General features: G+C 69.2%; 48 protein-coding genes and 4 pseudogenes (1 of these 52 running past the window's edge). 37 read left to right on the top strand and 15 right to left on the bottom strand.

Annotated elements, in window-relative coordinates; genetic code table 11:
* The 3 genes from AB0389_RS21690 to AB0389_RS21680 all read right to left on the bottom strand — a co-directional run.
* On the bottom strand, positions 1-341 hold the start of the coding sequence (locus AB0389_RS21690) for an ABC transporter substrate-binding protein (protein ID WP_366397079.1). 550 nt of this gene lie to the left of the window's left edge; the window shows 341 of its 891 coding nt (coding positions 1-341); its start codon is at positions 339-341; its stop codon lies beyond the left edge, outside the window.
* Between the two features lie 171 nt (positions 342-512).
* Positions 513-1,175, bottom strand: a complete 663-nt coding sequence (locus tag AB0389_RS21685; RefSeq protein WP_366397078.1) for a response regulator transcription factor — start codon at positions 1,173-1,175, stop codon at positions 513-515.
* Positions 1,172-2,248, bottom strand: coding sequence for a HAMP domain-containing sensor histidine kinase (locus AB0389_RS21680; protein ID WP_366397077.1), 1,077 nt, complete (start codon positions 2,246-2,248; stop codon positions 1,172-1,174). The genes AB0389_RS21685 and AB0389_RS21680 overlap by 4 nt, the downstream gene beginning before the upstream one ends.
* Positions 2,249-2,539: 291 nt before the next feature.
* On the opposite strand from AB0389_RS21680, the gene AB0389_RS21675 reads away from it, so the two are divergent.
* From AB0389_RS21675 to AB0389_RS21655, 5 genes are all read left to right on the top strand, one after another.
* Positions 2,540-2,830: a DUF3040 domain-containing protein gene (locus tag AB0389_RS21675; RefSeq protein WP_366397076.1), complete on the top strand. Its 291-nt coding sequence runs from the start codon at positions 2,540-2,542 to the stop codon at positions 2,828-2,830.
* Positions 2,831-3,509: 679 nt separating this feature from the next.
* Positions 3,510-3,995: a TrkA C-terminal domain-containing protein gene (locus AB0389_RS21670; RefSeq protein WP_366397075.1), complete on the top strand. Its 486-nt coding sequence runs from the start codon at positions 3,510-3,512 to the stop codon at positions 3,993-3,995.
* 7 nt (positions 3,996-4,002) lie between these two features.
* On the top strand, positions 4,003-5,304 hold the full coding sequence (locus tag AB0389_RS21665; RefSeq protein WP_366397074.1) for a cation:proton antiporter: 1,302 nt from the start codon (positions 4,003-4,005) through the stop codon (positions 5,302-5,304).
* A 394-nt stretch (positions 5,305-5,698) separates the two neighbouring features.
* The gene (locus tag AB0389_RS21660; RefSeq protein WP_366397144.1) at positions 5,699-6,115 is read left to right on the top strand and encodes a BlaI/MecI/CopY family transcriptional regulator; all 417 of its coding nucleotides are present in this window, start codon (positions 5,699-5,701) and stop codon (positions 6,113-6,115) included.
* 7 nt (positions 6,116-6,122) lie between these two features.
* Positions 6,123-7,157 carry a M56 family metallopeptidase gene (locus AB0389_RS21655; protein WP_366397073.1) on the top strand — a complete coding sequence of 345 codons (1,035 nt, stop codon included), beginning with the start codon at positions 6,123-6,125 and terminating at the stop codon, positions 7,155-7,157.
* Between the two features lie 30 nt (positions 7,158-7,187).
* Here the strand turns inward: AB0389_RS21655 and AB0389_RS21650 are convergent, their stop codons facing one another.
* The 5 genes from AB0389_RS21650 to AB0389_RS21630 form a co-directional block, all read right to left on the bottom strand.
* Positions 7,188-7,598, bottom strand: a complete 411-nt coding sequence (locus tag AB0389_RS21650; protein ID WP_366397072.1) for a PTS fructose transporter subunit IIA — start codon at positions 7,596-7,598, stop codon at positions 7,188-7,190.
* The gene (gene dhaL / locus AB0389_RS21645; RefSeq protein ID WP_366397071.1) at positions 7,595-8,227 is read right to left on the bottom strand and encodes a dihydroxyacetone kinase subunit DhaL; all 633 of its coding nucleotides are present in this window, start codon (positions 8,225-8,227) and stop codon (positions 7,595-7,597) included. Before dhaL ends, AB0389_RS21650 begins: the two co-directional genes overlap by 4 nt.
* 67 nt (positions 8,228-8,294) lie before the next feature.
* Complete coding sequence (dhaK, locus tag AB0389_RS21640; RefSeq protein ID WP_366397070.1) at positions 8,295-9,287, bottom strand: dihydroxyacetone kinase subunit DhaK; 993 nt, start codon at positions 9,285-9,287, stop codon at positions 8,295-8,297.
* Positions 9,288-9,662: 375 nt separating this feature from the next.
* Positions 9,663-10,541: an aminoglycoside phosphotransferase family protein gene (locus tag AB0389_RS21635; protein ID WP_366397069.1), complete on the bottom strand. Its 879-nt coding sequence runs from the start codon at positions 10,539-10,541 to the stop codon at positions 9,663-9,665.
* Positions 10,538-11,638: an XRE family transcriptional regulator gene (locus tag AB0389_RS21630; RefSeq protein ID WP_366397068.1), complete on the bottom strand. Its 1,101-nt coding sequence runs from the start codon at positions 11,636-11,638 to the stop codon at positions 10,538-10,540. The genes AB0389_RS21635 and AB0389_RS21630 overlap by 4 nt, the downstream gene beginning before the upstream one ends.
* 163 nt (positions 11,639-11,801) lie before the next feature.
* On the opposite strand from AB0389_RS21630, the gene AB0389_RS21625 reads away from it, so the two are divergent.
* Positions 11,802-12,701 (top strand): IS5 family transposase, encoded by a 900-nt coding sequence (locus tag AB0389_RS21625; RefSeq protein WP_366397067.1) that lies wholly within the window; start codon positions 11,802-11,804, stop codon positions 12,699-12,701.
* A 24-nt stretch (positions 12,702-12,725) separates the two neighbouring features.
* Here AB0389_RS21625 and AB0389_RS21620 read toward each other — a convergent pair.
* Positions 12,726-12,918, bottom strand: a pseudogene (locus AB0389_RS21620) (ImmA/IrrE family metallo-endopeptidase); the annotation flags it as partial.
* Positions 12,919-13,171: 253 nt separating this feature from the next.
* Positions 13,172-13,870 carry an FCD domain-containing protein gene (locus tag AB0389_RS21615; RefSeq protein WP_366397066.1) on the bottom strand — a complete coding sequence of 233 codons (699 nt, stop codon included), beginning with the start codon at positions 13,868-13,870 and terminating at the stop codon, positions 13,172-13,174.
* Positions 13,871-14,056: 186 nt separating this feature from the next.
* Here AB0389_RS21615 and AB0389_RS21610 point away from each other — a divergent pair, with 186 nt between their 5' ends.
* The 4 genes and pseudogenes from AB0389_RS21610 to AB0389_RS21595 all read left to right on the top strand — a co-directional run.
* Positions 14,057-14,914, top strand: coding sequence for a fumarylacetoacetate hydrolase family protein (locus AB0389_RS21610; RefSeq protein WP_366397064.1), 858 nt, complete (start codon positions 14,057-14,059; stop codon positions 14,912-14,914).
* 22 nt (positions 14,915-14,936) lie between these two features.
* Positions 14,937-15,920 (top strand): VOC family protein, encoded by a 984-nt coding sequence (locus AB0389_RS21605; protein WP_366397063.1) that lies wholly within the window; start codon positions 14,937-14,939, stop codon positions 15,918-15,920.
* Positions 15,921-16,152: 232 nt separating this feature from the next.
* Positions 16,153-17,589 carry an amidohydrolase family protein gene (locus AB0389_RS21600; RefSeq protein ID WP_366397062.1) on the top strand — a complete coding sequence of 479 codons (1,437 nt, stop codon included), beginning with the start codon at positions 16,153-16,155 and terminating at the stop codon, positions 17,587-17,589.
* 5 nt (positions 17,590-17,594) lie between these two features.
* Positions 17,595-17,993: pseudogene (locus AB0389_RS21595) on the top strand (AMP-binding protein); the annotation flags it as partial.
* Positions 17,994-18,506: 513 nt separating this feature from the next.
* Here the strand turns inward: AB0389_RS21595 and AB0389_RS21590 are convergent.
* From AB0389_RS21590 to AB0389_RS21580, 3 genes and pseudogenes are all read right to left on the bottom strand, one after another.
* Positions 18,507-21,628: pseudogene (locus tag AB0389_RS21590) on the bottom strand (discoidin domain-containing protein).
* 1,137 nt (positions 21,629-22,765) lie between these two features.
* The gene (locus AB0389_RS21585; protein ID WP_366397061.1) at positions 22,766-23,944 is read right to left on the bottom strand and encodes a helix-turn-helix transcriptional regulator; all 1,179 of its coding nucleotides are present in this window, start codon (positions 23,942-23,944) and stop codon (positions 22,766-22,768) included.
* Positions 23,945-23,965: 21 nt separating this feature from the next.
* Complete coding sequence (locus AB0389_RS21580) at positions 23,966-24,403, bottom strand: NUDIX domain-containing protein (RefSeq protein ID WP_366397060.1); 438 nt, start codon at positions 24,401-24,403, stop codon at positions 23,966-23,968.
* A gap of 168 nt (positions 24,404-24,571) precedes the next feature.
* Between AB0389_RS21580 and AB0389_RS21575 the strand changes: the two genes are divergently transcribed.
* The 16 genes from AB0389_RS21575 to AB0389_RS21500 all read left to right on the top strand — a co-directional run bounded on the left by AB0389_RS21575 (position 24,572) and on the right by AB0389_RS21500 (position 39,650).
* The gene (locus tag AB0389_RS21575; RefSeq protein ID WP_366397059.1) at positions 24,572-25,384 is read left to right on the top strand and encodes a TauD/TfdA family dioxygenase; all 813 of its coding nucleotides are present in this window, start codon (positions 24,572-24,574) and stop codon (positions 25,382-25,384) included.
* Positions 25,385-25,492: 108 nt separating this feature from the next.
* Positions 25,493-25,996, top strand: coding sequence for an ATP-binding protein (locus tag AB0389_RS21570; RefSeq protein ID WP_366397058.1), 504 nt, complete (start codon positions 25,493-25,495; stop codon positions 25,994-25,996).
* A 38-nt stretch (positions 25,997-26,034) separates the two neighbouring features.
* Positions 26,035-26,541, top strand: a complete 507-nt coding sequence (locus AB0389_RS21565; RefSeq protein ID WP_366397057.1) for a LuxR C-terminal-related transcriptional regulator — start codon at positions 26,035-26,037, stop codon at positions 26,539-26,541.
* 5 nt (positions 26,542-26,546) lie between these two features.
* Positions 26,547-27,218 carry an HAD family hydrolase gene (locus AB0389_RS21560; protein ID WP_366397056.1) on the top strand — a complete coding sequence of 224 codons (672 nt, stop codon included), beginning with the start codon at positions 26,547-26,549 and terminating at the stop codon, positions 27,216-27,218.
* Positions 27,215-29,089 carry a hypothetical protein gene (locus AB0389_RS21555; RefSeq protein WP_366397055.1) on the top strand — a complete coding sequence of 625 codons (1,875 nt, stop codon included), beginning with the start codon at positions 27,215-27,217 and terminating at the stop codon, positions 29,087-29,089. The genes AB0389_RS21560 and AB0389_RS21555 overlap by 4 nt, the downstream gene beginning before the upstream one ends.
* Positions 29,086-30,057, top strand: a complete 972-nt coding sequence (locus AB0389_RS21550; RefSeq protein ID WP_366397054.1) for a thymidylate synthase — start codon at positions 29,086-29,088, stop codon at positions 30,055-30,057. Before AB0389_RS21555 ends, AB0389_RS21550 begins: the two co-directional genes overlap by 4 nt.
* Positions 30,054-31,793 carry a carbamoyltransferase C-terminal domain-containing protein gene (locus tag AB0389_RS21545; protein ID WP_366397053.1) on the top strand — a complete coding sequence of 580 codons (1,740 nt, stop codon included), beginning with the start codon at positions 30,054-30,056 and terminating at the stop codon, positions 31,791-31,793. The genes AB0389_RS21550 and AB0389_RS21545 overlap by 4 nt, the downstream gene beginning before the upstream one ends.
* Positions 31,790-32,860 carry a hypothetical protein gene (locus AB0389_RS21540; protein WP_366397052.1) on the top strand — a complete coding sequence of 357 codons (1,071 nt, stop codon included), beginning with the start codon at positions 31,790-31,792 and terminating at the stop codon, positions 32,858-32,860. Before AB0389_RS21545 ends, AB0389_RS21540 begins: the two co-directional genes overlap by 4 nt.
* A gap of 96 nt (positions 32,861-32,956) precedes the next feature.
* A complete protein-coding gene (locus AB0389_RS21535) occupies positions 32,957-33,469 on the top strand; it encodes a topology modulation protein (RefSeq protein WP_366397051.1) in 513 nt (170 codons plus the stop codon).
* Positions 33,470-33,503: 34 nt separating this feature from the next.
* Complete coding sequence (locus AB0389_RS21530) at positions 33,504-34,349, top strand: class I SAM-dependent methyltransferase (protein ID WP_366397050.1); 846 nt, start codon at positions 33,504-33,506, stop codon at positions 34,347-34,349.
* On the top strand, positions 34,346-35,110 hold the full coding sequence (locus tag AB0389_RS21525; protein WP_366397049.1) for a phosphotransferase: 765 nt from the start codon (positions 34,346-34,348) through the stop codon (positions 35,108-35,110). The genes AB0389_RS21530 and AB0389_RS21525 overlap by 4 nt, the downstream gene beginning before the upstream one ends.
* Positions 35,107-35,763 (top strand): histidine phosphatase family protein, encoded by a 657-nt coding sequence (locus AB0389_RS21520; RefSeq protein WP_366397048.1) that lies wholly within the window; start codon positions 35,107-35,109, stop codon positions 35,761-35,763. Before AB0389_RS21525 ends, AB0389_RS21520 begins: the two co-directional genes overlap by 4 nt.
* On the top strand, positions 35,760-36,596 hold the full coding sequence (locus AB0389_RS21515) for an aminoglycoside phosphotransferase (protein ID WP_366397047.1): 837 nt from the start codon (positions 35,760-35,762) through the stop codon (positions 36,594-36,596). Before AB0389_RS21520 ends, AB0389_RS21515 begins: the two co-directional genes overlap by 4 nt.
* A 31-nt stretch (positions 36,597-36,627) precedes the next feature.
* A complete protein-coding gene (locus AB0389_RS21510; RefSeq protein ID WP_366397046.1) occupies positions 36,628-37,620 on the top strand; it encodes an NAD-dependent epimerase/dehydratase family protein in 993 nt (330 codons plus the stop codon).
* Between the two features lie 27 nt (positions 37,621-37,647).
* Entirely contained in the window at positions 37,648-38,772 is a 1,125-nt protein-coding gene (locus tag AB0389_RS21505) for an adenosylhomocysteinase (protein WP_366397045.1), read from the top strand.
* Between the two features lie 50 nt (positions 38,773-38,822).
* Positions 38,823-39,650, top strand: a complete 828-nt coding sequence (locus AB0389_RS21500) for a 3-deoxy-manno-octulosonate cytidylyltransferase (protein ID WP_366397044.1) — start codon at positions 38,823-38,825, stop codon at positions 39,648-39,650.
* A 6-nt stretch (positions 39,651-39,656) separates the two neighbouring features.
* Here the strand turns inward: AB0389_RS21500 and AB0389_RS21495 are convergent, their stop codons facing one another.
* On the bottom strand, positions 39,657-41,051 hold the full coding sequence (locus tag AB0389_RS21495) for a helix-turn-helix transcriptional regulator (protein WP_366397043.1): 1,395 nt from the start codon (positions 41,049-41,051) through the stop codon (positions 39,657-39,659).
* A gap of 920 nt (positions 41,052-41,971) precedes the next feature.
* On the opposite strand from AB0389_RS21495, the gene AB0389_RS21490 reads away from it, so the two are divergent.
* The 11 genes and pseudogenes from AB0389_RS21490 (at position 41,972) to AB0389_RS21440 (ending at position 57,520) form a co-directional block, all read left to right on the top strand.
* The gene (locus AB0389_RS21490; RefSeq protein WP_366397042.1) at positions 41,972-42,331 is read left to right on the top strand and encodes a hypothetical protein; all 360 of its coding nucleotides are present in this window, start codon (positions 41,972-41,974) and stop codon (positions 42,329-42,331) included.
* A 1-nt stretch (position 42,332) separates the two neighbouring features.
* The gene (locus tag AB0389_RS21485) at positions 42,333-43,352 is read left to right on the top strand and encodes a hypothetical protein (protein ID WP_366397041.1); all 1,020 of its coding nucleotides are present in this window, start codon (positions 42,333-42,335) and stop codon (positions 43,350-43,352) included.
* A complete protein-coding gene (locus tag AB0389_RS21480; protein WP_366397040.1) occupies positions 43,352-44,056 on the top strand; it encodes an ATP-binding protein in 705 nt (234 codons plus the stop codon). The genes AB0389_RS21485 and AB0389_RS21480 overlap by 1 nt, the downstream gene beginning before the upstream one ends.
* Positions 44,057-44,175: 119 nt before the next feature.
* Positions 44,176-44,742, top strand: a complete 567-nt coding sequence (locus AB0389_RS21475) for a WhiB family transcriptional regulator (RefSeq protein ID WP_366397039.1) — start codon at positions 44,176-44,178, stop codon at positions 44,740-44,742.
* A complete protein-coding gene (locus tag AB0389_RS21470; protein WP_366397038.1) occupies positions 44,739-45,806 on the top strand; it encodes a DUF2637 domain-containing protein in 1,068 nt (355 codons plus the stop codon). Before AB0389_RS21475 ends, AB0389_RS21470 begins: the two co-directional genes overlap by 4 nt.
* Before the next feature lie 102 nt (positions 45,807-45,908).
* Positions 45,909-46,133, top strand: coding sequence for a hypothetical protein (locus AB0389_RS21465; protein WP_366397037.1), 225 nt, complete (start codon positions 45,909-45,911; stop codon positions 46,131-46,133).
* The gene (locus AB0389_RS21460; protein WP_366397036.1) at positions 46,130-46,795 is read left to right on the top strand and encodes a MobC family plasmid mobilization relaxosome protein; all 666 of its coding nucleotides are present in this window, start codon (positions 46,130-46,132) and stop codon (positions 46,793-46,795) included. Before AB0389_RS21465 ends, AB0389_RS21460 begins: the two co-directional genes overlap by 4 nt.
* Positions 46,795-48,561 (top strand): relaxase/mobilization nuclease domain-containing protein, encoded by a 1,767-nt coding sequence (locus tag AB0389_RS21455; RefSeq protein ID WP_366397035.1) that lies wholly within the window; start codon positions 46,795-46,797, stop codon positions 48,559-48,561. The genes AB0389_RS21460 and AB0389_RS21455 overlap by 1 nt, the downstream gene beginning before the upstream one ends.
* A 107-nt stretch (positions 48,562-48,668) precedes the next feature.
* Entirely contained in the window at positions 48,669-49,073 is a 405-nt protein-coding gene (locus AB0389_RS21450) for a hypothetical protein (RefSeq protein WP_366397034.1), read from the top strand.
* 461 nt (positions 49,074-49,534) lie between these two features.
* Positions 49,535-50,416: pseudogene (locus AB0389_RS21445) on the top strand (IPT/TIG domain-containing protein); the annotation flags it as partial.
* A gap of 120 nt (positions 50,417-50,536) precedes the next feature.
* On the top strand, positions 50,537-57,520 hold the full coding sequence (locus tag AB0389_RS21440) for an RHS repeat-associated core domain-containing protein (protein WP_366397143.1): 6,984 nt from the start codon (positions 50,537-50,539) through the stop codon (positions 57,518-57,520).
* On the opposite strand, the gene AB0389_RS21435 is transcribed toward AB0389_RS21440, so the two are convergent.
* Positions 57,510-57,671 (bottom strand): transposase (locus tag AB0389_RS21435; protein ID WP_366397142.1); only part of this gene is annotated, 162 nt, incomplete at its 5' end. The two genes, AB0389_RS21440 and AB0389_RS21435, sit on opposite strands and share 11 nt — an antisense overlap.

Genomic DNA, 57,671 nt, shown 5'->3' with positions numbered 1-57,671 from the left:
TCCTCCAGATGCTTGGCGGCCTCCGGGTCGATCCCGTACACCTGTCCGCCGCCATAGCTGACGGCGACGATCAGATCCGGCTCCGCCGCGTGGAGCGCGTCCAGATCGAGGGCGCTGCCGGCGCCGAAGTGGCGCAGCTCGGCGAGGGGAAGCTCGCCGGCCTTCGCCGGATCCGGAGTGTCCCCGTCATGGTGGGAACCGAAGATGCCCAGCGGACGCAGACCGTGGTCCCACAGCGTCGCGCCCGCCTGTATATAGGCCACCACGCGTACCGGGTGGTGGTCCGCCACGGTCAGATGGCCACGGTCGTCCGTGAACTCCCAGCTGATGCCCGGGTTCATGCCTCGCCTCGTTCCGCTTGTGTTGGTGCGGTGTCCTGAACGCGTATCCGTACGTGGGTTCGTACGGGGCGCCACCCACTCTCTGCCCACCGGGGGGCGCGCGGACTCTTCCCGCGCGCCAGGGAAATCAGCGGGAAAGACCGGGAACCGCCGCGAAACGCCGGTCACACCTCATGGCTCGATCAGACCGGCCCGGATCGCGTAGCGCGTCAGCTCCAACCGGTCGCGCAGACCCAGCTTCTGGAGCAGGTTCGCGCGGTGCCGCTCGACGGTCTTGACGCTGATGAGTAGCATCCCGGCGATCTCCTTGGAGGTGTGCCCCTCGGCCACCAGCTTGAGGATCTCCTCCTCGCGCGGGGTGAGGGCGCTGTCGGGGATGCTGTCGCCCTGCCGTACCCGGTCGAGATAGTTCCTGATCAGGGCCGTCACCGCGCCGGGGTAGAGGAACGGCTCGTCGCGCATCGCGGCCCGGCACGCCTCCACCAGGTCCCGGTCGGCGACGGACTTGAGGACGTAGCCGCTGGCGCCGGACTTCAACGCCTCGAAGAAGTACTGCTCGTTGTCGTACATCGTCAGCATCAGGATGCGGAGCTCCGGCTGTAGCCGGGAGAGTTCGCGCGCGGCCTGAAGACCGGTCAGCCGGGGCATCGCGATGTCAAGGATCGCCAGGTCGGGACGGTCGGCGCGGGCCATCTCGATGGCCTCGGCGCCGTCGCCCGCCTCCGCGACGACCGTCAGATCCGGCTCGTTGTCGAGGATGAGCCTGACTCCCCGCCGGACCAGCGCGTGATCGTCCGCCAGAAGGATGCGGGTCTTGCGCGGCGTTTCGGTCATGGTCGGTTGTCCCCGTCTCCGTTGAACCGGTCGGCCCGGTCCAGCCTGTCGGCCGTGTCAGCCGCGTCGGCCGTGTCGGTCGTGCCGGTCGTGTCGGTCTCGTCCTCGTCGGTCGTGTCGAGCACCGCGCTGATCGGGACGCGCAGCCGTACGTCCGTACCGCCGCCCGGTTCCGGCCCCCGCTCCACGGACACCTCGGCGCCGATGAGCAGGGCGCGCTCCCGCATCCCGAGGATCCCGGCGCCCTCCGTCGCCGTACCGATGCCCTTGCCGTCGTCCCGGAGCAGCAGCTCCACCCCCGAGGGCGTACGCCGGAGCGCCAGCTCGACCCGGTGGGCGTCGGCGTGGCGGACGATATTGGTGAGCCCCTCCTGTGCGACCCGGTAGAGGACCAGCTCGACATCCTCGCCCAGCGGCGGCAGTTCGCTGTCGAAGCCGCACCGGACCGACAGCCGGCTGTGGGTCGTGATCTCGTTGGTGAGCGCCTTGAGCGCGCTGATCAGCCCCAGCTCCTCCAGCACTCCCGGGCGGAGCCGGCGGGCGATCCGGCGGATCTCGTCGAGGCTGCCCCGGGTGGTCTCCTGCACATGGTGCAATTCGGCCCGGAGCGGTGCGGGCGCCCGGTCGGCGACCCGTTTCAGTTCCAGCAGGACGGCCGTGAGGGTCTGCCCGATCTCGTCGTGCAACTCCTGCGCGATCCTGCGGCGTTCGGCCTCCTGGGCGGAGAGCGCGCGCCCGCTGCTGGCCGCCCGCTCAGCTTCGAGCCGGTCCAGCATGGTGTTGAACGTCATGATCAGCTCGGCGATCTCGCCGTGCCCCGAGACCGCGGGACGGCGGCCGGGACGCAGCAGATCGGTGGTGGTCATGGCCCGGGTGAGCCGTTGCAGCGGGCTGAGCCCGATCCTCAGCAGCGCGGCGTTGGCGACGAGCATGGCCGCCAGCCCCAGCGCCATGATCAGCGCCTCGGTCAGCAGGACGGGGGCGGAGATGGTGACCGGGCCGAGCAGCAGCAGCGCGGTCGCCGCGAACAGCACGGCCGCGTTGAGCAGGAAGATCCGCCAGAACAGGGACACGTACAGGACCTCCTCTCAGTGGATGGCCCCCCACTATCGCCCGCCCGGCACGCCATGGGTGCCGTACCCCACCCGTCTACATGTCGTACACCCCCGGATGTGGGTGCTGGTGCCGATGGTCCGCGGGTGGGTCGGTGGGCGAGGGTGGAGGGGCGGACGGGCGTACGGGCATACGCGGCGGAGCGGGCAGGGCGAGACACACAGGGCAGCGGAGACAGGACAGCGGGACGGGCAGGGCAGGCAGGGCAGGCAGGGCAGGGCAGCGGGGCGTAACAGCAGGGGAGGACGGCCATGGCGACGGACGAGGACCGACGGCTCGGTGACCTGGCGGAGCGGCTGGGCCAGGACGACCCCCGGTTCGCGCACGCGATGCGCACCGGAACCCCGTGCAGCCCGCGCGAGTACCGCAGGGGCGCCGCCTGGACCATGCTGGCCGTAGCGCTCGGCGGGCTCGCCCTCGGCATCGCCATGGGCCACGGGCTGCTCATCGCCGGCGGGCTGGTGCTGGCGGGAGCCGCCGCACACCGCTTCGACCCCGACCGCGGCCGGGTCCGGCAGGGGATCGCACCGCCGCCGAACTAGTGCCCCTCCCGGCAAGCTTTGCCCCGTCGCGCCGCCCAGCACGCACGCTCGCCGCGTTGGCCAAAAGCCCAGGTAGCTCCCTCCCCAAGCTCTCGGCTCCGCTCGAGCAGGGGAGACCCCATCCCAGAACTTCCGGCCGCCTTGCGAGAGCGCTCGGCATCCGGAGGATGAATCAAAGTGCCGAGGCGGAGTGAGCGAAGCGAGCGCAGCGCACCGGACGATGCTCCTTTCGGGGCAAACATTGCCGGTCGCGGCACTAGTCCGTATCCCACTGCCGTCCCACCGCCTCGCGCGCTCAGGGCCTCGTTACCGAGGCCCTTTTCGTCGTATAGCGTGCCAATAAGCACATTTTATTTTACGTTAAAATGGCGTGTGGCTGACCAACGCTTCCTTGAGCGATGGTCTCCCCATTACCCGGATCTCCGGGCTGACGGTCGGTTCACGCGGGGGCGGAGGGGCGGTTCCACAGTGCGCGCTCCCCAGTTGATCCGCCGTACCCGGTCGGCCGAGGCCGTGTCGATCCCGTCGAGGGTGCCCTTACCGGTGCTTCCCCGCGGCGCATGATGGAGAATCCCTGTCCGGTGGTGGGCAAAACATCCAGCCCTGCCGCCCGGTCGCCGCTCCCCGGAGGCCGTCATGCCCGTACACCGCACGCCCACGCCCGCATGGAGCATTTCCTATGGAGCCCACAGCTCACGTCAGCAAGACCGCCCTGCCCGGGGTCGGTACCCGCTACGACCTGAACACCGAAGCGGGGAAGCACCTGTCGGTGGTCGTGCACCAGGACGGGCGGCGCATTCTCGCGTTTCACGACCCCGAGGACGACGACAACTGCCGGGACGCCGCGCCGCTGGCACCGCACGAGTCGAACGCGCTCTCCAAGCTTCTGATGCCCGACCCCGTCGCGCATCTGCACCAGCACCTCGAGATCGACCTGCTCACCGAGCACATCCCGGTCACCAAGCGGTCCCCCTACGTGGGCCGGACGCTCGGTGACACCCAGGTGCGCAGCCGCACGGGCGCCTCCATCGTCGCCGTGCTGCGCCGCACCGATGCCTTTCCCTCGCCCACCCCGGACTTCCGCTTCGCCCTGGGGGACACGCTCGTCGTCGTCGGAACCCGGGAAGGCGTGGACGCCGTCGCCGAACTGATCACCGGAGGATAAAGCGCCCGTGCACGAAACCACCGAACTGCTCATCGAACTCGGGGCCATCATCCTCGCCCTGGGGATCCTGGGCCGGCTCGCCGGCCGTGTGGGCTTCTCCGCCATCCCGCTCTATCTGCTCGCCGGGCTCGCCTTCGGCCACGGCGGCCTGCTCCCGCTCAACGCCAGCGAGGAGTTCGTCGCCACCGGCGCGGAGATCGGCGTCATCCTGCTGCTGCTCCTGCTCGGTCTGGAGTACAGCGCCTCCGAGCTGGTCTCCAACCTGAAGACCCAGTACCCCTCGGGCATCGTCGACTTCGTACTGAACGCCGTGCCGGGTGCCGTCGCCGCGCTGATCCTGGGCTGGGGCCCGGTCGCGGCGGTGGCCCTGGCGGGCGTCACCTGGATCTCGTCGTCGGGGGTGATCGCCAAGGTCCTCGGCGATCTCGGCCGGCTCGGCAACCGTGAGACCCCGGTGATCCTCGGCGTCCTGGTGATAGAAGACCTCGCCATGGCCGTCTATCTGCCGCTGCTCACCGCCCTGCTCGCCGGGCTCAGCCTCGCGGGCGGCAGCCTCACCCTGCTGATATCGCTCGGTACGGTCGGCGCGGTGCTCTATCTGGCCCTGCGGCACGGTCGGCTGATCAGCCGCGCCGTCTCCTCCGACAACCCCGAGATGCTGCTCCTGGTCGTCCTCGGCCTGACCGTGCTGGTCGCCGGGGTCGCGCAGCAGCTCCAGGTCTCGGCGGCGGTCGGCGCGTTCCTCGTCGGGATCGCGCTCTCGGGCGAGGTCGCGGAGGGCGCGCACAATCTGCTCGCGCCCCTGCGTGACCTGTTCGCCGCGGTCTTCTTCGTCTTCTTCGGGCTGAACACCGACCCGGCCGCCATTCCGCCGGTGCTCGTCCCCGCGCTCATCCTGGCGACCATCACGACGCTCACGAAGATCGGAACCGGCTGGTACGCGGCCAAGCGGGCCGGTGTCAGAACGGCGGGCCGCTGGCGCACCGGCGGCACGCTGGTGGCGCGCGGCGAGTTCTCCATCGTCATCGCCGGGCTCGCCGTCGGCGTGGAGCCGCGCATCGGGCCGCTGGCCACGGCGTACGTTCTGATCCTGGTGATCCTCGGGCCGCTGGCCGCCCGCTGGACGGAGCCGCTGGCCCGGCGTCTGACGCGCAAGCCGGCGCCGGCGTCCGGCCCCGTGGCGGCGGCTGCGGCCGGCGCGGACTCCGCCGTACCGGAATCGTCCGTACCGGAGACGGCCGGGGCGTCCCTGGAGACCGTGGAGACCGTCAAGCCGGAACCCACCGACGCTGCGCCCAGCCACGGTTGACGATCCCGGGGTTCGCGTACGGGGCACAGGACGCGCGCCCTGCGCCCTGTGCCCCTGCCGAACCGGCCACCGGCCGACATGCGGCCGGGGCCCGGCCGGAGCTAAAATCTACAGGAGTGTAGAAGCTCCCGGCAGATGGTGTCCGCCAGATGGTGTCCGGGAGATGGCGCCCGGGAGATGGCGTCGGAACCACCGCGCGCGGCCTCAGTAGCATGGGCTCTTCGTCCCGTGGCGCGGCCACGCGGCCGGAGGGAGGCGATCGACCGTGAGGGCACAAGGGAGTCCGAGCCGGAATCCGAGCGACAGCCCGAGTCCGGGGCCCGGCCCGCATCCGCATCCGCAGCATCCGCATCCGCACCCGGACGAGCGTCCCCGCAGGCGGGGCCAGGGCAAGCTGGAGGCCCAGGTCCTTGCCGCGCTGAGCGACGCCCCCGGTCCTGTCACCGCGGCCTGGGTGCACGGGCGGTTCGGCGGAGATCTGGCGTACACGACCGTCATGACCATCCTCACCCGGCTCCATGCCAAGCGCGCCGTCACCCGCGAGCGCGCGGGCCGCTCCTTCCAGTGGCGCGCGGCCTCGGACGAGGCGGGTCTCGCCGCGCTGCGGATGCGCAGGGTGCTGGACGCGGAGGCGGACCGCGGCGCCGTACTGGCCCGGTTCGTCACCACGCTCTCACCCGATGACGAACGGGTGCTGCGCGACCTGCTCGGACTCCCCGAGGACGGCGACATGGACGGCGACATGGACAGCGGCATGGACGGCGGCATGGACAGCGACACGGCCGGTGGCGCGGCCGGGGCGGAGGGCTGAGAGGCCAGTGGGTGTCTTCGTCTATCTGCCGCTCGTCCTGCCGCTGACCGCCCTGCCGGTCGCGCGCCTCGCCGCGTACCGTCTCCATCCCCGCGTCGCCACCCGTCTGCTCGCCGCGTTCGCCGCCGTCCTCGCGGTGTGCAGCACGCTCTGCCTGGGGCTCCTGGTGGTGGTCGGCACGGCGCAACTGGCCGGAAACCCGCTGCCCGACGCCTGGTCGGACCCCGAGGTCCGGCGGGCGGTCCCGTACGACGGGATCACCGGCAAGGCGGCCATTGTGGCCCTCGCCGCGGTTGCCGTGGGCTGTGCGGAGGCGGCTCTGCGCCATCGCCGTGTACGCCGCCGGGCGCAGCGGGCGCTGGCAGGACTGCCCGCCGGGGAACTCGCCGTCGTGACCGACGACGCTCCGTACGCCTACGCGCTGCCGCTGCCGCTGCCGCTGCCGCTGCCTCGGACGGGGACACGGGCGGCACCCGACGGAAGCGACGCCCGTACCGCGACGGCGGCCCGCACGCGCGGCCGGATCGTCGTGTCCACGGCCATGCTCGCGTGCCTCGGCCCCCGGGAACGGGCGGCGCTGGTCGCGCACGAGCGCGCGCATCTCGCCGGGGGCCACCACCGGTTCCTGCTGACCGTACGGCTCGCCGCGCGGGCCAATCCGCTGCTGCGCCCGCTGCGGGCGGCGGTCGCGTACACCAGCGAACGCTGGGCGGACGAGGAGGCGGCGCGGGCCACCGGGGACCGTACGGTCGTGGCACGCGCCATCGGCAAGGCCGCGCTCGTCTCCCGGGGCACCCCGACCCCGACCCTGGCGGGTGTCGCCGGCCCGGTCACCGCGTCCGGCACCGGCGCCGGCCCGGTGCCGCGCCGGGTGGCCGCCCTGCTGGGACCCGCCCCGGCGGCGGTGCGCTGGCCGCCGGTGTTCACCGCGGTGGGGCTGGCCGTATGGGCGGCGGCGGTCGGAACGCTCGGCTCCGCCCTCTCGTCGGCGAACGCCGCCGTCACGCTCGTCCTCGTCCTGCGGGCCGCCACCCAGCTGTGACGTCCGCGGCCACCGGCGTGCGTGACGTGATCACTGCTTTCGGTACTGATACGCCTCCGATGCCGCTGCCTCCACCGCGTCCAGATTCCCGCCCGCCGAGGCCGTGACCAGGGCGGCGACCGCTCCCTCGACGAAGGGCGCGTCGATGAGCCGTGCCCGCGCCGGGAGTTCGTCGCCCTCGGCGAGCATCGCCTTCACGGTGAGCACGGCGCTGCCGAGATCCACGAGGATCGCCACCCCCGCGCCCCGGTCCACCTCCGCCGCCGCGGCCGCGATCAGCTCGGAACTCGTGCCGAGCCCGCCGTCGGGGGTGCCGCCGGCGGCCGCGACGGGGGCGGTACCACCGCCGCCCGTCAGCCCCTGTGCCAGCGCGGCGACGGCCGTGGCGAGCGGGCCGCTGTGGGACACGAGGACGATGCCGACCGGCGCCTCGACGCTCATCCGGCCACCTCCGCGGCACCGGCGAGAGCGCCGATCAGCAGCGCGGACGAGGTCGCGCCCGGATCCTGGTGCCCGATACTCCGTTCACCCAGATAGCTCGCCCGGCCCTTGCGCGCCTGGAGCGGTACGGTGGCGAGGGCGCCCTCCTCGGCGGCGCGCGCCGCCGCCGAGAACGCGGAGTCCGACGACGGAGCGGAACCGAACGCCTCGACCGCCGGCTCCAGCGCGTCCAGCATCGTCTTGTCCCCGGCCTGCGCCCCGCCCAGCTGCGCCACGGCCGCGACGCCGGTGCGCAGCGCCTCGGCCAGCTGCGCGGGGGTGACCTCGGCCGCGTCCCCGAGCGCCTTGCCCGTACGCCGCAGGAGCGTCCCGTACAGCGGCCCGGACGCGCCGCCCACCGTGGAGATCAGCCGCCGTCCCGCCAGCGTCAGCGCGGCGCCGGGCGTGGCCGGCGGCTCCTCTTCGAGACTGGCCGTGACGGCGCGGAAACCGCGCTGGAGATTGCTGCCGTGATCGGCGTCGCCGATGGCCGAGTCCAGCTCCGTCAACAGGTCCGCCTCCCGCTCCACGGCGACCGCGGTGGCGGTCAGCCAGCGGACGAAGAAAGCCGTGTCGAGCGTCCGGTCCATCGCGATCTCCTCGCCCCACGGGCCTCCCGGCCCACCCAAAGCCCAAGCCCAAGTCCTACGGGGCCGCCTACCGACCCCAGCGGAGCGCGGCGGTCTCCACCGGCGCGTCCCACAGCCGCAGCAACTCCTCGTCGACCTGGCAGAGGGTCACCGAGCAGCCCGCCATGTCGAGCGAGGTCACATAGTTGCCGACGAGCGTACGGGCCACCGCGACGCCCCGCTCGCCCAGTACCCGCTGCACCTCGGCGTTGAACCCGTAGAGCTCCAGCAGCGGCGTCCCGCCCATGCCGTTGACCAGCGCGATGACCGGGCCCGAGGGCCGGAGGTCGTCCAGTACGGCGTTCACGGCGAAGTCGGCGATCTCGTGGGAGGTCATCATCGCGCGCCGCTCGCGCCCCGGCTCACCGTGGATCCCGATGCCCAGCTCCAGCTCGCCCGGGGGCAGGTCGAAGGTGGGGCTGCCCTTGGCGGGCGTGGTGACGGCGCTGAGCGCGACCCCGAAACTCCTGGAGCTCCCGTTCACCCGCCTGCCGATCGCCTCGACCCGCTCCAGCGGCTGCCCCTCCTCGGCCGCCGCCCCCGCCATCTTCTCCACGAACAGGGTCGCGCCCGTACCGCGCCGCCCGGCCGTGAACAGGCTGTCGGTCACCGCCACATCGTCGTTGACCAGGACTTTTCCGATCTGAACGCCCTCGTCCTCGGCCAGCTCGGCGGCCATGTCGAAGTTCAGCACGTCACCGGTGTAGTTCTTCACGATGAACAGCACCCCGGCCCCGCTGTCCACCGCCGCGGCGGCCCGCACCATCTGATCGGGCACGGGAGACGTGAACACCTCCCCGGGACACGCGGCCGACAGCATCCCCGGCCCCACGAACCCCCCGTGCAACGGCTCATGCCCCGACCCGCCCCCGGAGACCAGCCCCACCTTCCCGGCGACAGGCGCGTCCCGCCGTACCACCACCCGGTTGTCCACATCGACATTGAGCTCGGGATGCGCGGCGGCCATCCCCCGCAGCGCATCCGCGACAACGGTCTCCGGCACGTTGATCAGCATCTTCAAGGGTGCCTCCCAGGTAGGCTAACAGCTCTGCTCCTGACCAGCGTTTTCGCAGGTCAAGTGGTGCATATCCCATTTGTGATCTTGGCGGTCCTTAGCGGTCCGAAGCGGGTTCCGGCGGTACTGATGCTGACCTCATGCTGACTTTCCTGACGCATGGTCAGCTCCTCGTGAGACGGTCCGGCGCGGCGATCCGCCGTACAGATCCAGTATCGATCGAACCGGGCCAAGTGGCACGGCATGCGACGTGAGGGCTTGGCCGCGGGGCGAGGCATCTGGCCGATCGCCCTCCCGGCCTGCATGGTCTAGGTCACCCGGAGGCTGTCACCCCGCCCAGAACAAGGACGGAGGCTGGCTGAGGGGGCCCCGCGCAGGTCCTCAGTGGGTGGCCCAGCTTGCCGTGCGGTCGTCGCGCTTCAGGGTGCTCAGTCGGAAGGTGAGCTGGGTGGCGGCGTCTGCGTCGCCTTGTTCGCTGCGGCGGATGAAGGTGCCGAGAGTGTGGAGGTCGCGGAGGCTGGTGAGTACGGAGAGGCCCGGCCAGTTGGTGAGGTCGTGGCCGTATGCGGTGGAGAAGGCGCGGAGCTGGGTGGGAGTGCGGCCGAAGCGGGTGCCTTGGAAGGTGTTGGCGAGGTCGGCTTCGCGGGGGCCGATGCCTGCTTCGTCCCAGTCGCTGAGGCGGGCGGCGGTGCCGTCCCAGAGGGTGTTGCCGGGGTAGGCGTCGCCGTGGATCAGGCCGTGGCCCAGGGGGGAGTCGAGGTGGGCGTACGCGTCGAGGAGTTCGTCGGATCGGCCGAGGATCCAGTCGCGGTCGGCGGCTGTGAGGGCAGTGGTGGAGCGGACGACCGCGCGCAAGGAGACGTGAGGCTGGTACGCGGGCAGGTCGATGGGGGGAGTGGGGAGGGCGTGGAGCTGTTTGAGGAGCCCGCCGAGGTGTTCGGGCCCGGGGGGTGGACCGTCCGGCTGGGGGTAGTGGTGCCACAGGGTGATGGTGAAGCCGTCGATGTCCAGCGGCTGCGGCACGTCGAGCGGTTCGGTGACCGCGAGGCCCTGTTTGGCCAGCAGGCGGGTGAGATCGACGGCTCGTTGTATCTCCGTGCGCTGGTCCGATCTGCTGACCCGGACCACGGCGTCCGCGTGGGGGAGAAGGTAGACGGAGGTCGCGTGGGCGCGGAGCGGGGTCAGGTCGTGTGTGTGGAGTCCCCAGGTCGTGCAGGCGTGCAGGGCCGCGTTCTGGGGGGTGAGAGAGGTGGCGGTCATCGCTGTGACCGTATCGCGGCTGTCGAGTCGATGACCCGGTAGTCCCGGATCAAGGCCATGAGCTGGGCGATCGTCCTGTTCCCCTTGAGTTCGGGGCGGCTGGTGAGGCTGTCCAGGCGGTTCAGTGCGTTGCCGAGCTGGCGGATACGCATCTGCGGGGGCAGTTCGAGGACATGGCCCAGGGCCGTCGCTGCCTCGTCGAAGTCTCCGCGAAGGAGTCCGATCGTGATGAGGTCCATCTGGGCGAGGATTTCGTCCCCGTACGAGCGCTCCTCGCTCGGACCGCTTCGGTAGGCGGTGATGGCGGCGGTGGCGTGGTGGTGTGCCTCGTCGTAGTTGCCGAGGAGGGTGAGGGCTCCGCCGATGTAGTAGTCCTGTTTGGCGGTGGGGAAGGTCAGCAGGCCGCCGAACTGTTCGACCTCGTCGTGCACCGGCGTCTCTTCCCGGGCCTGCTTCATTCGGTCCAGAGCGGCGAGCGATAGCCGACGGTCCCCGATACGGGCCGCGGTGCGCGCTTCGATGGCGGCGATACGGATACGGGCCTCACCGGCCGGGGCCAGACGGGCCGCGTGTTCCGTCAGCTTCAGGGCCATCCGGTTCTGCGGCGACCACTCGGTGATCAGCGCGGCCGTACCGGCGGCCCAGGCTCGCAGACCGGTGTGGTCGGCCTGTTCGGCGCACATACGGGCGGTACGGATCTGGGCCATCGCGGACGTTGATTCGCCGAGGTTCTGCGAGGCGTGGGCGAGCAGCAGGCATGCCGTACCGGCCAGCATGAACAGCTCACGCGTCTGCTGCGGGCGCTGACGGCCCTGGAGCAGAACGAACAACTGGTCTCGTACCGAGATGAGTTCGGTGAAGAGCGGGAACAGCGGCGCGTGTACGTAATCGGTCGCTATCCGCGCGAGCGAGAAGTGGAACCGCTCCAGTACCTCTGCGCTGACATTGCTCGGCGAAATCAGTTCGACGAAGTCGTGTGATGTCTGGGCGGCTTCACTGGCGAGTACTCGCAGGTCTGGTTCGTGTTCTGCGGTACCGGCGTCGGCGAGGGGTTGGATGACGGGCCGCAGACCGGCCGGGACGCCCAAGGCGTCCAAGAACTTCTGTGTCTTGTCGAGTCGGGTCAGGCGGCGCGCGCCTGATTCGAGCTGTGAGAGGTAGCCCTGTCTGAGAGCCTGTCGGGTGGCCGGTCGTGTGCGTAGAGCGACTGTCGTGAGTCGCCTTCCTGGCATGACGATGGCCCCGGAATGATCACGCGGTGTGTGTACGTGCGACAACTCCGGGGCCGTCAGTGGCTCATGTTATCCGTCCAGCCTGACCGATGAGATGTGGGAGATTGTCAGACCGCTGCTGCCGGTTCGTGACCTGCGGAAAGGCGGCGGGGTCCGCAAGTACGCGGACCGGCTCGTACTGGATTCGATCTTCTACCTGTTGCGGTCGGGCTGTCAGTGGCGGATGCTCCCGCACGACCTGATGCCCTTCGACGGAGCCCACCGCTGGTTCACCAAGTGGCGCAAGGACGGCACCTGGGACCGCATCCACGATGCGCTCCGCCGCCGGGTACGCGTCGAGGCCGGACGCGATCCCGAGCCGTCGGCCGCCGTGATCGACGCCCAGACAATCAAGTCCAGCGAGGGCGGTGAGGCACGCGGATTCGATGCGGGCAAGCGGACCACAGGTCGCAATCGGCACGTGCTCGTCGACACGATGGGTCTGCTGCTGGTCGCCGTCACCTCCGCGTCCGTCCAGGACCGGGCCGGAGGCCGTACCGTCCTCGCGCGGCTCGCCGCCGGCTTCCGCACGGTCGGCCTGGTGTGGGCCGACGGCGGATACGCCAACTCCGTTGATTCCACACTGCTTTCATGGGCCCGCGACGCCTTGGACATCGTTGTCGAGATCGTGAAACGGACCGACGACACCAAGGGATTCAAGGTGCTCCCGCGCCGGTGGGTGGTAGAGCGGACGTTCGGCTGGCTGGTCCGCAACCGCCGGCTGGCCCGGGACTACGAACGGCTGACAGCGACCTCCGAGGCCATGATCAAGGTGGCGATGATCCGCCTGATGCTTGTCCGGCTCGCCGGGCAGCCAGCGCGGTGGAGCCATGAACCCCACCGCAAGACCGCCCGAGCCAACACTGCCGAAGACCTCATCGCAGCGTAATCAACCGGCCACCCGACAGGCTCTCAGGCGGTGGCAGACGGTTTCGTAGCCGAGGCCGTAGCGGTCGGTGAGGCGTTCGATGTCGTAGCGGACCTCTTCGGAGCCGTGTGGAAGGCGTATACGGCAGGATCAGCGCCGCGGCGAAGTAGTTGACGATGCCAATGCGGGCCAGGTCACGGGCGGGAGAACCCGGCGGGAAGTCCTCGCAGGCCTGGCGGATCGACGGCGGCCGCGGGATCGGTGGCAGGACGGCGCCGAACTCCTGCGCCGGCCCTTCGAGTGCTTCGGCCGCCGCATCGTCCAGTCGGTCCTCGGCGATGAGACCGAGAAGTGAGCAGCCATTCGGGACCGGGTGCAGGCCCTGTCGGCTCCACACCCCGACGCGCTGGTCGCCCTCGTCATCGAGGACAGTGCTCCATCGCATGAACGCACCTTCCGTCTAGGACTCGTCTCCGACACCGTCCGGAAAGTCAGCCGGGATCGATCTCCTTGCGGGCGGTGGTGTCGTTGTGCTCATGGATGAGCGCGATCGCGAGGCGCTCATCGCGGTCGGTGATGGCGTCGACGAGCGCGACGTGGATCCGGTGCCGCCTCGCGAGTCCGTCGGTGAGCGGTTGCTCGACGGCGGGCTCGACCGACATCGTGTGCGACTCGATGAGCTCGATCATGCTCGTGTAGAAGCAGCGCAGTATCGCATTGGGACTCGCTCCCGCGATGGCCACGTGCAGCGCCCAGTTGGCGCGGATGAACCCGATGGTGTCGAGTTCGTCCGCCGCGGCCGACATCCGCGCCAGCTCTCGCCGCATCGAGTCCAGATCCTCCACCGACGCGAACCGAACCGCGTGCTCGACCATCAGGGGGTCCAGAGCGTTACGGATGCGTCCGGCGTCGGTCACCGACGCCGCGGCCGCGTCCTCGTCCAGCGCGAGGACGGCGTGCCCGAGGCGTACCGTCGGAGACGGGTGGCTGACGAACAGACCTCCGACACGCCCCGTGCGGACCATGACCACGCCGCGGGCCTGCACCAGGCGCAGCGCCTCGTTGAAGGTGCCCACCGAGACCCCGCAGTAGGCACGCAACTCCCCCTTGGTGCCCAGGCGATCGCCAGGTTCGGCGGCCGCGGCGAGCGCCGCGAGCCGCTCGGCCACCTGTTCGGGCCGAGTGGACACGGACGTAGAGGAGGCGTGCTGCGCATCGTGAGCCATGACCGCGACCTCCTGTCGCTTACGACCTCCGGAGACACCCCGAAAAACTAGCATGGCAGTTTCGGCTCCAGCTCTTGACAAGTCGCCCGGGTCACATGCCAACCTCTCGAGAGAATAAACCACCATGCTGGTTTATGGAAGCGAGGTCTCATGCGCATCGCCAACCTCTCCGGGCGGCTGGCCCTGGTCGACGGCGCGGGCATCGTCGCCCTCGACGTCGAGCGGGCCAGCAGCGGTCGGTTCGGCCCGAACCCGCAGGGCGTCTACGACGACTGGGCGGAGTTCGTCGCGTGGGCGGCCGACGTCGACCCCTCGGCCGGGCAGCCGTTCCGTGTGGAGGAGCTCGGTCCGCCGGCCCCGACCCCTCGGCAGGTATTGGCGATAGGGCTGAACTACTCCGACCACGCGGCCGAAGCCGGCGTGGCGGAACCCACCGCCGCGACCGTCCTGTTCACCAAGTGGCCGTCCTGCCTGACCGGCCCCGTCAGCGACGTCGAGCTACCGGAGGGCGGACGGGTCGACTGGGAGGTCGAGCTCGTCGTCATCATCGGCCGGTACACCCATCGCGTCCGCGAGGACCGGGCCTGGGGCAGCGTCGCCGGGCTGACCGTCGGTCAGGACCTCTCCGAACGCATCCTGCAGACGGCCGGGCCTGCGCCCCAGTACAGTCTCGGGAAGTCGCTTCCCGGCTTCGGTCCGATCGGCCCGTGGCTGGTGACCCCCGACGAGATCGAGGATCGCGACAACCTCGAGATCGGCTGCTTCGTCAACGGTGAGCAAGTCCAGAAGAGCCGGACCAGCAACCTGATCTTCTCCGTCCCGTCGATGGTCGCCCAGCTCTCCGAGAACCTGCCGTTGCTGCCGGGAGACGTGTTGTTCACCGGAACGCCGGGCGGCGTCGGCGTGGCTCGGACGCCGCCACGCTGGCTGGCTCCCGGTGACGAGCTCGTGAGCTACGTGTCCGGCATCGGCCAACTGCGGCAACGCTGCATCGCTGCCGCCCCCTGACCACCGCAGAAAGGACGACGTCGTGCCACTCCACCGCCTGACCCAGATCGTCATGGGCGTACCCGACCCCGAGGCGACCGCGGCCTACTACACCGACTTCGGGCTCCTGCCGACCTCCGTCGAAGCGCGAGGCGACTCCCCTCCCGCACTGACGTCACCCGGCGACCACGCCTTCTCCACATCCGACGGCGGCGAGCAGTTGCGCATCGTACGTTCCGCACGCCGCCGGCTGCTGCGGCTCGGTGTCGGCGCCGACAATCCTGACGACCTCGACCGCGTCGCCGCGTCGTTGGCTGCGCTCGGCATCACCCTGGAGCGCACCTCCGCCGGTCTCCGCGCGACCGACCCCGGCACCGGGGTCACCGTGCAGGTCGAGATCGCGGACCGCATCTCGCAGGAACCCCACCCGGCCCCGCCGTACAACAGCCCCGGTGTGGCTGCCCGCGTCGGGATGCGTGCCCCGGGCATCCTGCGCGACACACCGGTCCAGCCCCGCAAGCTCGGCCACGTCGTCCTCGGCTCCACCGACCAGGAGGCGTCCGAGGCGTTCTTCCAGCAGGGCGTCGGGTTCAAGGTCAGCGACACCGTCCCCGGCCTGGCCGCGTTCATGCGGTGCTCCACCGATCACCACAATCTCGCCATCCAGAGCGCCCCCATCCAGTTCCTGCACCACACTTCGTGGCAGGTCGACGACGTCGACGAGGTGGGCCGCGGTGCGGCCGCCATGCTGGAGAAAGACCCAGACCGGCACGTGTGGGGCCTGGGCCGGCACCACATCGGCTCGAACTTCTTCTGGTATCTCAAGGACCCGGCAGGCAACTACTCCGAGTACTACTCCGACATGGACTGCATCGTCGACGATGCGCTCTGGCACGCCGAGGTCTGGGACGCCGCCCACGCCATGTACACCTGGGGTCCCCCACCTCCGGCCTCCATGCTGGCCCCCGAGGATCTCGCGGGCTACATGGTCGGCGCACACTCCGTCACCGAGGGTGGGCTGCGATGACCACGCCGACGGGGCGCCGGTGACGAGGAATTGAACCAGGCCGGTGGCGGCCGTCGACGCGCACGGACCGATGAACGACCGGACCCGTCGGGCGATGCCGAAGTGTCGAGACGCAGCTGATGCTCGACGAGTTGGTGCGCCGGAACTTGGCGCCGCCTCCCACCTGCTGTCCTCACTATTGCAACGGAAGCACCCGCGAGAGCGGCTGCTTCGTGGAGAAGGAGATACGGACGTGACGAACTCGACGTTCACCTCGGCCTCGTCGGGGCGGGGCGATCAGTTGCTGGACCAACTGCTTTCCGCCCCGGATCGACCGGTGCTCATTCAGGGTGCTGCGATCGTCAGCATGGATCCGACGGTGGGGGATCTCGCCGCCGGAGACATCCTGATCCGCGGCTCGAAGATCGAGGCGGTGGGTGCGGACCTGAGCGAGACCGCAGCCCGGGCCCAGGCCAGCATCGTCGATGCGTCGGGCCATGTGGTGATTCCGGGGATGATCGACGCTCACCGGCACTGCTGGCAGACGCAGATGCGCCGGCTGTGGGCCGACGCCGACATCATGGAGTACTTCGCGCTGGCGCACACGCGCCTCGGTCCGGCGTATCAACCCCAGGACATGTACCTGGGCACGAAGCTCGCCGCCCTCGGCGCAATGGATGCCGGCGTGACCAGCGTGCTGGACTTCAGCCACAACATTCGCTCTCCCGAGCACTCCGATGCCGTAGTGGCGGCGTGGAAGGACTCCGGCGCGCGAGGCGTCTTCGCCTCCTCGCCGCCGATGGGCGGCGAGTGGGATCCGAGTTGGCTGACGGACCTGACGCGGGTGAGGGAGGAGTACTTCCCCTCGGACGACGCGCTCGTGACCCTGCGGATCGGACTGATGCCCAAGGTCCTGCCGACAGTCGAAGGCGATGCCCTGCTGTCGGGCGAGAGAATTCGCCAGGCGCGCGACCTCGGCATCGGAATCTCGGTGGACGGAGCGCAGGGGCCCGGGGCGGCCGCGCACATCCAGCGGCTGGCAGAGGAGGGCGTGCTCGGCCCAGATCTGACGTGGATCCACGGCGGCACGCTCGATGATGCTGCCTGGAAGATCATCTCCGACACCGGCGGGCAGGTTGCGCTGGCCGTCACCTCCGATCAGCAGCTCGAGATCTTCGAGTCGATCTCGCCCATCCAGAAGGCGCTGGACGTCGGACTGCGCCCGGCCTTCAGCATCGATGTCGAGTGCTCGCTGTCGTCGGACATGTTCACACAGATGCGGGTGGCTCTGAACGTCCAGCGGATGCAGGCGGGGAACCGGCGTTTCCACGGCGACGAGGACGCTCCGGCGTCGATCGGGGTGCGTGACGTGCTCGAGTTCGCGACGGTGTCCGGAGCGAAGGCGAACGGCGTGTGGGATCGGGCGGGGTCTATCACGCCAGGGAAGGAGGCGGACGTGGTTCTCATCAACGCCGGCGAGTTCACCAACTTCCCGCTCAACAACTCGGTCGCCACAGTCGTGCTCGGCGCCGATGCCCGCAGCGTGGACGCGGTCTTCGTCGCGGGCAGACCGCGCAAGTGGCGCGGCGAACTGCTCGTCGAGGACGCTGCGCGTCTGCGCCGTGAGGTCGTCGAGTCGCGCGATCGGCTCCTTGAGGCGATCGAATACGACCTCGACATCACGGTGTGAGGCGGATGGGAGTGCACGACAGCGACAGCGTGATGCTGTGGGCCCCGCCACCGGTGGCCGCCGCACGCCGCGCATCCGGGAGTTCGCGGACTGGGTGGAGGCTACCCGCGGGGTCGCGGCGCCGCACTACGACGCGCTCTGGCGCTGGTCGGTCGGTGAATTTCGCGGAGTACCTGCTCGCTCAGGGTTCTCCCGAGGACGTGGCCGTCATCGGCGTGGATGAGACGGGACAGGAGCAGTGTCTGACCCGCGCCGAGCTGCGCCGCCAGGTGAGAGCACTCGCCGGACACCTGACCGATCTCGGAGTCGGCGAGGGAGGCGTCGTGGCGGGATACCTCCCGCACGTCCCCGAGGCGGTCGTGGCGCTTTTCGCGACGGCGTCGGTGGGGGGCGGTGTGGTCTTCCGTGGGCCAGGACTATGCGTGGCCGGCGGTCACTGCGAGACTGGGTCAGCTGGAGCCGGTCGTGCTGATCGCCGCCGACGGCTACCGGTTCGCGGGGAAGGATCACAGCCGACGGGACGAGGATACGGCAGGCGTTGCGGACCGTGCGCGATGTCATCCTCGTCCACCGCCTCGATAGCGCCCCGCTGGGCGGGACGACCCCGTGACCGCATGCGCTCGAGGCCGCACCGACGGTCGCGGGAATCCGGGTGCCGTTCGAGCATCCGCTGTGGGTGCCACTCCCCTCGGTGCCACCGGCCGGAGTTCCCCGGAGGGGACGTGGTCTGCCGCTCTTCTCTCATCACCGCCGTCGGCGGTGCCACCGTCGCCTCCCCCCGCTGTGATCGGCGGCGTGGGACTCACCGACCGCGGCGGCAACCGCCTCGCCGTACATCGCCCCGAACAACGGCACCGGCAACATCTCCGCGTACATCGGCCGAGGAGCACCGCCGACGCGGCGTGGCCGTCCTCGGCTCAGTACACCGAAAGCCGTACGAGCCCGGTGTGCGCCTCCGGTGTGCCGGACACCCGGAGCGCCACGTAGCGCGGCGAGCCGGACCCGCGCACGCTTCCGACACGGCCGGTCAGCGCGCCCGCCCGGCGGTAGCGGATGCCGTCGTCACTGAACTCCACGTACGCCGTCGGCGCCCGCCCGGCCGGCCACTCGGCCTCCACCCGGCGCACCGCGCGCGGCTCCCCGAGGTCAACGACCATGCGGCCGTCGCGACCCGGCCGCCACGATGTGCCCGGATCACCGTCCACCGCCGCCGCCGGCTCCGACATCCCCCCGGGCAGCGGCGCGTTCGGGAAGGTGGCCCGGCCCAGAGCGTGGTCCCGCGTCGGATACGGCTGAGCCCCGCGCACCGTGGCCTCCGTGCCGTGGCCGGGGCGCACCGTCACCGCTGTGCTCCGGCCCTGGGCCTCGACCCTCACCCGGCAGGCCGGACCGGTCAGCCGCAGCGTGGCGGCGTCGACGACCTCCACCCGCAGCCCGTCCGGCAGGGACCGCCTCGACAGCGGTACCAGCGTGAACCGCGGCGGCAGCAGCAGCGCCGACGCCGCTTCCAGCCGTGCCTCGTACCGCAGACCGCTCCGGGTCACCGTCTGCACGCCCTCGTAGACCTCCCGACCGCGCCCCTCCTGCACCAGAGCGACCCGGGTGCGCAGCGCCTCCTCGGAGAGGTTGAACAGGCTCAGGTGACCGTCCGTCACCGCCGCGCGCACCCGGCGGTCCTCGGCCGTCGGCGCCGGACGGCCGGCGAGGGCGCGCAGTTCGCCGGGGGACGCCCCGCAGTACCCCTCGACGACCAGCGGGCCCGGCGACCCGTCGGCCAGCACGATCGTGTCCCCGTACACGGCGAGCGGACTTCGCTGCCCGCGCAGCACGAGACCCGCGCGGCCGTCCACGTCGAGCCAGCCGCCGGTGCTGCGCAGCGCCGGGACCGGACCGCTCGCCAGGTCCGTCCACCGTTCGCCGTCGTCCGAGCCCTGCAGCAGGTAGGCACGGCCCGCCGCGCTCTCCCAGCGCAGTGTGACCCGGTCCAGGGCACGCGGCGCGCCGAGGTCCACCGCCAGCCAGCTGTCGGCGCGCTGCCGGTCGGCGACGGACACCGCCCAGCGGGTCGTGTCGTCACCGTCCACGGCCAGCCCCGGGCCCTTGCCCGGGGTGTACGAGGAAGCCGTGGCCGCCCCGCCGCGCGCGAGGTCCCGCCCGTCCTTCCCGTCCCGGGCCTCCACGGCGAACAGCGAGTAGCCGTACGCGGGATCGGGCGTGACGCCGAGGACCCGCAGGTGGCGTGCCGTCACCCGGTCGAAAGCCACGTCGTCGATCCGGCCCGTCGAGCCGCCGGAGGCGTCCCGGGCGGTGACCGCGGCCGAGCCCTCCGCGTAACGGTAGGTACGACCGCCGTCCAGACCCGCCATGCCCGGCATGGTGAGGTTGTGCACCTCCAACCGGCCGCCGAGGGTGTCCGGACCGTCGGCGGCGTAGACGACCGCACCGGTGGGGAGGGTGGTGAAGCCCGCGAAACCGTCCTTCAGCCGCAGGAGCGTCGCGCTCCCGTCGAACCCGTCGCGCAGCCTGGTGTGCGTGCGCACCGACCTGCCGGTGACCTCCACGGCGGTCGAGGGCAGGAACATCGGCGTGCTGCCACTGATCCGGAAGAGCCAGTCGTCGTGGCCAGGCTGCCAGGCGAACTTCACGAACGCGGGCTTGGACACCGCGCCCGCCCAGGCGGCGGTGGACTGGTGTGAGACGAGGCCCGGCCCGGCCCCGTAGTCGGCGACCCCGGAGGCGTATGCGAACAGCTCCGCCCGCGACAGCGGCGTCACACGCTCACCGGCCCCCGGCCACACGTGCAGCAGATAGCTGATGGCCAGTTCGGCGCGGGCCTCCGGCTCGTACTTCGGCTCGCCGGAGAACTTCGCCAGCCGGTGCTCCGGCGGGTACGCCTGGTACGCCTCCAGCCGCGCAGCCAGCTCCCGTTCGGCGCGGGCCGCCGCCCGATCGCCCATCACCCGGGAGAGGAAGGCCAGCGGGATCACGTCCCGGCCGTAGAGGTGCTCCCGGTCGTTCACCATCGGCATCAGCGGCTCACCCGCGTCGGACATCACGCCCAGCAGGGTCCGCCACAGCGGCCCGGCGTTCGGCTGCCGGGTCAGTACCTCGGGCAGCGGCTCCCCGGCGGCCAGGAAGTGGGCCGCGTTCCGCCCCGACGTGCGCCACAGCTCCGCCTGGTAGTGCGGCCCGAAGGAGCCATGGTTCTCCACGATGAACGTGTCGTAGGTGTTCCTGGCGGTGTTCCTGGCGACCGGAACGCCGTCCACGCGCGCCGGGTTGGCCAGGTCGGCCTGCGGCAGACCCGCCTCGTTGCGCGACCAGGCCCCGTAGTCGGCGGCCCACTCGGCGCGCCGCCGGTCGTCCGGGGCCCAGGCCAGCGCGGGAGCCAGGGCCTGGGCGTAGATGCCCATCTCCTCCAGCTTGGTGTCACCGACGTGTCCGCCCGTCAGGCCGTTGGGCGTCCAGCTCCCGGAGGCCGGTCGTCGCCGGTGCCCAGGGAGTGGGTGTACGCCGCCTGCTCCCGGACGATCAGGTCCACCAGGGAACGGGTCCGCGTGTCCAGATCGTCCCAGAGCAGCCGGGCGGCGAGGACGAAGTAGGACTGGAAAGTGGTGTCGAAGAACAGCGTGCGGCCCCACTGCGTGCCACCGGTCAGCCGGTTGGAGGCGGCGAAGTGGCTCAGTGTCGCGAGGGTCCGCCGCTTGAGCGTGTCCCGGTCGACACCCGCCAGCTCCGCGTCGTAGCCGCCCCGTGTCAGCAGCACGGCGTGGCCGAGCCCCACCGCGAAGCCGAAGAACTTGTCGGTGTAGATGCCGCGCGTCTCATCCCACTGCGTCTCGGACCAGCGGGTGTGCCGCAGCAGGACCCGGTGGTACGTGGCGGCGACGTCGTCGTCGGCCGCGTGTCCGCCCGCCGCCGCGGGGTCCGACGCGTCGGCGACGGCCGACGACGAACCGGTTCCCGCCGGCAGAGCGGCCGCGGCCCCGGACACGCCGAGGATCTGGAGCAGTCGGCGGCGGCCGAGGGGCAGAGATATCGCTCCCCCACAGTGGTTCTCCTCTGACGGGTTCTCATGTCGGTCGTACGGCACGGCAAGCCGGACAACGTTGTCAAAGATGTTGGAGGCCACCCTCGCCGCCCCGGTTTTGTTCCGTCAAGGGAAAACGCAGGATTCACCGGCGACCGGCTCGGTGGGCCGCACGCCGCCCGGTGTGTGTGCTCGGTCGGCTTCGCCGAGATCGAGCGGCTGCGGGCGGAAGGGCCGTGGGGCGGGGGCCGGAGAGCTCCTGGCCGCCACCCATTCGCTGGGGAGCGCCAGGACCGACATGACGCTGATCCGCGCCGACGCCATCCCTCTCGCCGACCGGAAAGACGGATTCACCCGGATGCACGCCGTCCCCCGATCTCGCCGTATGCCGTGGCACCTGGCCGGGTTCGATCGATACCGGAAGGCGGGTGGCGGTCCGGCGCGCCGAGAGCGCTGGTCAGCGGTACATCCGCAAGTCGAGCAACGTATCGGGCATCCGCGGAACTGGCGTTCCCTCGCCTGCCACCGAGGACGTCGTGAGCAGATGAGCGGCGTCGTCCAAGCCGTCGCCGGGCTGCTCTCACAGCGGCGGGGCGCCACGACAGCCGACAGCACCAGAGTGATCGATTTTGAAACGACGCCGAATGTGTAGTGAGACGCCTGTCTGAGGCCCGCGAGGCTCGCCAGGTCGTCCTGCCGCATTCCGGTGCGCTGGCGCAGGAGGCGGCAGAGCAGTCCGAAGTCCATCCCCCGCAGGGCACCTTGGACCTCGGCATCCGACCAGACGGCGGTCGGCAGGGACGGAGACTCGGGCGCCGTCGGGACTGGCGCTCGACGTGCGCACGGCCCACACAGATTCCGGTCGTCAGGGTTGTACCGGCTGAGTCGGCAGCCGCACGTAAGGCAACGTCGTTCACTGCTCACATCCCCTCCTCGCCTCGTCCGGTCGCATCGTCCTCATGCTGACATTGCCGCTGCGATATCGCAGCCCAAGTTCCCATTGCACACGCGATATGCGCGTTCCGCTCGTCGATGGCAGCGTGTCCCGTCCGCTGTTGTCGAGGGCTTTCGGCTCTCGGCGGGAACTGAGGAGGCGTACCCATGGCGGCACGGCGGATTCCTCTGCTTCGCATTTCCGACGGGGTATCAGGCGGCCATTTCCTCGCGGAGCCGTTCCAGGGCATCGCATGCCGTACCGCGTATGTGGGGAAGCCGGTCGCCGGCGGTTCTGATGATGCGCTGGAGCTGGTGCGGGAGGCGCTGCCGTACCGCTTCTCTGGTCGCCGTAAGCGAATCGGCGGCACCGTGCCGGTCGCCGGCGAGGAGCCGTACGTGCGCCACCGTCACGCGCTCGATGACATGCCACTGGGGCGCGACCGCCGTCGTAGGGCCGGGCACGTTCTCGGCCAGCCGTACGGCGACCTCGGCTCTTCCGGTGGCGACCAGGCCGCGCAGCCGTACCTCGTGGAGGGCGAACGGGTTGAACAGGCTTGTGTGTTCAACGGAGTGGAGAAGTTCGTCGCTCTCGCGCATGGCACGGTCGAAGAGGTCGGCGTTGCCGAGTGCGCCCGTGGCGCGGGCGAGGAGCGGCAGGACCGCCGCGCGGGCGTCGGGGTCCGGGGCCAGCGCCGTCGCGCGTTGCAGACGACTGACGGCGGCTCCGCGCAGCCGGGCTTTGCGCAGCTCGTTTCCGTGCATCCGCAGGGCGTACGAGAGGAAGCCGCGGTCGTCGAAGTGCTCGGCGATGGGGAGGCTCTTGGCGGTCCAGTGTGCGGCGGTGCTCAGCCGTTCCTCCGGCAGGACATTGCCCAGCGCCACCCCCAGTCCGACCCGGGCACGGGCGAGGAGGCGCAGGACTTCCCGTTCGGTGTGACCGTCCTCCACCCTTGCTTCCAGCCGGGCGACGAGGGGCCACAGCTCCTCCACCGCAGCGGTTGCGTGTCCGGACTGGCGGGCGATTTCGGCGAGACGGATGGTGGACTCGCCGAACTGGAGCATCGCTCGGTGGTCGCTGTCTGCGGGATCGGTGACGCCGAGGATGTGCGGAGGAAGCCGCAGCCGCTCGCAGACCCGGCGGCGCGAACCCACATCGTCCAGTCCGCGTCTGCCCACCTCAAAGGCGGAGATGTATGTCTTGTCGTAGCCGAGGAGCGCGCCGAGCTGCGTCTGGTTGAGGCCGTGGACCGTGCGGTAGAAGCGCAGGATCGGGCCCAGATCGCCGGCGGCCAGGAGGAGTTGGGCCTGTGGTGTGGCCCAGTGCCACAGCGCGTGCTGAGCGGATGGTCGGTGAGCGGTGGTGCTGGTTGGGTTGGATCGGTCGTGCATGTTGCCCCCGCTCATGCCGTGCTACGTCTCTGCGTACCAGGCCGCGATCGACCTCTTGTAGCCGGGCGGCATGTTCAGCCCGGGTACCTCGTCGGCGGTGAAGAGGCCGATCTGCTTGTGCTCGTGGCTGAGCACCGGCGTCCGCTCCGGCGTCAGTACGGTGCAGCCGTACGTGACGATCAGGACGCGGCGGCCGGGGATCGGCTCGTAGATCCAGGTGCCGCCGTCGATGAGCTGACCGGCCTTGACCTCCCAACCCGTCTCCTCGGCCACTTCGCGCTCGACGGCCCGCTCGGGGCTCACATCCGGAACCTGGCCACCGGACTCGTTGCCGGTCTCCAGACGCCCGCCGGGCAGTTCCCACTCCTGCCGTTCGTTCCTGAGCAGCAGCACACGGCCCCGGGCGTCAAGGGCGACGCCTTTGACGGATACGGGCCAGAGGGGCGGCTTGTACGGCATGAGATTCCTCGCCCTGCGATCTGCGAACCGGTCCTTCGGAACGTAGCACGCAGCACACAAGAGGCGGCCGGACGTGGCGTTTTGTCCGAGTCGACAATCTGTCGCTTTACCGCGGTGACCCCCGCTCCCGAGAGTGGAACAGCCCACCAGCAACGAAGGAGCCAGAGAATGCGCGGAGCCATAACCCAACCCCCGGACCCGCCTGCCGCCCACCGTGTCGCCGCCACCTCCACCGCCTCCGCGCCTGACGACGCGGTAGTCGCCGCTCGGCTTCGGGAGACCGGGCTCGTCATGGTGGACGGCCTCTTCGGGCGAAGCGCGGTTCTGACGTTCGCCGCGCGCTTCATGACCGTCGTACCGCACCGGGACAGCGACCCGGACGGCCTCACGACCATCCGTCACACCCGTCGGCACGGCGACCGTCCCGGATTCGCCGGCTTCGGAAGCGGTGAACTCGCGGCGCACACCGAGGGATCCGCGGTTCCGGTGCCGCCCCGGCTGATGCTGCTGGTGTGCGAACGGGACGCGGACGTCGGCGGGGAGTGCCTTCTGACCGATGGCCGGGCCGTCCATGCCGAGCTTCTGGCACAGTGCCCCGACGCGGTCGCCATGCTCTCCGGACCGCGCACCGTCTACTTCGGCGCGGGCAACGGCCATCTCTCCCAAGTGTTCACGGCATACCCCGGGGGCCGGGTGAGTGTGCGTCTGCGGCAGGACGGACTGGCGCGGTGGAGCCCGCTGGTCAGCCCGTACGTTCCGTACCTGCGCGAGGCCGTCGCGCGCCACCAGCACACGGTCAGGCTCTCTTCCGGCCAGGCGTATCTGCTGGACAACCGGCGCTGGCTCCACGCCCGTACGGAGTTCCGGGGCGAACGGCGGTTCCTGCGCGCCCTCGGCGAGCCGCGCCTCTCCCTCCCCGAGGGATTCACGGTAGCTCCGGAGGCCGGCGGCGTCTTGTCCACAGCGAAGGAGGCCGCCTGATGAGCCACATCGGGCAGACGTTCGCCGAGGGACGTCCGGAAGTCGTACGGGAGCAGCGCCTCTTCCGGTGTGACCCCGGTTCCGGGCTTGAGACGTACGTCCCTGTCCTTGACCACCGTCGGCGATTCGAGTGAGAGGCAGCTCAATGGACACGCACTCTCTTCTCTGCTTGCAGCCGCCGCCGAGTCGTATGAACTCCGGGAAGCCCTGACCCTGAACTCCGACGACCTGGCCCCACGCGCCGCCCGCTCCTTCACCAGGAAGGTCCTGACGGACTGGGGCTTCGACGAACTCGCCGACAGGGCGCTGCTCATCGTCAGCGAACTCACCACGAACGCTCGCCACCACGGCCGCACCAAGCCCGAATCCGAAGCCGAACTCATCACGCTGACGCTCGCCGTCGTTCAGGACGGTGTGGTCGACATTGAGCTGGCGGACAACTCACCTGAACCGCCGACGCCCCGCGTCAGCGGCCCCGGCGCCGTCGACGGCCGAGGGCTCCTGCTCATCTCGGCCGAGGCGGACGCGTGGACTGTACGACTCAATGAGGACGGAAGCGGCAAGACCGTGCGGGCCGTCCTGACCCGTCGACCGGTTGCCGCCTCGCTCTGAGAGTCGTCGTCTTCCTGGACTTCGCCCTGCACTACCGAATGCCGTGCCGTCCCCACCCGCTCGAACGTGGAGGTCTGTTTGCCATGCCTGTTCAGCCGCCGCCAGCCGTTCCGCCATTGACGCCCAGGGAGACGGAAGTGCTCGGACTGCTCGCGCAGGGAGCGAGCAACGGAGACATCGCCAAGGCCGCCACGCTGTCCGAGGACACGGTCAAGGGCTACCTCCGCAGCATCCGGACCAAGCTCGGTACGGGCAGCCGGGCCCGCCTCGTAGCCCTCGCCTACCGCAACGGCGTCGTCACACCGACGATCCCGGCGGAGGCCACCGAGCCCGTCCTCTCGGATGCAGAGAGGCAGGTTCTCGGCTTCCTCAGCGAGGGCGCGACCACCCGTGAGGTGGCACGTCGGCAGCTCATGTCGCATCACAACGCCAAGGAATACGTCCGGCGGCTGCTCGACAGGATGGGGGCCGCCGACGCGGCCCACGGAGTGAGCCTCGCCTACCGCTGGCGGATCCTCGCCGATGACGGGGGCGGGGAGAGGTGATCGCCATGACGGGAGTCCCGCCACAGCGGGCGCTGGTCCTCGACCTTGACGGCGTCCTGCTCGATACACGCCCCGTCATGCGAGAAGCATGGCAAGCGGTCCGCGCACAGCACGGTGTCGAGGTGCCGTTCGAGGCGTACGAGCAGCACCTCGGCCGCCCCTTCGACGACATCATGGAACGCCTCGGGCTGACCGAACCCGACCGGATCCACCAGACGTACACCGCCACCTCGAAGTCCTCCGCCGTACTGGCCGAGCCGTTCGACGGCGTACTGGACGTGCTCTATGCGTTCGTTGCCGCCGGCTGGCTGCTCGCCGTGGTGACATCCAAACCGCTCGACCGCGCCGCACCGCTGCTCGCCAGGCTCGGCTGCCCCTTCGCCTCCGTACGGGCACCCGCCCGGGGAGGACAGGGCCGCTGCAAACCAGCACCGGATCCGCTGCTGCTCGCGCTCGTGGACCTCTCGGTCGATCCGCGGTCGGCCGTGTACGTGGGTGACATGGCGGTCGACCACGAGTGCGCCCGGCGTGCGGGGGTGCCGTACGTCCATGCGGCCTGGGGCTACGGCCGCCCCGGGAGTCCGGCTCCCCGGATCGCCAATGCGCCGAAGGACCTCCTCGAAATCCTCGACGAGGACCGGTGGCGGGCGCCTTTCATCGACGGGAGCCTGCTGTGACCGCGTCGAAGAGAAGCGCCCTCGGCCTGATCCGGCCCTCCGTCGGCAGCCAGACCGTCTGGGCTCTCGTCGGAGAACCCTCTCTGCGGAACACGCGGTCCACCTGGATCACCACGCGGGAACTCGAAGCCCTGCCCATCGACCGACGCGAGGCGGATCAGCACGTCGCGAACATCATGGCGGCGCTGGAGAACTACAGCTCCCACCGCGCGGCGACACCCGGCGGTGCCTCGTGGCTGTACGTGCAGCACGTCCCTGTACGCCGCCTGGTCGCGCAACTCGTTTGGAAGTTGCTGGCGTTGAGCGCCTGGGAACTCTTCGCGGGATCGCCCGGTCCCATGACCGTCGCCCCGTACGAGGGACTGCTCAGCCTGCGCGAGACCAGCTCCCGCGAGTACCGCTCCTACACCGTCACTTGGTCCGGTGTCGCCTACGCCCTCGGAGCTCCCGCACCGCGCAACCCGGTACGGGCCGCGCGGCTACGGAAGGCGTCGGCTCCCCGGCTTGATGCTTCGTCTGTACCGAGCTCATCGGCTTCGGCGTTGCCGACCACCGAGGTGGTGGCGTTGTCCTGGTCGTCCCGGCACGCCGCGACGCTGATGCCCGTACTGGAGGAACTCGACCGCCACGGGCACCCCAGTCTTCTCCTCGACCTTGCCACCGCCCCGGCGGAGCACTGCCCGGCGCCCGGCGCCGGACTGATCCGGCTGTGCCCGGTGGCTCCTGAGGTTCTGGCCGTATCGGGGACCGTCTCCGGGCTGCGGCTCGATACGGAGGAGCCCACCGGGCCCGACGGCAGTGTGATGGTTGGCCGGCACCCCGTTCGACTGGACAGGTTGGAACGCCTCGCAGCCGCCCTCATCGAGACGACGGCCGGATGCACTCAGCCATCCTGGCGTGCGGTGATACGCACGGAGGCGTGGCTGGACGAAGTCCTCACCGCGGTCCGCCCCCACACGGTTCTGCTGAGCAATGACACCAGCCCCCTCGGCGCCCTCGCCGTCCACACTGCCGAACGGCACGGAGTCAACACCGTGCACATTCAGCACGGAGCATGGACACCGGAGTCGGTGGTCTGGCCCGCCCTTCACAGCCGCCACATCGTCGTCATGGGCGAACGCGATGTCGCCCCGGCGAAAGCCTGGGTACGACACCCGGAAGCCGAGATCCACGTCCTCGGGCAGCCACGCTTCGATGCGCTGGCCGGACTCGATCGCGACGCCCAGCGCCGTAATCTCCGCAAGCTTCTCGCCGCCGGCAGCGGACAGAGTCGTGACCGGATCGCGGTCTGGGCCTGTCAACCGTTCTCCCCGGACCGCCTCCGCGCGCAGGCGGACATCATCTGCGACGGCCTCCAGGCGGCGCAGGAGCGCTGGGGCCTGGTCATCGCACCACACCCGGCCCAGGACAGCCACGCCTTCGAGTACGTCCTCCGACGAGACGGAAGGCCGCCGGTCGTTGTGGCTGATCCGAAGGTCGGCGCGCGAGGTTGCCTCGCCGGCGCGGACGCGGTGATCAGCGCGTACTCGACCTGCGGCATCGAGGCCGTACTTCTCGACATCCCCGTACTCGAACTGGACCTGCCCGGCGAACGCACACTCGGCCTGGCGGACCACTCCCTCGCCCACCGCTGCGGCTCTTCCTCCGACATCGCGAGCGTCCTCACCACACAGAGCGGACCGTACGCCCGAGGCGTACAGGCGGCACGCGACGCGGTGTGCCGCTGGCGAGGCGACAGCGCCCGCGACATCGCCCAACTCATCATCGACCGGTCCCGCCCGGACCAGGCGCACACCAACCCCGTCCACCACGATGCCTCCGGCGCCGCTTCCTCTGGCGTGCCGAGGCGCGAGGGAGCCTCCGTCCGATGACACACCTGACCGGCGACAGCGTCGCCGAACTCTTCACCGGGGCGGTTCTGTTGGCCAAGGCCGGCGAGGAGGTCGCCCCTCGTGGGATGGCCACGCGCGAGGTCCTCAACGTGACCATGACGCTGACCCAGTCCCGGGCCCGGCTGCTGTACGCGCCGCCCGCCCGGATCCTGAACCCGGCCTTCGCGGTGGCCGAGACCGTCTGGCATCTCTCCGGCTCCGACGAGCCGTGGATCTACGACTACAACACGCGCCTCCGGCAGTTCACGGACGACGGCGTCCTGCGCGGCGCCTACGGGCCGCGGATGCGTAACTGGGCCGGGACGGTCGACCAGCTCCGCCGTGTCGTCGAGATCCTCAAGGAGGACCCCGATTCGCGGCGGGCGCTCATCCAGCTCTACGACCCGGCGCGCGACGCAGCCGGCCACAAGGACGTGCCCTGCACCCTCGGTTTCCGCTTCCATCTGCGCGCGGGCCGTCTGCACATGACGACCAGCATGCGCGGCCAGGACGTGTGGACCGGCATGCCGTACGACCTGTTCTTCTTCACCACGCTCCATGAGCTGGTCGCCGGATGGCTGGACGCCGAGCTGGGTGAGTATCACCACCAAGTCGGATCGCTGCACATCTACGAGCGCGACATGGAGAAGGCCGACGCGCTGACCGACGTGACCGCGAGCGCGGTTATGCCCGAACTGGCCACGCCCTGGGAGGGGTTCGACAAGCTGCTCGCCAAGGTGGGAGCGGGGGAGGAGACAGGGCATCCGGGTTGGGACGCCATGTCCGAGACGATGCGTAGCTACCGGCTGTGGAAGGACGGACTGCGCGACCAGGCGTGGCGGGTCGCCGACGCGATCGATACGCCTCTCGGAGAGGCGCTGATCGCCTGGTACGGCGAACTTGCGCGCCGCACCGGTACCTCGACCACCTCAACCATCCCGACCTCAGCGGGAACGGGGACGAGATGAGGCGCCGCACGGAGCACACCCCCTCCGTCATCCTCGGGCTCTGCTCCTTCACCCATGACTCCGCCGCCGCGCTCCTGGTCGACGGCGAGTTGCGGGGGTTCGTTGAGGAGGAGCGCCTGTCCGGGAAGAAACACACCCGTGAGTACCCCCACCACGCTGTCGAATGGCTCCTGGACGACGCCGGCCTCACACCGGGCGACATCGACGCCGTCGCGTACAACTTTCAGCCCGCCCGCTATCTCGCCGAGACCCCCGCCGCCCTGCGACTTGTCCTTTCCAGCGCGACGCGTCGGCGTGCTCTGCCGCGCGCCGCCGGGTTCGCCAAGGTCGCGCTCCGCACTCAGCGGCGGTTGGAGTCGCTCGGACGACGCTTCCCCGGGGCCCGCGTCACGCCCGTACTTCACCACCGTGCTCACCAGTTGGCAGCTTTCGCCGCCTCGGGTTGGAACGAGTCCGCGGTGCTGGTCGTTGACAGCCTCGGCGAGCGGCAGACCACCACCATTGCCCGGGCGAGTGACGACGGCGGTCGCGCCGTCACACGCACCTTGGAAGCCATGTACGACCCGGCCTCCCTGGGCTATGTGTACGGAGCGGTCACGGAGCACCTCGGCTGGCGGCGCGGCGACGAAGAGGGAACGGTCATGGCGCTCGCCGCGCTCGGCGACCCGGCCCGGTTCCGGCACCTGTTCGCCCGCGCCATCCGTACCACCAGTACGGGCTTCGCCGTGGACCCGGCCTGCTTCCCACCACGCGTCCTCACCTCCGGGTACCCGCGAACATCCCCTCGTTTTGTCGCCGAGGTAGGCGCTCCCCGGCTTCCGGACGAGCCGGTCGGCCAAGTCCACCAGGACCTGGCCGCGGCCCTCCAAGAGCGCACCGAGCACGTCATGCTCCACCTCGCCCGACGCGCGCGGCTGCTCACCGGCTCCCGACGCCTCTGCGTGGGCGGCGGGGTGGCTACCAACTGCGTCGGCATCGGAAGGATCGTCGAAGCCGAGATCTTCGACGAGGTGTTCGTCCCACCCGCCCCTGGCGACGCCGGTACCGCGATCGGAGCCGCCGTCGCCATACATGCCGACGGCGGCAACGGTGGCAAAGTACCCCTCGCCGGGATCGCTCGGGCTTGCTATCTCGGCCCCTCCTACCCCGAGCCGAAGCTTGACCTCACCGCGTGGCCGGGGCTGAAGCTGACGGTTCTCAGCACCGAAATCGCGGAGTTCCTCGCGGACCAGCTGGCCCACGGAATGATCGTGGGGCTCTTCCAGGGCCGGGCGGAAGCCGGCCCGCGCGCCCTGGGGAACCGTTCTATTCTCGCCTCACCCCTGGAAGCCGGGGTGGTCGAGCGGCTGAACGCAACGGTGAAGTTCCGGGAGCCCTTCCGGCCGTTCGCTCCGGTGGTCACCGCCGCCCGCGCCGGTGAGTTCTTCACCCTGGGCCAGGACTCCCCGTACATGTCCATGGCCTCCCGGGTGACCGACGAGGCCCGCAAGCGTATCCCCGCGATCGTCCACGCCAACGGTACGGCCCGCCTCCAGACCGTATCCGCCGACCAGAACCCGTTCATGCACCAGGTCCTGGAGGCATTCGGCCGCCGCACGGGAGTACCCGTGCTGATCAACACCTCCCTCAACATCAAGGGCCGGCCCATCTGCGGAACCCCCGACATGGCCTTGGACTGCCTCGCCCACTCCGGACTCGACGCGCTGCTGCTCGAAGGACGGTGGATCACCAAGTGAAGATCGGATACAGCTTCTGGGGCTTCCTCGGCAACGGGGTCACCGACACCCCTGACGGAGGGCGCAGCCATCGCCGCCCGCTGATCGACGCGCTCCTCGATCGCGGCCACGACATCGTCTTCCTCCAAGCCGACCGAGACCGCTTCGAAGCCGGAAACGACCTCGGGGGTACATACACCTTCGACTCCGGCATCCCGGAGATCGACGTGCTGTTCCTCGAATGGCGCTGGCCGATCGAAGGACGTAACACCACCGAGTGCGATGCCGAGGGCCACACCTGCGACCTGCACCGCCAGGCCGAACTCATCAGGCGCTACACCGCGCAGCGCCGCACCCCGACGGTGATCTGGGACAAGGACCGGCAGCTTCGTACGGACAGCCTCTGGCGCCGGACTCCCCATGTCGCCGTCTGCGAAGCCGCGCTCGCCCCTACACGTGGGGCCCACCGCCTGCTGTTCCCGGTGGCCGACGCACTGATCGACGGTGCCGATCCGGACGCGCTGGCCGCACAGCCGCGCGAGATACCGCTCGGGTACGTCGGCAATCAGTACGACCGGGACAGCGAGTTCCACCGCTTCTTAGCCCCGGCAGCCACCCGCTTCGACCACCGGGTAGCGGGCAAGTGGACGAACACCGGCCGCTGGCCGCACGTCACCTTCGTCGGTCGAATCCCCTTCGCTGACGTGTCCCGTTTCTACGGCTCCACTCTGGCGACGGTCCTGCTCCTGCCCGAGCGATACGCCTTGACCGGCCAGATGACCCAGCGGCTCTTCGAAACGGTGCTGGCCGGGTGCCTTCCGTTGGCACCGGCCGACATCCGGCACGTCGAGAGATTTGTGCCGGAGACACTGGTGGTCGGAACCGGGAGCGACGTCATCCAGCGGATCGCCTACCTCCAGAGCATCGCCGGCACCCGGAATCACGCCGAACTGATCACCCAGTGCATCGGTCGTCTGGAACTCTTCCGCCTCAGCCACCAGATCGACGCCCTCGAAGCGGTGCTGAGGTCCGTCACCGCCACCTCCAACGTCACCGCCGTCTCCACGGCGAAGCAGGGAGCCGTCTGATGCACGGCACTCGTCGCGCCGTCCTGCTTGCTTCATCCGTACGTGTACCGGTCGCCGAGCCGTCCGTACACCCCCACACATCTAGGGTTGAGCACCATGAAGAAGGTCGCCATCGTCGGCTGCGGGGGCAGCGGCAAATCCCACCTGGCCCGCGAACTGGGCAAGATCCTGGACGCCCCGGTGACGCACCTGGACGCCGCGTTCTACGACGACGAGTGGAACGCGCTGCCCATGGAGGAGTTCGCCGAGGTGCAGCGGGACCTCGTCTCGCGGCCGAAGTGGGTCATCGACGGCAACTACAACTCCACACTCCAGATTCGGCTCGACGCCTGCGACACCGTGGTGCTGATGGACGTCTCGACTCCGGCCGCGCTGTGGGGAATCCTCTCCCGGCAGATCCGGCACGGTGCCGGACACAAGGGCAACGGGGTCCACAACCGCATCCACTGGGGCGTGATCAAGTACGTGGCCACGTACCGGCGGGCGATGCGACCGCGCGTCCTGGCGAAGATCGAGGAGTTCGCCGCAGGACACGCGGACGTGGTGCTGCTCACCAGCCGACGGCACACACGCCGCTGGCTCCAGCGGGTCGTCGCCCAGCGCAGCTGACGACCGGGCCGTGTCCCGAGCGGGGGTGCGGCGAGTGAACGTCAACCCGTTCCTGGACCCGGACCGACAGGCAGAGCTGTACGGGCGCGCATCCCGGCTGGCCCGACGTTCGGGCGCTCTGAGGCGGGCCAAGACCGGCGGCCGTCCGGTGACCGAGACTGTCGTCGAGCTGGCCACGACTCACAGGGCCGAAATTCCCGGGCCGCCGGATCTGGTGGTGGACATAGGGTGCGGTCGCGGCAGCAGCAGCCGCGTCCTCGCCGAGCGACTGACGCCGACGCGGCTGCTCGGCATCGACGCTGCTCCCGCACTCATAGCCGCCGCACGCGAGAGAGTCGGACACGTCCCTGGAGTTCAAGCCGACTTCATCCGAGGCGACTTCCATCAGTTGCCTCTACCCAAGAGCAGTACCGCGCTGGCCGTTGCCGCATTCTGCCTCTACCACTCGCCGGGGCCCCACCAGGCCATCGCGGAGATCGCCCGCATCCTCGCTCCCACCGGGGTCGCGGTGCTCGTCACCAAGGCGCTCGACAGCTACAGCGAACTGGACGCGCTCGTGGCCTCCGCCGGCCTCGACCCGCGCGCCGAGCAGCACGAGAGCCTCTACGTCTCCGCTCACGGCGGCAACCTCGCCACCCTGACGAAGCAGGCCATGGAAGTGGTGACCGTCGAGCACGAGGAACACCGCTTCACCTTCGACGGACACGATCACCTCGCCGAGTACCTCGCCACCAATCCGAAGTACGACTTCGCCCCCGGTCTGTACGGAAAATCGGGTGCCCTGGCCGCCGTGCTTCACGAGTGGCTCCCGGACCGGCCGGTCACCACCACCTCTGTCGTCACGTACGTAGTGGCCCGGCCCTACGGAGGGCGAACGTGACGCGTACACGGTTCACCAAGTACTACGACACTCCAGCTCAGGCAGCCGAAGCCGCCCGCCACTACGCGTGGCTCGCCGCCCACGCGAAGCCGCTGCGCCAGCCGGAGCTGACAACGGTCGGACCGACCAGCCTCACCTTCGCGTACGTCGAGGGCCGCCACGCCCAGGTCCAAGATCTGCCGCGGTTGGCCGCACTACTGGGTGATGCCCACGGTGCCGCATGGGCGAGCGACCTGCACGGAAGTCGGCTGGACAGTCGGCATTACTTCCAGGACGGCAGCGTCTTCGGCGACTTCCGGTCCTGCCGCGAAGCGGCCCTCCGCCGACGTCTGGAAACTGGCCATCTCCCGAACATCGCCGCCCTGCGCGCGATGCTCACCCTGCTGGAGAGAACCGCCGAGGGACCGACCGCCTTCTACAAGGACAGCAATCCGCGGAACTTCCTCTTCACCGAGGACGGCACGGTCTTCAGCATCGACACGGACGATCTCACCCTCGCGCCGTTCGCCTACGACCTGGCCAAACTGATCACAACGCTGACCATGACATACGGCCCTCTCGGCCCTGCCGACATCAACGCCGCCCTGGTCGGCTACAACCAGGCCGCCGCTCGCCACGACGCGCAGCTCGGCGCAACCGGTCGCGAGCGACTGGACGACTTCCTCGCGCTGCACTCCGTACTGACCGCCCCTTACGCCGGGCGCAACGGCTACCACTACGGCTTGCCGGCCCCGCGCCTCCGAACTCAAGGTCCCAGATGATCACCACGGAACTCGTCTTCGTCCGCCACGGTGAGGCTCACTGCAACGCCGACGGCATCGTCGGTGGTCCCGCCACCTGCACGGGACTTACCAACCTCGGGTACACCCAAATCGAGAAGGTCGCGGACCGTCTGTCCGCCGAACACCGGGTCGTCCCCTTCACCACCCTCTATGCCGGCCCCCGCCTGCGCCTCCAGCAGAGCGGACAGATCCTCGCGCGGGCCCTCGGCCTCGAACTGTTCACCGAGCCCGGCCTCGACGGCCCCATTCACGGGGAAGCCGACGGAAAGCCCTGGCACGACGTGAAAACCACTGCTAACGGGGGACCGCACGCCCACCCCGACCGGCCGTGGGCCAAGGGAGCCGATACATGGAACGGTTTCCTCCAACGAGCCGGAGCCTTTCTCCACGACCTCGTCGCCCGACACGAAGGCGAGCGTGTGCTCTTCGCCGCCCATGGCGAAACGGTCCTGGCGGCGCACACTCTGCTGCTCGGCCTCCGCCCCAACCCAGAAGCGGGATTCACCGTCTCCCACGCCTCCATCACACGCTGGCAGCACCACCTCAACCGCCTCAGCCAGCGCCGCTGGATGCTCGACCGTCACAACGACACCGCACACCTCGCGGCATCAGCGACCTGGCCGGCACCGTGATCACGGCGTACGACGACCCACGCATCGAACTCGCACGCCAGACCGTCGGCGCCGTCACCATCGTCCCTGATCCGACACTGCCACCCCATGTCCTGCACCTTGTCGATCTCAGGGGCAACGGCTACTTCGCCAAGCAGCACGGTCGGTACACACGGTACGAGCAGGAGGCGCACGCGTACCAGGCGTTCAGCCACCACCTCGGCGGCCGGGCGCCGGAGTTGGTGGGGCGCCAGGCATCGACACGCACTCTTCTGCTCACCGCGGTTCCCGGCCAGAGCGGTGCGGTATTGCGCCCGGGCTCTGACGAGGAGGCGAAGGCTCACCACGATGCCGGCGTCGCCCTCCAGTCTCTTCACCGTGCCACGATCCATCGTGCGACCGGGGCCATCGGAGTAGAGCTGGCAGATCGCCTCCGACACTGGGCTGCCAAGGCGGAACACACAGCTCTCGTATCCCGCGCCGAGCGAAGCCGCCTCATGGAGGTCGCGGACGAGCTGGCCGGCACCCCCATGGACAGCGCCATCTGCCATCTCGACTACCAGCCCAGGAACTGGCGCGTCGGAGAAGGATTCTGGACCCTCGACTTCGAGCACATGCGCCGCGACGCCCGCATCCGGGACTTCGCCCGCCTTGAGTTCCGCCGTTGGCAGGCCGCTCCCCGCCTGCGCGAGATGTTCTTCACCGGCTACGGCAGCTACCCCACCGACACGGAGCAACGTCTCCTGGAGCGCTTCGGCGCCATCGAAGCCGCGACCGCGCTCGTCCGTGGCCATGAACAAGGTGATGACGCCCTGATCGCGCACGGCCGCACGGTTCTGTCCCGCCTGAGTTGACCCCAACCTTCATGCGCACCAGGAGAGTTACGTGCCAGACAGCCAGTCCGCCGCATCCGTTCCCGGCCCCCGACGGGCGGTGGTGACCGGTGCCGCCGGATTCATCGGCTCCCACCTCGTCCACGCCCTGCTCCAGGCCGGCGCCACCGTAATCGGCGTTGACCGCCGAAGCGCCACCACCGACCCTGCCGCTGCCGTACACCTGGCAGCACTGCACAGCCACCCGCGCTACCTGAATGTCACGGCGGATCTTCTCGACTGCGCCATCGACCCGCTCTTCGTGGACGCGGACACGATCTTCCACCTGGCCGGCATTCCGGGTGTGCGACCCTCGTGGGGCGAGCAGTTCAGCGAGTATGTCAGTTCCAACATCCTCGCCACCCAGCGCGTGATGGAAGCGGCCACCCGGATGCGCGTGCCTCGGCTGGTCGTCGCGTCATCCTCCAGCGTCTACGGGCCCACCGCCGGCGGACCGAGCGTGGAGAGCGATCACCCGCGCCCATCCTCTCCGTACGCCGTGACCAAGCTCGCCGAGGAGCAGCTCTGCCTCGCGCACGCGGCCCGGCCCGACTGCTCGACCAGCGTGGTGGCTCTGCGGTACTTCACTGTCTACGGCCCGGGCCAGCGCTCCGACATGTTCATCCACCGTGCCCTCCACTCCGCTCTCACCGGACAACCGCTGTGCCTGTACGGAGACGGACACCAGCGCCGGGACTTTACGTACATCGACGACGTGGTGACGGCCACCATCGCAGCGGCAAGCGCACCCGCCGATACCGGCGTCGTCAACGTCGGAGGCGGTGCCAATGCCTCCTTGATCGACGTGATCAACATCGCCAACAGTCTCGTCGGCCGTGAGATCCAGGTTCAGCCCGACGTCGCGTGCAACGGCGACGTCCTGACCACCCGAGCAGACCGCCGCCGCGCGCAGGCCGCTCTCGGCTGGCAGCCCACCGTTGACCTGCCGAACGGGATGCGCGCGCAGATGCAAGCGCTGACCCAGCCCACGTACCGCGCCACCTGATCACTTCGTGACCCACCAGGAGCCGCAGTGGAGAGTCCCGACAAGGCCCAGTTGGACGCCTTCTTCCGCAGCATCACCCAGCGCTTCCCGGCCGGCGGGCAGGTCAGCTCGCTGATCATTACCCACCTGCTCCCGGAACGCCCGGCGTTCCTGGACGCGATGGCCCGTACGACCACGGTCGCTGCTGTCCTGCCCAAGCCGAAGTCCGCGAACAGGCAAGTGCTGGCGGACGTACGTCGGAGCTACGCCGTACGCCCCTTGACGCGCGGGCTCTTTGCCGAACCGAACAGCGCACTGGAACTTCTCGAAGAGATCGCGCCCGGCCAGGACATCGTTCTGCTGGATATCGGCGGGTACTACGCCCCCAGCCTCGAAGTCCTGACCGCGAAATTCTCCGGCCGCATCCTGGGCGTTGTGGAAGACACCGAGAACGGCCATCAGCGGTACGGGACTCTCGGACAACTCCCTTGCCCGGTCTTCTCGGTCGCTCGCTCGCCGCTGAAGGAGTGCGAGGACCACCTTGTCGGACGCTCCGTCGTCTACTCCGCCGAGGCCCTTATCCGGGCCCGGGGATCCGTTCTCACCGGCCGGGATGCCTGCGTCATCGGATACGGAAAGGTCGGCCGCAGTATCGCCCAGTCCCTGCGCGCGCACGACCTCCATGTCACCGTCTACGACAACGACCCGGTCAAACGGATACAGGCCCTCGTCCAGGGATTCCGCACCACCGCCACCCGAACGGATGCGATCCACAAGGCAGATCTCGTGTTCTGCGCCACGGGGAACTTCGCCCTCCGCCGAAGCGACTTCGAGTCCTTACGCGACGGGGCCCACATCGCCTCGGTCACCTCCTCAGACGACGAACTCGAACTCGCTTCGCTGGAAAGGACCTACCGCCGCACCGCCGCCGGGGATCACCTGACCCGCTACGAGAGAGCGGGCCATTACTTCTACGTGCTCGCCGAGGGCAATGCGGTCAACTTCGTGCACGGTGCCACCGTCGGCGTGTACATCCACCTCGTACAAGCCGAGATCCTTGCCGCCACTTCTGTGCTCAGCTACGGCGACCACCACGATCCCGGGCTCCACGAGCTGTCCACGGAGCACCGCCGAGTCATTGCCAGGATCTGGCTCGAACACTTTGCGAGGTGACCCACACGCCTCGGACCTTCCCGAACCACCTCCACTGACTGGAGCACACTGTGGCCGCCACCACCTCCGGAACGCAGCGCACCTCTCGTCACCATATAGCGGTGATTCCGTGCCGCTGGGGCTCCTCTCGGTTCCCGGGGAAGCCCCTGGCAATGCTGGGCAACAAACCCTTGCTCTGGCATGTCCACCAGCGATGTCAGGAAGCGAAACGGCTCGACGATGCCGTCGTGGCGACCGACGACCTCCGCATCGAGGACGCGTGTAGGCAACTCGGCATCCCCTGTGTGATGACCGGGGAGCACGCCACGGGCACCGATCGCGTCGCCGAATGCGCCGGGCAGTTCCGTGCTGACGTGTACATCAACGTTCAGGGGGACGAGCCGTTCATCGACCCGGCGGCGATCGACACGGTCTCGGAGGCCGCAGTCCAACTCGGCGGCACGGCAACGGCGGTGAACGCGTACACGCCCGTGATGGACGTGGCAGCGGCCGTCGATGCCAACGTGGTCAAGGTTGTCATTGGCAGGGACAGTAACGCTCTGCTGTTCTCCCGTCAGCCGATTCCGTACCCGCGCAGCGCCTACCCCACCTACCTGCGTCAGTTGGGGCTCTACGGCTTCACAGCAGAGGGGCTGGACGTCTTCCGGAGCCTGGACCAGGGGCCGCTTGAACGCGCCGAGGGCATCGAGATGCTGCGCTTCATCGAGCACGCGTATCGCGTGCGGATGGTCCCCGTGGTCGATGCCGGCCTTGCCGTGGACACTCCCGGAGATCTCGCACGGGCCCAGACATTCCTGGACGGCATCCAGCCCATCCAGCCTCATCCAGCCCCCCAGGCCCACCGCTTCCTGAACGCAGCTGATGGACCAGGGCGCTGAACCCGGTCAGATCTCGTCGACGGGATGCCAGAGGTAGGGGATGTTCTTCGGGTCGGCTTCGTATTCGTCGCGGTGAATGCTTTCCAATACCACGATGCGGCGGCGCAGTTGGGCGATGAGGGTCTGGACGCGTTGGACGGCGTCGGACGGGTCGGCGGGGAGGATGGCCCGGGTGAGGATCTTGTATTCGGCCGATGCGCCTTCGATGTGGATGGCCTGGGGGATGCGGACGATGATCGTGTAGGGGGCGACTTCGGCGATGTTCCAGCGGTCGTCGTCCTGGCGGGTGGCCCAGATGACCGTACGGGTGGACGGCGCGTACGTCAGCCGGCAGTCGTCGCCGAGGATTCTGCCGAGGACGGGCAGCGGGACGCGGTTGGTCCCGGCCAGGGCTGCGGCTTCCGCTGCGGAGGCGGTGGTGATCTGGTGGGAGAGTCGGCGTGCGACCTGCTGGCGGATTGCCTCGTGGGCCCCGGAGTTCGGGGTGATGGGCGCGAGGGGGTGGCCGGCGGAGCTGCCGTGGGCCTCGGCGCCATCCTGGCCACGGGTCCAGGTGATGACGGTGAGACGGCAGTCGGGGAGGCTCGCCGGGTAGAGGACGTGGCTGACCAGCTCGGCGGATTCCCAGTTCAGGGCGGGGAGGGTCATCCGGTAGGTGTGGCCGTCGCGGTTCTCGGCGATATCGGTGCTGGAGTCCCAGATCGTTCGAACGTCGGGGTCCTTGCGCAAGTCTCCGATGAGTTCAGCGAGTTCCGGTTCGTCCGGGTGCCGGGGGATCGCTGCCTTGAGGAGCTTGACGTACTCTGCGGCGTGGTGCGGCCAGTCGTGGAACTGGACGCGGGCTTCGCGTGAGAGCAGTGCCCAGCGCATGAGGTTGGGCTTGTCCTCCATGACCCACGGCCACCACGAGGCCATCGCGGCGTTGTAGCCGATGACGTTCCACCACGCGTCGGTGAGATACGTCGGCGACGGCAACTGCTTGTCGATGAGGAGCTGGAGCGCCCGGCGGGTGGAGGTGTCGCCCGTCGGCGTGGGATCGACGGAGAGGCCACCGCCGACGCTGTAGAGGATGAGCGCCTGGAGTTCGTCACGGCCCAGTCCGAGGATCTCGCCGATGGCCTCGCACTGCTTACGGTCGAGGCGCATCGTCGCGCCGCTCTCCAGATCGCGGTACCAACGGTCGGAACGCCCGGCCGCGAGGCCGACATCCCGCTGCGTGATCTGCCGGCCGAGCTGCTTGCTCGCCGCCGCACGCCAGGCACGGAGCAGCCCCGCGAGTCCCATCAGCTGCCCGGGGGTGAGCAGTGAGTCCTCGGCGTCGCTCGGGGCCGTTACTCCGCCTTGCTGGGGGAGTGGTTCGCCTTCTCCGCGCTCGGAGTTGTTTCCGCCGCCTATTCCCACGCCCGTGAGACCTTTCTGTGTTCCGTCTGTGCGCGCCCGTCCGTAACGCGAGCACGAAAAAGGGAGAGGCTGGCAATGGCCAGACCCTCCCCCGCATCTATGTTTCACATTGACCTGCCGGAACGAAAATTTGATCTTGATTTATTTCGTCCGGACGAAACAATCATGCCGACTTCGTTCAATGGTCAACGGTGTTGAGGTTCCAAGTTGGATCCTATGTGGGCGAGTCGGGCATCTTGAGCGGAAATTTATTTCCTCTCGGGTGGGAGGAAATAAATTTCCGCTTCTGCTCTCGCTGGCAGGTGTTCCCGGGAATGCTGCGACGGTGTGCGTCTCCGTATCGGTTTCTCGTTCTCATGTTTGTTGTGGTGCAGGTGAGTTGGCGTTCAGCCGCGCTTGGCGGTCCTGTCCGTTGCGGTGCTCTACGCGCGTTGAACTGGGATTTTGCGCGCGTTGACGGTGGATGGACGGGAAGCTTAAATCGCTTTTGATCACGACGCCGAGCGATGGGTCGTGACGTTGGCGACGTGGTTGGAGGGTGATGGGGGTGGGGACGAATCCTGCGCGTCTGTTACTGGCTGCGAATGTGCTGTAACTCCGTGCGCGATACCGTCGCTGTTCCTGCGTGCGCATGGGGTCGGCCCCTGAGGTGCGGTTGCATTTAGCGGTGGATCTTGTGGCGCAGTCCGCATATGTTGCTGGTCCCCGGCGAAACACGCCGAGGGGAAGGGGGCGAGATTGCCTGAACGCTAGTCAAGTCCATGCGCATGGAGGGGAAATGGAACCGGCGCCCTGGAGTTAGTGGCTCCTGAGCGCCGGCCCGCACCCCGAAGAGCGCGGATTCATAAACGGATCGGGCCGGCTGGCCTTTTCGACGAGAACGGCCGGCCCGCTCCACCTACAAGCAGAGGAAGTCTTGCATGCCCGCGTACCGGAGCGAAAGGGCGAACAACGCCCCCTCCACCCACGCCGCCACCCCCGCGACCGAAGACCGTCAGCGGCGCCTTGCCCACCTCCTGGCGGAGATGATGCCCAGCGCCGCCGTCATACGCGTCTCACACAGCGAGCCGGGCCGGACCTGGCCGAGCCCGTACATCCGCGCCTACGACAAGAACGGCGACCCCATAGAGATCAACCGCGCACGGGCCACGATCGCCGCCCGCTGGATCATCCGCTCGTACCCCGACGCGGACTGGGACGAGCCGCAGGACCTCGACCTGGCCACGGCCACGCTCGCCCCGACCGTCGCGGCATACGCCGCTGCAGGCAGGGGCCGCTGACATGGCGCGAATCCGTACCATCAAGCCGGAGGCGTTCTTCTCCGAGTCGCTCGCCGAGGTGAGCGTCGAGGCAGAGCGCACCTTCTTCGGCCTTTTCACCCAGGCCGACGACCACGGCCGCCACCGTGACAACGCCGCCATCATCGCTGGGCTCCTCTGGCCTCTCCGCGCCGAGCACACCTCGGTCCACGTAGAGGACGACCTCCACCAGCTCGCGAACGCCGACCTGATCTGCCGGTACACCGGCTGTGACGGCCGCCGGTACCTCCACATCGCGACCTGGTCCGAGCATCAGAAGATCGACAAGCCGAGCCAGTCGCGCCTGCCCTCCTGCCCGGAGCACCACGGTGCCGACCGGTGCGGTGCCTGCAAGGGGACCTGCACCAAGCGGGTCGAGGAGTCACCCACTCCTCCCCGAGGGCTCGCCGAGGTTTCGCCGAACGCTCCCCGAGCCCTCGATCTGCCCGCGCAGTCCGCTGCGACGCTTCGTGGCCACGCAGGCCAGACTCCCGCCGCCCAGCAGGACGCCTTCGACGGCATGGCTGGCACTCCTGGCCACCCGAAGACGAAAAGCGCAGCTCAGGACGCATTCTCCGAAGGCTCCCCGAACCTTCCCCGAAGCCTCGGGGAGGGCTCGGCGCCTGGATCTAGGATCTTGGATCCTGGATCTTCTTTCCCTACGGGGCGCACAGCGCCCGGCACCACCGTCTCGGCAGGCGATCTCATCGGCGAGTACGCGGCGTCGTGCGATGAGCGCCCGCCCGGAGATGTGCTCGGGCATCTCGGCCGCATCATCAAGAAGCTCCTCGGCGAGGGCATCGCTCCGGAGCATGTCCGCGCCGGGCTGAAGCGTTTCGCGGAGATCCAGGGCCACCCCAGTCGCCTGCCGAGCCTGGTGAACGACGCGATGAACGTACGCTCCGGCGGTTTGGCGTGGCCGGGAATGCGGCCTAACGTGCCCGCTCATCAGGCGTGGACCAACCCGGTCGACGCCGCCACCGCCTACGCCGAGGAGCTGTGATGCGCGCCCGTAACCGCGAACCGCAGACCCTCGGCGGCGGGGGCACCCTGGACCGGCTGGCCCGGATCCTGGCTGCCCGGAACATCGCCCCGGCCGCTGTCGCCGCACTGGCCGAGGAGCCCGAGCCGTTCTCCCCGCTGGACGCCCTGTCGGCCGGGATGCCCTTGCGTTACCAGGCCGCTGTCGCCGACCACCCACAGGTTCTGGCCTGGGCCCGGGACGTTGCCGAGGCGGCCGTGGCCCCCAGCCAGGGAGCCCGGCGGCAGGTCACCACCGGCCCCAGCCTGCTGATGGCCGGGGTCGTCGGCGCGGGCAAGACGCACCAGGCGTACGGCGCGGTACGACGGCTGGCAGAGGCCGGGGTAGGTGTGCGCTGGCGCGCGACCACCGCCGCCGACCTGTACGCCGGCCTGCGGCCCCGGTCCGGGGTCGACAGCGAGCGGGAGCTGGCGGCCGTCGGCCGCTGCCCGCTGCTGATCATCGACGACCTCGGCGCGGCCAAGTCCAGCGACTGGGTCGAGGAAGTGACGTACCGGCTGATCAACCGCCGCTACAACCACATGCTCCCGACCCTGATCACCACCAACCTGGCGATCAAGGACCTCCGGGCCTACCTCGGCGACCGCGTCACCAGCAGGCTCGCGCAGATGACGACCCGGGTCGAGTTCGAGCCGGTCGACCGCAGACGCCACCGCGCCGCCTGACCCGCCGCAGGCCGCCACGCCGGGCCGCGTTCACCAGCGCGCCGCCCTCTTGAACCTCCCGACCCAGCGCAGCTCTCCGCCGACGCCCCTGCGCGTGGAGAGCGATCGGAGCAGCCCTCATGACCCGCAAGGCGATCAGCCCTGCCCACCACCGGTCGCTCGGCGACCACACCTGGCAAGCCGATGCCGTCTGCCAGAGCACCGAGTGCAACCCGGTGGACCCCGACATCTTCTTCCCCGAGCCCGACGAGACCGACAAGATCTCTGTGGCGAAGGCGCTGTGCGCTCAGTGCCCGGTCCGCCGCACCTGCCTGGACGCCGCCCTCGAAGGCGGCGACACCGAGGGCATCCGGGGCGGCATGACCGAGGAGGAACGCGAGCCGCTGCACGAGAAGCTCGCCCACCGCCTCGACTACTCCCGCGTCAACGCCACCATCGCCGGACGCGACATCCACCTCACCAAGGCCGAACGTCGCGCGGTCATCCTGGCGGCCTACCGTCAGGGCCTCACCGAGCAACGTCTGGCCTGGCTCCTGAAGATCACCGAGGAACACGCTCAGAAGCGGTACCGCGAGACTCGCCGCGCCCTGCGCAACCGAGACCTGGACCAGGCCCCGGCGACCACTCCGCCGCCCGAGACCGGTGGCGAGCGCCTGGGTCGCGACGACTTCGGGACGGCGGCGTGAGTAACGGGAGTATGCCGAAGACGGCGCAGATCACCGGCTGGGACCGCGCGGTCGTCATCGCGCTGGGCGGCGCGGGATGCGCTTTGTCGTACGACGCCCTCCAGCAGATGGCCGTCGCCATCCACGTGCGGGGTCTCCTCACCTACCTCTTCCCGCTGGTGATCGACGGATTCATCGCGTATGGCATACGGGCGCTCCTGGTCCTGCGGGACGCGCCGCTGCGTGCCCGGCTCTACGTCTGGACGCTCTTCGGTACGGCCACCGCTGCCAGCATCTGGGCCAACGCTCTCCACGCGGTCAGGCTCAACGAGGTGAACGCATCGGCCACCGGGCTGCGGCTCGGGGACATGGTGGTCGCGGTGTTGTCCACCATCGCTCCGCTCGCGCTGGCCGGAGCGGTCCACCTCTACATCCTGATCGCCCGGGGCCCGGTCAAGGGCAGTGACCGCGAGGACTGCGGTCAGGCCGGTCACGGCGTTCAGGCTGACCGGCCCGAGGGTATCGCGGTCACCCGGACTGACCGGGGCGGTCAGCAGCCGCCGCCGCAGGCCGGTCAGGTCAACGCCGGACAGCCGGTCACTGCCCTTGACCGGGCCCAACCGTCCCTGGACAAGCAGTCCCCAAGTGCTCGCTCACTGACCGGGGACAGTGACCCGGCGGACCGCAACAGCCCGGTCACCGGCCACCACGGTCAGCCGCACGCGGCTGCTGAACTGCCCGGACAGCCGAACACCGCGCCGCCGGTAACTGGCCGCCCGGTCAGCACCGAGCCGGTCAACAACGATCAGAACGGGCCCGCGCCGGTGACCGACTGGCCGGTCAGTCCGCCTCCGGTCACTGACCGGGACACCGGGACAACCAGTGACCGGCGGTCTGACCCAGACACCGAGGAGCTGCTGAAGATCGCCCGGTCGGCGGTCAGGGCCGAGGACAAGCTGACCCGCAAGGTGGTCGCCCAGGCGATCCGCGGTCAGCAGATCCCGCTCTCCAGCGACACACTGACCGCCCTCATGGTCCAGCTCCGCGAACAGCACGGACAGCCGGTCACCTCCACCCGGAACTGACCGCCCACCACGGGGCCGGGTGACCGCACCGGTCACCTCGGCCGGTCACCCGACCCCGGACACGCGCCCGCCACCTTCCGAAGCGAACCGGAGTACACCGTCATGCGCACGAACCCCGCAACCCCGGCCGAGGTGGACACCTGGCTGGCCGTCCTGCACCAGCACGGCCACATCCACCACTCCGAACCCGCCCCCGGCAACACCTGGACCGTGCAACGACACCCACACAGCCGCCCCTGGACCCTCCACCACCCCGTCCTGGCAATGGACTGGATCGAAGAAGTCGTCCGCGATATCCACCAGCAGGACCCGGAGTCGAGCCGATGACCACCAACGACTCGGCGGCGACCACATCCGGAGCGGACCGTGACCCCAACACGGCGACCGGCGGAGCAAGCTATCGCGTACGACGGTCCTACGGCCCGTCGTACGCACTTGCCCCCGCCCCGGAGGGCGGGGGAAGTCCGGCTGGTTCCCGAGCGAGGGCGCACGGGGACCAGCCGGGCAATCGGCACCAGGGGGCGCCGGTCACAGGGGGAGAAGCCGACCGCGACGACCACCGCGAGCAGCCGCGCCCGAGCACGCCCGCCTACCCCGACCGCAAACCGCGCCGCCGCACCCGCAACCCCAGCGAGCGCACCCGCAAGACGACCACCCGCCTCTCCGACACCGAGAAGACCGAGATCGCCGAGGCCGCCACCAAGCGCGGCGTCACCGTCGCCCGCTTCCTCGCCGTCTCCGGCCTGAGCGCCGCCCGCGGATGCGCCGCCGTGCACAGCAACGACCAGCTCGACACCGCCATCGACGAACTCGCCGCTCTGCGCACCGCGCTGGCCCGCATCGGCAACAACATCAACCAGATCGCCTTCGTCCTCAACAGCGGTGGCCAGCCGCGCGCCGGTGAACTCGAACACGCGCTGGGCGCGCTGACCGGACTTCTCGCCCGCGTTGATGACGCGGCGAACGACCTGGTGACCCGGCGGCTGTGATGGTTCCCGACATCGGACGCGGCTCCCGCACCCACGGCCTCCTCGTCTACCTGTACGGCCCCGGACGGCGCGAGGAGCACACCGACGCACACCTCGTCGGCTCCTGGGACGGCTTCGCCCCCGACCCCGGCCGCGACACCGGCCTCGACCCCGACCCGAAGGTCACCCTCGCCCGGCTCACCGCCGCCCTGGACCTGCGGGTCAAGCAGGCCGGCGACCGCGCACCCGCCAAGCACGTCTGGCACTGCTCGGTACGCACCGCCCCCGGGGACCGGCGGCTGGACGACGAGGAGTGGAACGCCGTCGCCCAGCGCATCGTCCACGCCACTGGCATCGCCCCGGCTGGAGACCCCGACGGCTGCCGGTGGATCGCCGTCCGCCACGCGGAAGACCACATCCACATCGTCGCCACCCTCGTACGCGGCGACCTGCGCAACCCGCGCCTGAACTACGACTTCAACAAGGCCCAGGCCGAATGCCGCCACATCGAGAAGGAGATGGGCCTGCGGCGCCTGAACGCGGGCGACGGAACCGCAGCGAAGAATCCCAGCAGCGCCGAGAAGTTCAAGGCCGAGCGCACCGGCCGACCCGAGACCTCCCGTGAGACGCTCCGCGAAGCCGTCCGCCAAGCCCTCGCGGGAGCAGACGACGAGAAGGAGTTCTTCACCCGGCTCCGCGAGGCGGGCCTGCGCGTGAAGGTGCGCTACGCCCCGTCCGGTGACGCACTCGGGTACAACGTGGCCCTGTCCGGCGACCGCAACCGCCACGGTGAACCGGTCTGGTACCCCGGCTCCAAGCTGGCCCCCGACCTCTCCCTTCCGAAGATCCGGCAGCGCTTGACCGACAGCATCGAGCAGATGCCGTCCTCGGCCGTCACCAACACCCGATCGGATTGGTCGCCGCCCGCCCGAGAACGACGGAGCGCCACCGGCATCGCCGAGCGTGCAGCCGTCATCCTCGACGGCGACGGCGAAGCCGCTGCTGCCCAGCTCGTCGGCATCGGAGAACTCCTGGACGCGGTCGCCCAGACCTCCCCGGCCGCCACCCGCGCCGAGCTGGCTGCTGCCGCCCGAGCCTTCGAGCGCGCGACCCGCAGCCACATCCGAGCGGAGTGCGCCGAGACGCGCGCGCTCCACTCGGCCGCCAGGGGCATCGTCCAAGCCGGCGGCGCGCTCGGCCGAGGCGAGGACGGCGGCACCACCGCCATGCTCCTCTCCACCCTCGTCCTCGTCACCCTCGCCGCCGCCCGCTGGCACTCCGCCCGAGGCCACGCCCAACAGGCCCACGCCTCCCGCCAGGCCGCCGAACACCTGTGCACCGCCTACCGCCAGGCCGCCGCCACGCCGATGCGAGCGCTGCACGACCAAGGCCGTACTCTCCCCGAAGCCCAACGCCGGACGCACGAGGACAACCTCCGCGCAGCTCTGCCGGAGCAGTACACACGAGCAGACGGCATACCGACGAAGACCGACGCCCTGGTCGCCACCCTCGCCCAGGCCGAGCAGGCGGGTCACGCCCCCGAAACGCTCCTGCAGCAGGCCATCGACATCCGCGAACTCGACACCGCTGCGGACGTGAACGACGTCCTGGTCTGGCGCCTGCGCCGCCTCGCCCAACTCCCCGCCCACCCGGGTGAAACGGCTAGTCGCCCGCAGGCCGCCACCCGCCAGCCCAAGATCTCGACCAACCGCACCAGCACCTGGACGGCACCCACGGCCACAGCTCGCCCCACCGTCGACCCGCGTAACCGCCCACCGCGTCGCTGATCGGAGGCCGACAGGCCGGTCACCAGCGTGCCGGCCTTCGAGAAACCCCCTGGACAATCAGCCACACCGGCCGTTATAGATGGAAACAGAACGACCTCGACCGGGAGATGACGCTCGTGCTCAGAACCACTGACCGCCGCCCAGAGCCGACACCCGCGCTGCCCGTCCTCCCTGCCGGAACCGATCCTCTCCTGCAACTTCAGTACGAGACGCAGCCAGCCGACGGCCCCGGTGCGATCCGCTGCGTCAGCCACCCACATGAACTGGCCCTCGACGGAATCCCCGTAATGTGCTCGGTCTGCCGAGCCCGACGCGATTGGCTGCTCATCAATCACGGCCGCAACGTCTGGGTGTGCTGCCGGTGCGGTAACCAGTGGCTCGAACCCGAGATCAGCCGCGCCGACTTCGACGCCCTGATCGCCAGCCCGTACGGGACGACCTACCCCAGCGTCGAGCAGGGCCTCGCGGCACTCGGCTTCGACGGTGCCTTCGCCGGCACCTATCTGGAGTAGAGCGGTCTGTACCTGCCTGAAATAGCCCTCCCCGGCTTGGGGAGGCCCTTCTAGGCGGCGGTCTCGCTGTGCTTTCGCTAGTCTGCAAACCCATGGCCCCGGCGGACTGCTGCCCGCTGTATCCGCCGTGGGCGCGACGTATTGGCGTACAAGGACCAACCGTGCTTGTTCGATGCTCCGGACGCATGAGACGTCCTCTGCCGAGCCGAAAAGCCTGGCCCGGCCTTGTGTCGCCGATACCGGGGGCGCTGCGAGCAACGATGTTGTGGTCCTCCGCTGTCCAAGGTGGATCTCGGCACCCACGGGCGGGTCGATTCTCAGTGCGGACATCAGGGGAACTCACGGGATGTCACGCCAGGAGTCTTTAGCATGGTATGTAACTTTCACAATTGAATCCGGCGTGAACATGTCGTTTTTCTGATGCGGAAGTCACCCGGGGTATGTAGCCTGCGACGGTCCGCATGGGGAGTGCGGGCGTGGTGTGGCCGCTGTGGCTGGGCAGTGTTCTTGGGGGAGGGCGCGTGAGTCTGCGCGACGAGCATTTCTATGGTCATCCGCTCGTGCGATGGAGGGCGTTGACGGTTGGTGCGTTGACGCTGGCGTTGTCGGTGGGGCTGATACCGGCGCAGGCGCAGGCGTCGTTGCCGTCGCTTGGAGCATCGTCCACGGCGGCTGCGGCAGCGGGGTCGGCAACTTCGCGTTCCTCCACTGAATCCACGAGTGGGCCGACCGGTCCGCGTGCCGTTGGTGCGGGCACAACGGGGGCAACGGAGTCCGCGGCGGCGGTGGGTGATGCTGTTTACGCGTATGACGCGGCCAGGCGCCTGGTGGGGGTAACGGATCCGGACGGGGAGACGGCCCGTTACCGCTACGACGAGGCCGGAAACCGCCTGGGTATCGATCGGTTTCCGTCGGCCGATCTGTCCGTGCTGTCGCTGGTTCCGGTGCGGGCTGCCGCGGGTGCGACAGTGACGCTTTCCGGTACCGGCTTCGCCCCCACTTCCTCATCCAACTCCGTTGATTTCGCGGGAAAAACGGCCGAGGTCGTGTCGGCCTCGCCCACCCGGCTGAAGGTGAAAGTGCCGTCGGCCGCCGGGAGCGGCAAGGTATCCGTCACCACGGGAGGGCACACCGCCCAGTCCCCGGAATCCTTCACCCTGGCCGGGGCCGTTCCCACAGTGACCAAGGTGGAGCCGACTTCCGGGTATATCGGTGCGCAGGTGGTGTTGTCGGGGTCTGGGTTCGCGGTTGCCGCTGTGGACAACGTGGTGCGGTTTGCCGGTGGTGTTGTCGCGGAGATCGTCGAGCGGTCCGACACCGCGTTGAAGGTTCTGGTGCCGGTGGGAGCGGCGACCGGCTCGGTCGAGGTGACCACACCGGAAGGTAGCGCCTCGTCCGCGACAGGCTTCCGGGTGATGGCCGGCGCCGGCCAGGGTGAGATCGAGACGTCGGCGGAGACGTCCGTGACCGACGAGAGTCCACCGACGGTGTCGGTGACCACCCCGGGTAATCAGGCGCAGGTCGTCTTCGACGCGAACGCCGGGGACGAAATCGACATGGGCTTCACCGAGTCGACGTTCAACTCCCTTGTGTCCGTGCGGCTTGTCGATCCGCAGGGGAAGCGGGTGGACAGTGCCACCTATACGGGTGCGTCCGGCGCCTGGGAGGTGCGGAACGCGCCGGTCAGTGGGCAGTACTCGCTGATCGTCGACCCGGGGACGGGCAACATCGGCTCGGTGAAGGTGACCGTGTCGAATCCCCTGGTGTCTCCGCTGGATCTCAGCGGTCCGACGGTCGAGCGGCGGTTCACCCGACCGGGCCAGAACCATCTGCTCACGTTCTCGGCGGTGCTGGGGGATTCGCTGAGTCTGGGTGTCGACGCCACGGGCCTGGCGAATGCGATGTACGTCCGGCTGTACGACCCGAGTGGTGCCGTGGTCGAGAGGCTCTACGTCACGGGCAGCCGGATCAGCGGGCTGGACGTTGATGTGCTCACCCGATCCGGTGCGTACATCGTGGAGTTGGACCCCGATGCCGCTGCCCTGGGCACTGTGAAGCTGACGGCTTCGCACTATGCCGATGCCGGGACGCTCGATCCGGCTGGTCCCGCGGTGGCGATGGCTATGAGCAGGCCGGGCCAGGACGGACGTGCCCGGTTTGCCGCGGTGGCGGGCCGGCGGGTTTCTCTCGCTGCCACGGCGACCGGATTCGGGACGTCGACGCGGGTCGAGATCCGTAAGCCGGAGGGTGGTCTGCTCGATTACTTCCTTGTGCCGACATCCGGCGTCGGGCAGTGGGACAGCGGAGATCTTCCCGCTACCGGGACCTACACGATCGCAGTGAGTCCCATCGGTGGTCTTGTCACCGGAAGCCTTTCGCTGACGCTCTCTCAGCCGGTGGTCGTCCCCGAGCTGTCCCTCACCGGTGGTCCCACGGCGGTATCCATTGACCGCATCGGCCAGAACGCCGAATCCACGTTCCAGGCGCAGGCGGGCGACGACCTGTCGCTCGGCTTCACCGGCAACACCTTCAGCCAGTACGTCACCGCGAGTGTGATTGCCCCGTCCGGCGCCAAGGTGGTGTCGGGAACGAACGTCGCCGCCGTCACGTCGGCGGCCATCGGACTTGACGCGCTGCCGGAATCGGGCACGTACCGTATCGTCCTCGACCCCAACAAGGGTGTTGTGGGCACCCTGAACTTGTCACTGTCCGCGGATATCGTCGTTGCTCTCGCGGCCGACGGTCCGGAGCGGCCAACCGCACCGGCGCGTGCCGGGCAGCGTGTACGGGCCCGCTTTACCGCGTCCGACAGCGGGACTCTTGGGCTGGCGGTGACGGCGAACACGGTCGCGCAGGCCACGGACATCCGGCTGATCGGTCCGAGCGGCGGCACCGGAACCCTGGTCGGACGTACGGCGGCCGGCGCTTCCGCCGCGTACTACCTGACGGGACTGGTCGCCGACACCGGCTACACGCTGGTGTTCGAGCCGGGCAAGGCAGCCACCGGCGCGATGACGCTGTGGCTCTCGAAGTCGGTCGAGGCCGGAACGCTGTCGAGCGGAACCCCGCCGGTCACCGGAGAGATATCCCGGCCGGGTCAGCAGCTGGAGTTCACCGTCGACGCTACCGCCGGTGATGGCGCGTCCATTGTCTTCGGTGATACCACGTTCGCGGCATCGTCCCAGGTCATCCACCGGACGCCAGGTGGCGAGGAAGAAAGCCTCGGATCGCTGACCAAGGCGGCGTTCGACGGTGACCTGCGTCCCCCTCTCAGTGGAGGCAAGCATCTCGTCCTGATACGTCCCACCGCACCGGTCAGCGGCACGACCAAGGCCACACTTCTGCCGGACGTGGACGCGGGCACACTGCCCACCACCGGCACCCGCAAGAGCGTCACGATTGCCACGCCCGGTCAGAACGGGCGTTACACCTTCACCGGTATCGCGGGCCAGAAACTCACCCTGGGCCTCGACAAGCCGCCGGCCGCTTGGGTGCTGTCCGTCTTCGGGCCGAACGGCAAGTGGGTGGTCGACGCCCGGTCCATGACCGCGACAGCGGTCTCGTACGCGCTGCCGGCCCTTCCGGCCGACGGCACGTACACCCTGACGGTCGCCCCCAACACGTTGAAGACCGGGACATGGAACCTGGACCTGAGCCCGGTGGCCCTGGCCGTGACGGCCCCGACCGCCGGTACGAGGACCGCGGCCGACCAAGTGCCCGACGGCACCCCTCTTGCGAGCAGGGCGACGAAGTCCAAGAACACCACGGCAGCGAAAACGGTATCCGGTCCCGTTGGCTCCGTACCCAGTGGTGCTGACGCCTGGCATCCCGACAAGGGTAATCTGGCCGGTTACGACTGGCTCACCCGGCGTACCGGCGAGCCGAAGTCCCCGCCCGCGCTGCGTGCGCCGCCTAAGTCCACCGCGCTGACCGGACATGTCCGCAGACTGGACGGCAAGCCGCTGGCCGGGGTCGCCGTCTCGGTCGGTGCGAAGACGGCCCGTACCGACGCGCGCGGCAGGTTTCTTCTCGCCGGTATTTCCGACACGGCGACCACTCTGGTGGTCAACGGCGCGAGGGCGAACACCGAGCGGCGTCAGTACGGCCGGTTCGACATTCACATCAGCCCCAAGAAGGGCCGTACGGTCGACCTCGGCTTCCCCGTATGGATGACGCCGCTGGACACCAAGCACACCGTTCGCTTCGCCGCGCCGGCGAAAAAGGACATCGTGCTGAAGACACCGGAGATTCCGGGTCTCGAAGTGCGTATTCCCAAGGGCTCGGTGGTCCGGGACGACAAGGGACGAGCGGTGACCGAGCTGGGGATCACGGCGATCCCGCTGGACCGGCCGCCGTTCCCTCTTCCGGACAACGGTGTGGTGCCCGTGTTCTTCACCGTGCAGCCGGGCGGGACGTACGTGTTCCCCAAGGGCGCCCAGGTCATCTACCCGAACTACACCCGTGAAGCACCGGGCACACGTGTGCAGTTCATGGACTACGACCCCAAGGACAAGGGGTGGTACGTCTATGGGCACGGCCGAGTGTCGTCGGACGGCCGGCAGGTGGTGCCGGACGCGAAGACCCGCGTCTGGGCCTTCCACGGATCCATGTTCAACACCGGTGACATCCTGCCCTGGGAGGACACCTGGCTGGAGGACGCGCTGGACTGGCTGTCCGGCGACCCCGTCGAACTGACCACGGGGATGCTGACCGACTCCCGTGCCGACTTGGCCGTCGGCGGTGCGCTCGGTTCGGCAGAGGTCACCCGTACCTACTGGCAGGGGGACCCGTATAAGCGGGCCTTTGGTATCGGCCGTGACCTGCCCTTCAACGCCTTCCTCCACTCGAAGAAGCAGTGGCAGGAAGTGGATCTGTACATCCCGGGCGGCAGCAAGACCCACTTCGTCCGCACCTCCGCCGGCACCGATTGGACCAACGCGGTCTTCGAACCGCTCGACACTCCGAGCTTCCTGCGCGGTTCCAAAATGGTGTGGAAGGGATACGAAGGCGGCTGGGAGTTGGCCTTCCGGGATGGGACTGTCTGGGTCTTCCCGCAGTACGCGCCGCTGAAGGAGATTCGCGACCGGCACGGAAACAGCGTCAAGGTGACCCGCCTGGAAGGCAAGCGGGGCGACATCACCCGCATCAGCGCCACGGGCGGCCGGTGGATCTCACTCACTTACGACACCCAGCACCGTGTGATCGGTGCGCGGGACAATGCCGGGCGTACCACGAAGTACACCTACGACAGTGTGGGCCGTCTCGACGCCGTGACGGACCCGGCCGGCAAGGTCAGTCGCTACACGTACGACGGGACGTCGAACCGGATCAGGACCGCTGTCGACGCCCGCGGTATCACCTACATGAGCAACACCTTCGACGCGAACGGCCGGGTCAAGGAACAGACCCTCACCGAGGGCGCCACGTACTCCTTCGACTACACCCTCAGTGGTACGGGCGCCGGAAAGGTCACCGGTGTCAGTGTCACCCAGCCGGGTGGTTCGGTCCGGCGGGTTGAGTTCGACGCGGATGGCTACGGGATATCCGACACAGAGGCGTACGGCTCGGCTCTCGCCCGCAGGACGGCCTACCAGCGCGGCTCGTACCACCGGGTGGAGGCGGTCACCGACCCTTACGGCCGTCGTACGGACCTGACGTATGACGCCAACGGCTATGTGACCTCGGCGAAGGAGCTGGCGGGGACGGCGCAGGCGCGCTCGACCGGCACGGCGGTCTACGACGGCCCCTATGACCAGCCCACCACGGTCACCGACCCACTGGGCAGAACGACCACGCTCGCCTATGACGACAACGGCGATGTGAAGAAGGTGACCGACCCGGAGGGCCGGGCGACCACCTTCACCCACAATGCCGCCGGGCAGGTGACGACGGTCACCGACGCCTCCGGCGCGGTCACCGAATACACCTACCGCTACGGCGAGACCGTCCAGGTCAGCGACGCCGAGGGCCGCACGGGTGGCCAGTTCCTCGACGCGGCGGGTCGTCCCGTAGTGGTGACGGACGAGGCCGGATCACGTACGGCGTTCACGTACGACAGCCTGAACCAGGCCCGGTCGGTGACCGATCCGCTCGGCCGGTCGACCACGCTCGACTACGACGCCAACGGCAACATCACCGCACTCACCGATGCCCGGGGGAACACCACCTCCTGGGCCTACGACTCGGCCGACCGTCCCGCGTCGGCGACCGATCCGCTCGGCGGCACAGCACATTTCGCCTATGACGTGGCGGGCCGGCTGACGGAGGCGACCAGCCGCTCCGGGCAGGTCGCCACGGCGGAGTACGACCTGCTGGGGCGGGCGAAGAACGCCAAGTACGGCGTCGATGTGGTGGGACCGCCCGAGTCCACCGTCACCTACGCCTACGACGCAGTTGACCTGCCCAGGACCGTGACGGACACGGCATCGGGCACCCAGTCCTTCACCTACGACGTCTACGACCGTACGAAGACCGTGACGGGACCGACGGGCACGGTCGGCTACGAGTACGACGGTGCCGACCGCCGCACCGAGATGACCGCGGCCGGGACGACGACGGCGTACGGCTACGACACGTCGGGCATCCTCACCTCCGTCACCACCGGCGGCCAGAAGATCACCTTCGGCCTGGACGCGGTGGGCCGGGAGAAGACAGCGGCCCTGCCCGGCGGCTTCACCCGTACCACCGACTACGACAGGACCGGTACCACCACCGCCATCAACTACACCCGCGCCGGCAGCCCCGTCGGAGACCTCGCCTACACCCGTGACGAACGCAGTCTGCAGACCGGCCTGTCGGGGAGCCTGGCGAGCACGGCCCTTCCGGCGGCCGAAAGCGGCGCGGTGTTCGGCAAAGACAACCGGATCACCACCTTCAACGGCCGCTCCTTCACCTATGACGCGGAAGGGCAGCTGAAATCCGACGGCAAGCGGACCTACGACTGGAACGCGCGCGGCGAGCTGACCGGCCTGAGCGAATCCGGCGGCCCGGCCGGCGCCTTCGGATACGACCCGCTCGGCACTCGCAGCAGCACCACACTGGGCGGCGACACCCGCAAGTTCCTGACGGACGGCTCGAACCCGGCGGTGGAGCAGTCCGCCACGGGCGAGACGAAGGCCACCGTCGCCACCTCGGGCCTGGACGAATTCCTCACCCGCACCGAGAACGGCAAGACTCAGGTTTACCTGACGGACGCGCTCGGTACGGTGCTCGGCCTGGCGGACCCGGACGGCACGGTCGCCACCCGCTACACCTACGACCCCTACGGCCAGCCGACCGCGTCCGGCGCCGAATCAACCAACCCGTACACCTTCACCGGCCGCGAGAACGACGGCACGGGCCTGCTCTACTATCGCAACCGCTACTACGACCCTGAAACCGGGCGCTTCATCTCCCAGGACCCGATCGGATACGCGGGCGGCACCAACCTCTACCAGTACGCGCTGAGTTCACCCACCACCTACACCGATCCGTCGGGCAACAACCCGATGCTGATCGGCTGCGCGGGCGGAGCGCTCTTCGACGGCGGCATGGACTGGCTTGGCCAGCGCCTCTCGGGCCGGAAGGTCAACTGGGGCCAGGTCGGCGTCTCGGCGCTCGGGGGATGCCTGGGCGGCATGCTCGGCGCAGGCATCGGCGCCGGCGCCAAGGCGGGACGTGCCGGCTGCCTCGCCAATAGCTTCACCCGCGACACCCCGGTCCTGATGGCCGACGGCACCCACAAACCCATCAAGGACGTGCGGGTGGGCGACAAGGTCCTCGCCACCGACCCGCAGACCGGCGAGAGCGGCCCGCGTCGGGTCACCACCTTGATCCAGGGCGCCGGCGACAAGAGCCTGACGGACATCACCGTCACCGACGCCAGCGGTAAGCCCGCGAAGATCACCGCCACGGACGGCCATCCCTTCTGGGTACCTGAACTCGACACCTGGATCGACGCGGGGAAGCTCCAGCCCGGCCAATGGCTCCGAACCAGCGCCGGCACGCACGTCCAGATCAGCGCAATAGCCCACCGCGCTGTGACGACGAAGGTCTACAACCTCACCGTTGACGACCTGCACACATACCATGTACTGGCGGGGGTCTCTCCAGTCCTCGTTCATAACTGTGGTGGGAGGGAAGTTGCCGCTCACTACCGTGTCCATGCAAATAATGGACTGGGAGTAAAGCGGACAGCCAATATTGCAGTTTCGCAGCACAATATAGTCGGCGTGCGCGGGCAGTACATCGCAGTGAGTGGCAAAGCTCCTCGGCCAGGGGCGATCGATATGCCCGGTGGGGATCGAGTGTTTGACTATGGCACGCGCCCATTTGATTCGGAAACAAAGATATTCGAAACTTATGCGCGGGAACTCGACCCTGGGGCGACCGGGAAGATCCACTTGTACACGGAGCGGGACGTTTGTCCCAGCTGTCAGGGAGTTATAAGAGTGTGTCTCACGTGGTAAGTTTCGCGAGCTTCTTGTAGCAGGTCAGGGCGGCGGCCAGGCCGAGGAAGGCGAGGAAGTGCGAGCCCTTTCGTTCGTATCGGACGGTGAGGCGGCGGTAGCCAAAGAGCCAAGCGATCGACCGTTCGATCTTCCAGCGGTGCCGACCGAG

This window comes from Streptomyces sp. NPDC093109, assembly GCF_040701725.1.
Lineage (GTDB): Bacteria > Actinomycetota > Actinomycetes > Streptomycetales > Streptomycetaceae > Streptomyces.
Note: the sequence above shows the minus strand (reverse complement) of the source record. Positions and strands in the feature narration are given on the sequence as shown.

Bases quoted from the DNA above. Each gene is read 5' to 3' on its own strand.
- AB0389_RS21685 (WP_366397078.1), bottom strand. From the start codon at position 1,175: ATGACCGAAACGCCGCGCAAGACCCGCATCCTTCTGGCGGACGATCAC.
- AB0389_RS21675 (WP_366397076.1), top strand. From the start codon at position 2,540: ATGGCGACGGACGAGGACCGACGGCTCGGTGACCTGGCGGAGCGGCTG.
- AB0389_RS21670 (WP_366397075.1), top strand. From the start codon at position 3,510: ATGGAGCCCACAGCTCACGTCAGCAAGACCGCCCTGCCCGGGGTCGGT.
- AB0389_RS21650 (WP_366397072.1), bottom strand. From the start codon at position 7,598: ATGAGCGTCGAGGCGCCGGTCGGCATCGTCCTCGTGTCCCACAGCGGC.
- dhaL (WP_366397071.1), bottom strand. From the start codon at position 8,227: ATGGACCGGACGCTCGACACGGCTTTCTTCGTCCGCTGGCTGACCGCC.
- AB0389_RS21635 (WP_366397069.1), bottom strand. From the start codon at position 10,541: ATGACCGCCACCTCTCTCACCCCCCAGAACGCGGCCCTGCACGCCTGC.
- AB0389_RS21610 (WP_366397064.1), top strand. From the start codon at position 14,057: ATGCGCATCGCCAACCTCTCCGGGCGGCTGGCCCTGGTCGACGGCGCG.
- AB0389_RS21585 (WP_366397061.1), bottom strand. From the start codon at position 23,944: ATGCACGACCGATCCAACCCAACCAGCACCACCGCTCACCGACCATCC.
- AB0389_RS21580 (WP_366397060.1), bottom strand. From the start codon at position 24,403: ATGCCGTACAAGCCGCCCCTCTGGCCCGTATCCGTCAAAGGCGTCGCC.
- AB0389_RS21575 (WP_366397059.1), top strand. From the start codon at position 24,572: ATGCGCGGAGCCATAACCCAACCCCCGGACCCGCCTGCCGCCCACCGT.
- AB0389_RS21565 (WP_366397057.1), top strand. From the start codon at position 26,035: ATGCCGTGCCGTCCCCACCCGCTCGAACGTGGAGGTCTGTTTGCCATG.
- AB0389_RS21560 (WP_366397056.1), top strand. From the start codon at position 26,547: ATGACGGGAGTCCCGCCACAGCGGGCGCTGGTCCTCGACCTTGACGGC.
- AB0389_RS21550 (WP_366397054.1), top strand. From the start codon at position 29,086: ATGACACACCTGACCGGCGACAGCGTCGCCGAACTCTTCACCGGGGCG.
- AB0389_RS21545 (WP_366397053.1), top strand. From the start codon at position 30,054: ATGAGGCGCCGCACGGAGCACACCCCCTCCGTCATCCTCGGGCTCTGC.
- AB0389_RS21535 (WP_366397051.1), top strand. From the start codon at position 32,957: ATGAAGAAGGTCGCCATCGTCGGCTGCGGGGGCAGCGGCAAATCCCAC.
- AB0389_RS21520 (WP_366397048.1), top strand. From the start codon at position 35,107: ATGATCACCACGGAACTCGTCTTCGTCCGCCACGGTGAGGCTCACTGC.
- AB0389_RS21490 (WP_366397042.1), top strand. From the start codon at position 41,972: ATGCCCGCGTACCGGAGCGAAAGGGCGAACAACGCCCCCTCCACCCAC.
- AB0389_RS21485 (WP_366397041.1), top strand. From the start codon at position 42,333: ATGGCGCGAATCCGTACCATCAAGCCGGAGGCGTTCTTCTCCGAGTCG.
- AB0389_RS21480 (WP_366397040.1), top strand. From the start codon at position 43,352: ATGCGCGCCCGTAACCGCGAACCGCAGACCCTCGGCGGCGGGGGCACC.
- AB0389_RS21475 (WP_366397039.1), top strand. From the start codon at position 44,176: ATGACCCGCAAGGCGATCAGCCCTGCCCACCACCGGTCGCTCGGCGAC.
- AB0389_RS21465 (WP_366397037.1), top strand. From the start codon at position 45,909: ATGCGCACGAACCCCGCAACCCCGGCCGAGGTGGACACCTGGCTGGCC.
- AB0389_RS21460 (WP_366397036.1), top strand. From the start codon at position 46,130: ATGACCACCAACGACTCGGCGGCGACCACATCCGGAGCGGACCGTGAC.
- AB0389_RS21455 (WP_366397035.1), top strand. From the start codon at position 46,795: ATGGTTCCCGACATCGGACGCGGCTCCCGCACCCACGGCCTCCTCGTC.
- AB0389_RS21450 (WP_366397034.1), top strand. From the start codon at position 48,669: ATGACGCTCGTGCTCAGAACCACTGACCGCCGCCCAGAGCCGACACCC.